This is a genomic window from Streptomyces sp. NPDC008137, assembly GCF_042957035.1.
Lineage (GTDB): Bacteria > Actinomycetota > Actinomycetes > Streptomycetales > Streptomycetaceae > Streptomyces.
This window is the reverse complement of the sequence record NZ_JBIBHN010000025.1, coordinates 56,008-113,095: the sequence shown is the minus strand read 5'-3', so window position 1 is coordinate 113,095 and position 57,088 is coordinate 56,008. Positions and strand designations below refer to the sequence as shown.

Below are 57,088 nucleotides of genomic sequence, written 5' to 3'. Positions count from 1 at the left end.
CGCCTTCGGCACGATGGACTCCTGGCTGATCTGGAACCTCACCGGCGGCACGGACGGCGGGCAGCACGTCACCGACGTGACCAACGCGGGCCGCACCATGCTGATGAACCTGGAGACCCTCCAGTGGGACTCCTCGATCTGCTCCGCGATGAACGTCCCCGAAGCGATGCTGCCCGAGATCCGGTCCTCCGCCGAGACGTACGGCACCGCCGTCGGCCAGCTCGCCGGCGTGCCCGTGGCCTCCGCGCTGGGCGACCAGCAGGCTGCCGTGTTCGGCCAGGCCTGCTACGACGTCGGCACGGCGAAGAACACCTACGGCACGGGAAGCTTCCTGCTGCTCAACACGGGCAACCGTCCGGTGCCGTCGAAGAGCGGTCTGCTGACGACGATGGGCTACAAGATCGGCAGTGAGGCGCCGGTCTACTGTCTGGAGGGGTCGATAGCGATAACGGGCGCGCTGGTCCAGTGGTTCCGCGACCAGCTCGGCATCATCCGGACCGCCGACGAGATCGAGCCTCTGGCGGCCAGCGTGGAGGACAACGGCGGCGCGTACATCGTTCCGGCGTTCTCGGGCCTGTTCGCGCCGTACTGGCGCTCCGACGCGCGGGGCGTGGTCACCGGGCTGACCCGGTACGTCACGAAGGCGCACCTCGCACGCGCGGTGCTGGAGGCGACTAGCTGGCAGACACGCGAGGTCGTCGACGCCATGTACCAGGATTCGGGAGTGCACATCACCACCCTGAAGGTCGACGGCGGCATGACGAAGAACAACCTGCTCATGCAGCACCAGGCGGATGTGCTCGATGTCCCGGTGGTGCGGCCCAAGGTCTCCGAGACGACCTGTCTGGGCGCCGCGTACGCGGCCGGTCTGGCCACCGGAGTGTGGAACGACCTGGACGAGCTCAAGGCGCACTGGCAGAAGGACGTCGAGTGGACGCCGTCGATGGAGGCGTCGGTGCGGGACCGCGAGTACCACAACTGGCGCAAGGCCGTCGAGAAGAGCTTCGGCTGGGAGGAGGACGGCGAGAGCTGACCACGCGCGCGTGGCGTCTCGTTTCCGGGCCGCGGCCCGTACCCCGGTCGGCGGGGGTGCGGGCCGCGGCGGTGGGCCCGGCCGGCGTCAGGTGGCCACCGTGTGGCGTTGGTCGGCCGCCTGGGCCATGGCGTGCTGGACGACACCGATGAGTGCCTCCTTGACCGACTCCCGGTCGCGGGCGTCGCACATCAGGAGGGGTACGCCGTCGTCGAGGTCGAGGGCCTGGCGGACGTCCTCGATCGGGTAACGCGGTGCGCCCTCGAAGCAGTTGACGCCGACGAGGAAGGGGATCGAGCGCCGTTCGAAGTAGTCGACGGCGGCGAAGCAGTCCTCCAGGCGGCGGGTGTCAGCGAGCACGACGGCACCGAGCGCGCCCTCGGAGAGTTCGTCCCACATGAACCAGAACCGCTCCTGGCCGGGCGTTCCGAAGAGGTACAGCACCAGGTCTTCGCGGAGTGTGATGCGGCCGAAGTCCATGGCGACGGTCGTGGTGTGCTTGCCTTCCACGCCGCTGGTGTCGTCGACCGGGCGACCGGCCTCGGTGAGGAGTTCCTCGGTGCGCAGCGGCCTGATCTCGCTGACCGCGCCGACCAGCGTGGTCTTGCCCACGCCGAAGCCGCCGGCCACCAGGATCTTGAGCGTGACGGGCTCGACCGGAGGCTTGCCGCGCTCAGAACGCCCGAAGATCATCGGTCTCTTCTCCTGCTTGATGGGGGTCGGGCGACGGCGGGCCATAGCCTCCGCCGCCAGGGGTTTCGATGACGAGTACATCCCCGTTGACGACGTCCGCGGAGCCGCTGCCGCCGAGTTCGGTCACGGTGCCGTCGGCGTGTTCCACCCGATTGGCACCGAGAGTACCGGGCTCACCACCCGCCATGCCGTACGGGGCGACACGGCGGTGCTGGGACAGCGTGGAGACGGTCATGGGCTCCAGGAAGCGGATGCGGCGCACAGCGCCGTCCCCGCCGCTCCACCGGCCGGCGCCCCCGCTGCCCCGCCGGACCGCGAACTCCTCGAGGCGCACGGGCAGCCGCCACTCCAGGACCTCGGGGTCGGTGAGGCGTGAGTTGGTCATGTGGGTCTGGACTACGGGTGCGCCGGGGAAGCCGTCGCCCGCGCCGGAGCCCGAGGCGACGGTCTCGTAGTACTGGTGGCGTTCGTTCCCGAAGGTCACGTTGTTCATGGTCCCGGAGCCCTCGGCCTGGACACCGAGCGCGGCGTAGAGGGCACCGGTGACGGCCTGGGAGGTCTCCACGTTGCCGGCGACGACGGCGGCCGGCGGCTCGGGGGCGAGCAGGGAGCCGGGCGGTACGACGATGCTCAGGGGGCGCAGGCATCCGTCGTTGAGGGGGATCTCGTCGGCTACGAGAGTGCGGAAGACATACAGGACAGCCGCGTTGACGACCGAGAAGGGCGCGTTGAAGTTGGTGGGCAGTTGCGCCGATGTGCCGGTGAAGTCGATGGTGGCCGCGCGGTTCTCGCGGTCCACGCGCACGCGTACCCGGATGACGGCGCCCGAGTCGGTCTCGTAGGCGTAGTCGCCGTCGTCGAGGGCGTCGATAACGCGGCGTACGGCCTCTTCGGCGTTGTCCTGGACGTGCCGCATGTAGGCCTGCACGACGTCGAGGCCGAAGTCGTCGATCATGCGGCCGACCTCGTCGACGCCCTTCCGGTTGGCGGCGATCTGGGCTCGCAGGTCGGCGAGGTTGGTCTTCGGGTTGCGGGAGGGGTACGGCGCTTCTGTAAGGAGGCGGAGGGTCTCGTCCTCGCGGAAACGCCCGTCCTCGGCGAGCAGCCAGTTGTCGAAGAGGACACCCTCCTCCTCGATGGTGCGGCTGCCGGCGGGCATGGAGCCGGGGGCGATGCCGCCGATCTCGGCGTGGTGGCCGCGTGAGGCGACGTAGAAGAGGATCTCCGGGTCACTCTCCGTGACGTCCGACGGTGCGGCGCCGAAGACCGGGGTGATCACGGTGACGTCGGGCAGATGGGTGCCGCCGTGGTACGGGTCGTTGACGGCGTAGGTGTCGCCGGGGCGCATGCGGGCGCCGCGCCGGCGGATGACCTCTTTGACGCTCGTGCCCATCGAGCCCAGGTGGACGGGGATGTGCGGGGCGTTGGCCACCAGGTTTCCGTCCGGGTCGAAGAGGGCGCAGGAGAAGTCCAGGCGCTCTTTGATGTTGACGGACTGGGCGGTGGACTCGAGACGGGCGCCCATCTGCTCGGCGATGGACATGAAGAGATTGTTGAAGACTTCAAGCAGAACCGGGTCGACTTTCGTGTCGAGGTCGGAACTCTGTGTAATCGCGGCGCGTTCCATGACCAGATGCCCGTCGTCGGTCGCCGCGGCCCGCCAGCCGTCGTCGACGACGGTCGTCGCGCCGGCTTCGGTGATGATCGCGGGGCCGGTGACGGTGTCGCCGGGGGGAAGGTCCTCACGGCGGTGGAGGGGTACGTCGTGCCAGGCGCCGCCCGTGTGGAGGCGGACGGTGCGGGGCGCTGCGGGGCTGCCGTTGTCGGTGGCCTCGTAGGGGGCGAGGGCGGAGAGATCGGGGGGTTCTGTGATGCCAGTGGCTTCGACGGAGAGGGCTTCGACCACGATCGGTCGGTCGAGCGTGAAGGAGTACGTGGCGCGATGACGTTCTTCGAAGGCTTGTCGCATCGTGTCGGGCTCGGTCAGCTCGACGGTGAGGGTGGTGTCGGTGCCGTCGTAGCGGAGCTGCGCGCGGCGGGTGATCTCGATGTGCTCCTCGGGGACGTCCTCGGCGCGGAGTTCGGCGCGCGCCGCCGCTTCCAGGTCGTCGGCGGTCTTGCGGACGCCTGGCATGGAGGCGGGTTCCAGGGGTGTTTCGACGGACTGTTCGCGCATGGCCGTGGTGTCGGCGAGACCGATGCCGAGTGCGGAGAGGACACCGGCCATGGGTGGCACGAGAACGGTGCGGATGCCGAGGGAGTCGGCGACCATGCAGGCGTGCTGGCCGCCGGCGCCGCCGAACGTGGTGAGGGCGTAGCGGGTGACGTCGTGGCCCTTCTGGACGGAGATCCGCTTCACGGCCGACGCGATGTTCGCGACGGCGATCTGCAGGTACCCCTCGGCGACCTGTTCGGGGGTGCGGTCGTCGCCGGTCTGATCGCGGATCTCGCGCGCGAGGGCGGTGAAGCGGTCCCGGACGAGGGCTTCGTCGAGGGGCTCGTCACCGTTCGCGCCGAACACCTTCGGGAAGTGGGCGGGCTGGATGCGGCCGAGAAAGACATTGGCGTCGGTGACGGCGAGGGGGCCACCGCCCCGGTAGCAGGCCGGCCCGGGGTCCGCGCCCGCCGAGTCCGGCCCTACGCGGTAGCGGGAGCCGTCGAAGTGCAGGACGGAGCCCCCGCCGGCCGCCACGGTGTGGATGTCCAGCATGGGGGCGCGCAGCCGGACACCAGCGATCTGGCTGGTGAAGACGCGTTCGTACTCGCCCGCGAAGTGGGAGACGTCGGTGGAGGTGCCGCCCATGTCGAAACCGATGACGCGGTCGAAGCCGGCCAGCTGCGACATGCGGGCCATGCCGACGATGCCACCGGCAGGCCCGGACAGGATGGCGTCCTTGCCGCGGAACTGACCGGCCTCGGTGAGACCGCCGTTGGACTGCATGAACATCAGCCGTACGCCCTCGAGTTCGTCGGCGACGTGGCGGACGTAGCGGCGCAGCACGGGCGAGAGGTAGGCGTCGACGACGGCGGTGTCCCCGCGGGGGACGAGCTTCATCAGAGGGCTGGCCTCGCTGGAGAGCGAGATCTGCGGGAAGCCGACGCGGGTGGCGAGTTCGCCGACGGCCTGCTCGTGGGCGGGGTGGAGGTGGCTGTGCATGCAGACCACGGCCACGGCCCGGATCCCGTCGTCGTACGCCTCCTGGAGGGGCCCGGCGAGGGCGTCGAGGCCGGGCGCGCGCAGGACGGTGCCGTCGGGGGCGATGCGCTCGTCGACCTCGACGACTCGTTCGTACAGCAGCTCGGGCAGTTCGATGCGGCGGGCGAAGATGCTCGGGCGGTTCTGGTAGGCGATGCGCAGGGCGTCGCGGAAGCCGCGGGTGGTGACCAGCAGGGTGCGCTCGCCCTTGCGCTCCAGGAGGGCGTTGGTGGCGACTGTGGTCCCCATGCGCACGGTCTCGACGGGGTCGCCCGAGTCGGCCAGCAGGGTGCGGACGCCCTCGACCGCCGCGTCGGCGTAGCGGGCCGGGTTCTCCGACAAGAGCTTGTGCGTGACCAGCCGGCCGTCCGGGCGTCGCGCGACGACGTCGGTGAAGGTGCCGCCTCGGTCGACCCAGAACTGCCAGCCTGTCACGTCAGTACCCCGCTTCCGCGCTGCTCACAGCGCCCGGAGGCCGTTGATCACGTCGCGCAGAATACTCTCGTCCGGCAGTTCGGCAGGGGGTACGGGCCGGTTCACATGGACGAATTCCGAGTCCACGAGATCTCCGACAAGGACCCGTACCACCCCGATCGGCAGGTCGAGTTCCGCTGCGAGTTCGGCGACCGACTGCGGGACGTCACGGCACAGCTCGACGATGTCCACATGCTCCGGCGAGAGCATGTGGTCGGCTTCCGGGTCGTCCGCGTGCGGTTCCGTGACCACGACCGCGATCAGGTCCAGGCGGTGCTGGCCCTGGCTGCTGGTGCGGCCGCGTGTCATGGCGTACGGACGGACGACCGGTCCGGCTTCGTCGTCGAACCAGTGGCTTCTTCCCTGACCGTCAGCGCTCATGTCATCCCACTACCCGCCTGCGGGCAGATCGGTGCGCGGAGCGGCACCCAGATGCACACCGACCCGCTTCACGAGGAGCGTCATCTCGTACGCGACCTGGCCGACGTCCGAGTCGGCGTCCGAGAGGACGGCGAGGCAGCTGCCGTCACCGGCGGCGGTCACGAAGAGGAAGGCGTCGTCGAGCTCGACGACGGTCTGACGGACGTTGCCGGCCTCGAAGTGGCGTCCCACACCCTTGGCGAGGCTGTGGAACCCGGAGGCGACGGCAGCCAGGTGCTCGCTGTCCTCCCTGGTCAGGTCCCTGGACACGCCCGTCGGCAATCCGTCGCCGGAGAGCACGAGGGCCTTGCGGATGCTCGCGACGCGGTCCACCAGGTCGTCGAGGAGCCAGTTCAGCTCCCCCTTGATGGTCGCGGTGTGGCCGGTCGCCTTCGGTGCGGTCATCGACCGTCCCCCTCTGTCGTTCCTTGTCGTGCTGCGCCGCTGTGGGCGGCGTCGCCCGCGGCGTTCTCGTCACGGCCGCGCTGCCAGCCGCGCTGGAGCGAGGCCATGCGGCTGCGTACTTCCTCGGCGTCGCGTTCGACGGTCTCGGTCTTCTCCTCCGTACGCGGCTCGGTCCCCCGCTTCAGCTGCGGAGCCAGGTTGGCCTGCCGAACGCGCCGGGGCAGCGGCGTGGTGCCGGAGCCGGTGTCGTTGCGCGCGGGCCCGCCGGTGTTCTCCGGCGCGGGCCCGGAGCGGCGGTCCGGTGTCTCCGGGCCGCTGGATGCGATCTCCGAGCGACGGGTGCGCTTGGGCAGGGCGGGCGGTTCCGACCCGTCGCCGACGGCGCTGCCGGGCGTGGCCGGGGATTCGGTGCGGTCAGCACTGCGGCCGACCGTGCCGATGGCCGGGCGAGCCGATTCCGTCCCCCGGCGACGGGCGGGCAGTGGCGGCGGAGCGTCGGCCTGCGTCTCGCCTCTCCCGGTGCCGGTCGAGGAGTCCTCGGTGCGGCGCCGGACCGGAAGGGCATGCTCCGGCCCGGACCCGCCCGTGGCCCGGCCGCTCGCGGGCTCCTCGCCCCTCCGACGCGAGGGGAGCGAGGATGCGGCCCCCGATTCCGCTCGGCCGGTGGCCGAGGTGGGGTCTTCGTCGGACTTCCCCCGACGGGAGCGCTGCTCGGTGACCGGGCGTCCGTGCGAGCTGACCAGCTTGGGGGTGTGGCGGCGGGGCGGGACGGCCGGAGAGTCGAGCTCGTCGTCGGCGCCGGTCCGGTCCCGTCCGCCGCGGGCCTCGCTCTGCCGCTGCGGACCGGGGTGGCCGATTGTCTCGTCCTGGGCGCGGGTGAGGGAGGGGCGGGAGCGGAACAGGGCGCCGTGCTCGCCCTTCTCGTCCTCGAGAGAGCCGGGGAACCCGCTGATGGCGTCCAGATCCACTGGGGCCTCGAGCTCGACCGGGCCGTCCAGGAGGGAGGCGGGCAGGCCGGGACGCTGTGCGGGCGCCTGGGACAGGGCGGAGCGGCGGCTGTCCTGGGGCTCGCTCTCGTTGGCCAGCTGGGGGCGGTCGAGGCGGAACCCGATGCCGTTCGTGTCCGGGATGTCATCCGTCAGCAGCGCGTCGGGGATGAAGACCACGGCGGTCGTTCCTCCGTACGGCGAGGGCTGCAGGGAGACCCGGACGTTCTGTCGCTGGGCGAGCCGGCTGACCACGAACAGACCGAGCCGGTCGGTGTCGGACAGTTCGAACTCCGGTGTCTCGGCGAGCCGGAGGTTGGCGTCCAGGAGCGCTTCGGCGGCCATTCCGAGGCCGCGGTCGTGGATCTCCAGGGTGAAGCCGTTCGCGACCCGCTCGCCCAGGACTTGGACGGCGGTGTGCGGCGGCGAGAAGACCGTGGCGTTCTCCAGGAGCTCGGCCACGAGATGGGTGAGGTCGGCGACGGCCGGGCCGGTGACGGCGATACGCGGAAGGCGGCGGACCTCGATGCGTTCGTAGTCCTCGACCTCGGCGACGGCGGCGCGTACGACGTCCATGAGCTGGACGGGCTTGCGCCACTGGCGGGAGGGGGCGGCGCCGGAGAGGATCACGAGGCCCTCGGCGTGCCGGCGCATGCGGGTGGTCAGGTGATCGAGGCGGAACAGGTCGGCGAGTTCCTCGGTGTCCTCGGTCCTGCGCTCCATGGCGTCGAGCAGGGTGAGCTGCCGGTGGAGCAGGACCTGACTGCGGCGCGCGAGGTTGACGAAGACCTCGGAGACGCCGGCGCGCAGCTCGGCCTGTTTGACGGCGGCTTCCACGGCGGCGCGCTGCAGCGTGTTGAGCGCCTGGCCGACCTCGCCCATCTCGTTCTTGTCGTACTCCAGGTGCGGGACCTCGGTCTCGACGTCGACCTGTTCGCCCGCGGAGAGCCGGCGCATCACACTGGGCAGTCGCACTCCGGACGCCTCGTGGGCCTCCAGACGCAGCTGCCGCAGATCGCGGACGAGGGTGCGGCCGACGCGTACGGACAGGAAGAGGGAGACCAGGAGCGCGAGCAGGCCGAGCACGCCGGCGATGACCGCCTTGGCGATGACGCCCATGGCCACCGGGTCGACGCGGTCCTGGTAGCGGTCGTTGGCCTGGTCGTTGAGGGTGCCGAGCTCGTCGAGCACATTGCCGGCGGCGCTGTCCCAGCTCTTCGCGGAGACACCGCGGGGAGCTCCGGTCCCGGAGGAGACGGCAGCTTCCTCGGCCACGCGCAGCGGAGCGGAGGAGGCGTTCTTCCAGAAGCTCTCGTAGCGGTCGCGTTCCGCGACGGGCAGCAGCGGAAGGTTGGCGTCGTACATCAGGGTGCGCTGGGCCACGAGGTCGGAGATGTCGCGCTCTTCGGAGTGGGAGATCTCGCCGACGATCAGGGCGGAACCGAGGAGGGCGTCCTCACGGGAGAGGAGTTCGCGGGCGCGGGCGAGATTGACCAGTGCGCGGTACTGCTTGTCCAGTTCGACGTTGTCGACCACGTGCAGGTTGGCCAGGAGGACGTAGCACGGGTCGACGAGGCGGTTGTAGAGGTCGAGGGCCTGAGTACGGTTGACCGTGCCGTCCTCGACACTGCTGCGCAGCGACTCGATGCCTTCGAAGGCGTCCAGCACCGCGGTCAGCCGCTCGTCGGTGTCCTCGCCCATCGCGTCGCGCACATCCGGATTCCGGGCGTTCTCGCGGATGCCGCCGACCGCCTTGTCGGTGGCGGTCCGGCTGCGCCGGAGCGCCGCGAGCCCGTCGGAGGCGCGGGGGTCGGCGAGGTAGACGAGGGTCTGGCGGCGTTCCTCCTGGAGGACGCGGACGGTGTCCTCCATGGGGTAGCCGATCTTCTCCACCACGGACGACACGTTGAACAGGTCGGCCGCCTCACGCCCCGTGAGCACCGTGGCGAAGGCCCAGATCGCACTCAGGGACACCAGCGGCACGAGGAGCAGCGCCACGATCTTCCGGCGGATGGACTTCCCGCGAAAGCGCATGGCCTCCCCCAGCTCGGGCCCCCGGCCAACCGGGGGTACACATGTGCGTCAACAAACGGCGCGAGCCTACTACCGACCCACAGGGAACTCGAAGACCGGTCCGGAAGGTGAACTTCCGCGCCAGCCACGAGGCATGGTGAGTTGTCCGGGCATTACGGGAGTTGTCTCCCCCGAACCGGGTGCGGCCGTGCGGGCCGATCGCCGTGACCCGCCAGGGCGGTTGGCTGAATTTTTTCGGTTCCTGGGAATCTTCTTGGTGGGTCGTTCGTCCTTCTCTACGGGAGTTGGGGGCGGAATCGGCCACAGGAGCCGCATCCCGCACCTGGGCGGCGTAAGACAGCGCAAGCCGGGCAGCCACTGGGGAGCACGGGTCTTCGGATGCGAGCGAGCGGTCTGCTGGCGGTGGGGAGTGACACGTTGATGGGCACGGCGGAGCGGCGCGAGACGCCCAGGGCTGGTGGGGCGCATGTGCCGGGGCAGCGGAATCGCGAGGCGGCTGATCGCGGTATTGCGGCCGAGGAGGTGGGGACCAGGGCTCGCGAAAGAGAGACCCTGGCTCAGGAGGGGGGCCACGGCGTACGCGAACAGCAGTACAACCGGCCCCTGTGGGTCGAGGAGCCGGCGCGGCGGCGGCGGTTGCCGGACCCGGTACGGACGGCGGCCGTGCGAGCGGTGCTCCTCATAGCCCTGACACTGATCCAGGCGATGGTGGCCTTCCTGTGCACGATGGCCGGGTCCTGGCTGGCGTTCCCCATGGTGATCAGCAGCGTGGTCAGCACGATCGCGGCGACCTGGGGAGCCCTGGATGTGTGGGTGACGCGTCAGGTCTGGAACCAGCGCAACGGCGTGGTCTCCATGCCGAGCAGCACGGCACGGGCCCTGCGCCGTGAGCGGCGCCGGGCTCGACGGCAGGCACGCGCAGCCGTACGGGCCCAGGAGCGGATACGCCGGCGGGGCGGGGCCGGGCAGTTGTCCCACTCGTGAGGATGGCGGCCGGGGCTTCCTGCGCTGTGTCCGAACCGTGGAACGGACGCTTCGGCCGAGGCCCCATGCCGGTCCTCCTCACCTGGCGGCGGACCGCGCCCGCTCCTCTCCCGCGTCCCGCGCGAGTTCGCGTCGCGCCCGCATGAACGGGCGGGGGCGGTCCACGGCGAGCACCGCGGTCGTCCGGCCGTCCCGCTCGTACCGGGCGAGGAAGCCGCCCTCGGCCGGTGCGCCGTCGGAGAGCTCGCCCTCGGTGACGCGGACGGTGTCGCCGTCCGTCCGCCGGCCGGCGAACTGGATGCGGGCGCCGTACTGGTCGGACCAGAAGTAGGGCAGGGCGGTCGCGGTCTCGACGGTTCGTCCGGCGAGCAGGTTGGTCACGGCGGATCTGGGTTGCTGGGTGGCCGATGTCCAGTGCTCGGCGCGGGTGCCTCCGACGCAGGCGACATCGCCGACGGCGACCACTTGGGGCAGGGCCGTCGCACAGCCGTCGTCGCACAGGACGCCGTCGTGCAGGGGCAGGGCCGAACCGACCAGCCAGGCGGTGTTGGGGGTGGCGCCGATTCCGACGATCACGATGTCGGCGGGGAGCGTGCGACCGTCGGTGAGGTCCACGCCGGTGACGGTGGTGGCGCCCCGCAGTCCGGTCACTCCGGTGCCGGTGACCAGGTCCACCCCGCCGCGTTGGTGCAGCGCGGCGCACACGGCGGCCATCTCGGCGCCGAGTTGGGGCACCAGAGGGAGTGGGGCGGCCTCGACGACGGTGACGGAGTGGCCGAGGGAGGAGCAGGAGGACGCGGTCTCGGCGCCGATGAAGCCGCCGCCGATGACGACGACGCGGCACGGGCCACGGGTGAGTTCCTCGCGCAGGGCACGGGCGTCGTCGAGGGTGCGCAGCGTGTGTACGCCGGGAAGGGTGTCGCCGGGAAGGCGGCGGGCCGAGGCGCCCGTGGCGATGACGACACCGTCGGTGGACACGGTGCGCCCACCGTCGAGCAGTACGGTGCGGCCGCGGGCGTCGAGGGCCCGGGCGCGGACTCCGAGGATCCACTCGGCGCCGAGTTCGGTGGTCTCCTCGGTGTCGGTGAGGGCGAGTTGGGTCTCGTCGGCTCGGCCGGTGAGGAAATCCTTGGAGAGGGGAGGCCGGTCGTAGGGGTGGTGAGGTTCGTCGCCGACGATCACCAGACGCCCGTCGTAGCCCTGGGCACGCAGTTCCCGGGCCGCGTAGAGGCCGGAGAGGGAGGCGCCGACGATGGTCACGGTTCGCATGCGGCATGCCTCCTCGCGGCGACCCACGCGCTCGCCGCACCGGTCGCGCTACGACTGGTCACGACATCCGCCCTGCCGGCTCCGCCGGTGGTGACGGGCGCACTCCGGTCTGTCTGCGGGCGGACCGCACCGCTCACGCCGCCCTCGGGTTTCGTGTTCACGCTGCCGTCCCCTCCTCCGCTGCGAGGTGGACGTGGATGAGGCCGTCCTCGACGGTGACGCTGTGGGTGCGGACGGCCCGGCGGGCCGGGAGGCAGGTCGGGCGGCCCGTGCGCAGGTCGAACGAGGCGGCGTGCAGCGGGCATTCGACCAGACAGCCCTCGAGCCAGCCCTCCGAGAGGGAGGCGTCCTGGTGGGTGCAGGTGTCGTCGATGGCGTAGAGGTCACCGTCGTCGGTGTGGAACACGGCGACGGGCGGTGTCGTCTCGATGCGGACGGATTCGCCCTTGGGGAGGTCTTCGAGGCGGCAGACGGGAATCACGGGCCCCCCTTTCGGTCCGGGACGTGGCCGGACCGTTCGGCCAGACTGTAGGCAATTCATGGAGTGCCACGGGCCAGGGCGGGTCCGGGCACGGAGAGGTGTTGGTGCTCGTCGTCCGGTCGCGTCGTCAGGACCGAAGTCCCTCTGCTGGGAACTCGTCCCCTTCCGAGATCCGGACGCTTCGGTAACATGATGTTTCACATGGCGCATCGGAAAGCGCTATACGCAACAGAATCCGGGCGGGGCGACCGTCGCGTCAAGGGTTTCCCGAAGATGCGGCCCAAACAGGGCCGACAGGTGGTGAGAGTTCAGCCATGACCCGCACGCAGAAGCGGTCCGACCGCGATGAGAACCCGCCGGAGAACCCCTCGGAGAGCACGGCGAAGCCGGGGGGCAGAGGCGCCGCGAGTGCCGTGCAGTCGGTGGATCGCGCCGTGAGCGTCCTGGAGATCCTCGCCCGGCACGGCGAGGCGGGCGTCACCGAGATCGCCGACGAGCTGGACGTGCACAAGTCCACGGCGTTCCGGCTCCTCGGCGTCCTGGAGAACCGCGGCCTGGTGGCCCAGGCGAAGGACCGCGGCAAGTACTACCTGGGCGCCGGCGTACTGCGCCTCGCGGGGGCGGCGGCAGTGCGGCTGGACGTCTCGCAGGAGGGCGTCCCGGTGTGCCGGGAACTCGCCGACGAGCTGGGCGAGACGGTCAACATCGCGGTCCTGGACGACGACGCGGCGGTCAACATCATGCAGGCCCGCGGCACCGCCTCCGTCACCGCGCAGAACTGGCTCGGCCGCCGCACCCCGCTGCACGCCACGTCCAGCGGCAAGGTGCTGTTCGCCCACATGCCGCCGACCCTGCGCGAAGGCCTGCTGGCGCGCCCGCTGCACCGCTTCACGGAGCGCACGGTCACGGTCGCGTCCATGCTGCGCGGCGAGCTGGACACCGTCGTGCAGCAGGGCTACGCGATCACGGTCGAGGAGCTGGAGATCGGTCTCGCGGCCGCGGCGTCGCCCATCCGCTCGCACGACGGCAAGGTCATCGCGTCGCTCAGCGTCTCGGGGCCGGTGTACCGGCTGAGCCAGGAGCGGCTGCCGGAGCTGGCGAAGCGCACGGAGGCGGCGGCGGCCGAACTGTCCCGCCGTATGGGATACGGCTTCTGACGTAGCCCGGGCCGGTCGGCCGGCGGTAGGACGGACAGCGCGGGACCAGGTGAGATCGCTGGTCCCGCGCTGTTGTGTGTCCGGTGTGTTTCGCCCGTCCCGTTCCGTTTTCCAAGGCTTGACTCGTACCTCTTGACGGCTCGTTGATGCGATTCCCACTATGTTCCCCATCGCGCAACCCATCGTGCATTGCGCAACAGCAGAGGAGCGTGGTCGTGCCACACGAGGTCCGTGCCGCAGTCGCTGTCAAGAAGGGCGCACCCGTCGAGGTGCAGACGATCGTGGTTCCCGATCCCGGCCCCGGAGAGGTTCTGGTCACCGTCCAGGCCTGCGGGGTGTGCCACACGGATCTGCACTACCGGGAGGGTGCGATCGCGGACGACTTCCCGTTCTTGCTGGGCCATGAGGCGGCCGGCACGATCGAGGCGGTCGGCGAGGGCGTCACCGACCTCAAACCCGGTGACTACGTGGTGCTGGCCTGGCGCGCTCCCTGCGGCCGTTGCCGTTCCTGTCGCCGTGGCCGCCCCTGGTACTGCTTCGACTCCCGCAACGCCGCCCAGCCGATGACCCTGCTGGACGGCACACCCCTCACCAACGCCCTCGGGATCGGTGCCTTCGCCGAGAAGACGCTGGTCGCGGCGGGCCAGGCGGTGAAGATCGACCCGGCCGCGCGCCCGGAGGCGGCGGGGCTCATCGGCTGCGGGGTGATGGCGGGCTACGGCGCCGCGGTCAACACCGGCCAGGTCGGCCGGGGCGACTCGGTCGCCGTGATCGGCTGCGGCGGCGTCGGCAACGCCGCGATCGCGGGCGCCTGCCTCAACGGCGCCATGAAGGTCATCGCGGTGGACATCGACGACAGGAAGCTCGACCGTGCGGAGAAGTTCGGCGCCACGCACACCGTCAACTCCCGGGGCACCGACCCGGTCGAGGCGGTGCGCGAACTCACCGACGGCTTCGGTGTCGACATAGCGATCGACGCGGTGGGCCGCCCCGAGACGTTCACGCAGGCCTTCTACATGCGGGACCACGCGGGCCTGCTGGTCCAGGTCGGCGTGCCCTCCCCCGAGATGAAGGTCGAACTGCCGCTGATCGACGTGTTCTCGCGGGGCGGTGCGATCAAGTCGTCCTGGTACGGCGACTGTCTGCCGAGCCGCGACTTCCCGTTTCTCGTCGACCAGTACCTGTACGGGCTGCTGGACCTGAACGCCTTCGTCAGCGAGACCATCGCGCTGGATCAGGTGGAGGAGGCGTTCGCGAGGATGCACCGGGGCGAGGTGCTGCGCTCAGTGGTGGTCCTGTGAGCGCCGCGTAGCCCCGGCACCCCACTCTCCCAGCGCGTTCATCCACCCCGGCAAGGCCAAGGACAAGGAGGGGCATGCCCAGCACACCCGAAACACCCCGAGTGGTCGTCATCGGCGCCGGCATCGTCGGCTGTTCCCTCGCCGACGAGCTGACCTCCCGCGGCTGGACCGACGTCACCGTCCTCGAACAGGGACCCCTGCCCGCCCCGGGCGGCTCCACCTCGCACGCACCCGGCCTCGTCTTCCAGACCAGCCCCTCGAAGACCCTCACCGCCCTCGCCCGGTACACGGTCGAGAAGTTCACCTCGCTCGACGTCGACGGCGCCTCCTGCTTCAACCAGGTCGGCGGCCTGGAGCTGGCCACCACCCCCGAGCGCCTCGCCGAGCTGCACCGCCGGGCCGGCTACGCGGCCTCCTGGGGCGTGCGCGGCGAGATCGTCGGTGCCGCGCGCTGCAAGGAACTCTGGCCGCTGATCGACGAGTCGATGGTCCTCGGCGGCTTCCACACGCCGGACGACGGCCTGGCCCGCGCCCTGCTCGCCGGCCGCGCGCAGATGGCGCGGGCCACCGAGCGGGGCGCCCGCTTCCTGGACCGGCACACGGTCACCGGCATCGAGCGGCAGAACGGCAGGGTCACCGGAGTCGTCACCGACCGGGGCACCTTCCCGGCCGACCACGTCGTCTCGGCGGCCGGCTTCTGGGGCCCGGTCGTCGGCCGCATGGCCGGGGTCGACGTCCCCCTGCAGCCACTCGCCCACCAGTACGCCAGGACCAAACCGCTCCCCGAGCTGGACGGTGCCACCGTGGAGGCATCGAAGCCGATCCTCCGCTTCCAGGACCGCGACCTCTACTTCCGTGAACACACCGACCGGATCGGCATCGGCTCCTATGCCCACCGGCCCCTGCCCGTCGACCCCTTCGCGGTCCTGCCGTACGACGAGGCCCGTGCCCGGCACATGGACATGCCGTCCTCCTATCCCTTCACGGAGGAGGACTGGGCCCCCAGCTGGGCCGACTGCCGCCGCCTCATTCCCGCCCTGCGCGACACCGAGATCGAGGCCGGCTTCAACGGCGTGTTCTCCTTCACCCCGGACGGCATGCCGGTCCTCGGCGAGTCCCGGACGCTGCGCGGCTTCTGGCTGGCCGAGGCCGTCTGGGTCACGCACTCGGCCGGTGTCGCCAAGGCCGTCGCCGAGTGGATGGTGGACGGGCGGCCGTCGATCGACCTGCACGAGTGCGACCTCACGCGCTTCGAGGAGGCGCAGCGTTCCCCGTCCTACGTCCGTGACAGAGGTTCACAGCAGTTCGTCGAGGTGTACGACGTCATCCATCCGCTCCAGCCGATGGAACGGCCCCGCCCCCTGCGGGTCAGCCCCTTCCACGCCCGGCAGCAGCAGCTCGGCGCGTACTTCCTGGAGGGCGGCGGCTGGGAGCGTCCGCACTGGTACGACGCGAACGCACCGCTGGTGGACACCCTCGGGTCCCTCCCCGAGCGCGATGCCTGGTCGGCCCGCCACTGGTCGCCCATCGCGGCGGCCGAGGCCAGGGCGACGCGTGAGGGGGTCGCCCTCTACGACATGACTCCCCTGCGCCGCCTCGAGGTCACCGGCCCCGGAGCGCTCGACTTCCTGAACCGTATGACCAGCAACAACCTCCGCAAGAAGCCCGGCGCGGTCACGTACACCCTCCTCCTCGACGAGACGGGCGGCATCCGCTCCGACCTGACCGTGGCGCGTCTCGCACCCGACCGCTTCCAGGTCGGCGCCAACTCCCCCGCCGACCTGGACCTGCTGCTGCGCCAGGCACCCGCGGACGTCCACATCCGGGACAGCACCTCCGGTACGTGCTGCGTCGGTGTCTGGGGCCCGCTCGCCCGTGATCTCGTCCAGCCGCTCACCCCCGACGACTTCTCGCACGAGGCCTTCGGCTATTTCCGCGCGAAGGAGACCTACATCGGCCATGTCCCGGTGACCGCCATGCGGCTGAGTTACGTGGGCGAGCTCGGCTGGGAGCTGTACACCACCGCCGACCTGGGGCTCCGGCTCTGGGACACGCTGTGGGAGGCCGGCCGGGACCTCGGCGTGGTCGCGGCGGGCCGCTCGGCCTTCAACTCCCTGCGGCTGGAGAAGGGCTACCGGGCCTGGGGCGTCGACATGACCGATGAGCACGATCCGTTCGAGGCGGGCGTCGGGTTCGCGGTCCGTATGGACAAGGAGGACTTCGTCGGCAAAGCCGCGCTCACGAGGAAGGCCCAGGCCACCCGCCGCCTCACCCCCCTCCTCCTCGACGACCCCGCCGCCGTCGTCCTCGGCAAGGAGCCCGTGTACGTCGACGGTGCCCCCGCCGGCTACGTCACCAGCGCGTCGTACGGCTACACCCTCGGCCGCTGCGTCGCGTACGCCTGGCTGCCGGCCCCGCTCGCCACGGGCACGGGCGTGCACATCGAGTACCTCGGCGAGAAGGTCCCGGCCACGGTCGCCGACGAGCCGCTGTTCGACCCGAAGATGACCCGTATTCGCCGGTAGGAGGCGTTTCCCTCGTGACGACGACCCCGATCACCCCGAGCCTGATCGCCACCCTCCCCGGGCGCTACTACACCGACCCGGACGTCTTCCGGCAGGAGCAGGAACACGTCTTCGAGTCGATGTGGTTCTGCGCCGTCCGCAGCTCCGACCTGGACCGGCCCGGCGCCTTCCGCACCGTCCAGGTCGGTCGCGAGAACGTCATCATCACCCGTACCCGGAAAGGCGAGCTGCGCGCCTTCCTCAACGTCTGCCGCCACCGCGGGGCGCGCCTGTGCCTGGAGGAGTCGGGCGAGAACCGCCGCACTCTCCAGTGCCCGTACCACGCCTGGACGTACGACCTCGACGGCAAATTGATCGCCGCACCCAACTTGATCAAGATGCCGGACGTCGATCGTGTCGCGTACGGGTTGATCAATGTCGCTCTGCGTGAGTGGCTCGGCTATGCCTGGGTGTGCCTGGCGGACGAACCTCCCTCCTTCGAGGAGACGGTCGTGCGGGCGGCCGTCGAGCGGCTCGGTGACGTCGCGGCGATCGAGCACTACGGCACGGAGAACCTCGCGCTCGGAAAACGCATCACCTATGACGTGAAGGCGAACTGGAAGCTGATCGTCGAGAACTTCATGGAGTGCTACCACTGCGCGACGATCCACCCCGAACTGACGGAGGTGCTCCCGGAGTTCGCCGACGGGTACGCCGCCCAGTACTACGTGGGCCACGGCGCCGAGTTCGGTGACGAGGTCAAGGGCTTCACCGTCGACGGCAGCGAGGGCTTCGGCCGGCTTCCGGCCGTGGGCGCCGGCCAGGACCGCCGCTACTACGCCATCACGATCAAGCCGGCGGTCTTCGTGAACCTGGTCCCGGACCACGTCATCCTGCACCGTATGTTCCCGCTCGCCGAGGACCGCACGGTCGTCGAGTGCGACTGGCTGTACGCGCCCGACGTGGTGGAGTCAGGGGCGGACGTGTCGAGGTCGGTGGAGCTCTTCCATCGGGTGAACCTCCAAGATTTCGAGGCCTGCGAACGAACGCAGCCGGCGATGGCTTCCCGGGCGTACCGAAAAGGGGGTGTACTCGTGCCCAACGAGCACCACATCGGGATCTTCCACGAGTGGCTCGTCGAACGGCTGGGAGGCGCGCATGCCGGACCTGTTCATTGACGGTGAGTGGCGGGGCGCCCTCGACGAGCGCACCCGTGAGATCCGCTGCCCGGCCGACGGTTCCCTTGTCGGGGTCGTGGACGAGGCGGGTGGCAAGGACACGGTGGAGGCGATCGCCGCGGCCCGCCGGGCCTTCGACGAGGGGCCCTGGCCGCGGACCCCGGCGCACGAACGCGGTGACCTGCTGCTGCGCGTCGCGGCCCTGATCGTCCGGGACAAGGCGGACCTCGCCCGCGCGGAGTCGCTGGACACGGGCAAGCGGCTCATGGAGAGCGAGTACGACATCGACGACGTCGCGAATTGCTTCCGCTACTTCGGGCGGCTGGTGGCGAGCGAGTCCGGCCGGGTCGTCGACACGGGCCGGGCGGACGTCGACAGCCGGGTGGTGCACGAGCCGGTCGGCGTGTGCGGGCTGATCACGCCCTGGAACTATCCGCTGCTGCAGACGGCCTGGAAAGTCGCCCCGGCTCTCGCGGCCGGAAACACCTTCGTGCTCAAGCCGAGCGAGCTGACTCCGCACACCGCGATCCACCTGGTGCGGCTGCTGGCGGAGGCCGGGCTTCCGCCGGGCGCAGGCAATCTGGTCCTCGGCGCGGGCCCGGAGGCGGGCGCCCCGCTGGGCGACCATCCGGACGTGGACCTCGTCTCCTTCACCGGCGGCCTGGAGACCGGACGCCGGCTGATGGCCGCCGCCGCTCCGACGGTGAAGAAGGTGGCCCTCGAACTCGGCGGCAAGAACCCCAACATCGTCTTCGCCGACGCCGGCTTCGAGGCCGCCGTCGACATGGCGCTGACGGCCGTGTTCCTGCACTCGGGGCAGGTGTGCTCGGCCGGGACGCGGCTGCTGGTCGAGGACCGTCTGCACGACCGCTTCGTCGACGAGATCGTACGGCGGGCGCGGGACATCAGGCTGGGCGGGCCGTTCGACGAGCGGGCCCGGACCGGTCCGCTGATCTCGGCCGCGCATCGCGCCAAGGTCGAGGCCTATGTGGCCAAGGGCCTGGCGGAGGGCGCGGTGCTGCGCTGCGGCGGCTCGCGCCCGGACCGGCAGGACCTCGTCGGCGGCTTCTACTACCCGCCCACCGTGCTGGACGAGTGCGCCGCGGGCATGTCCGTGGTCCAGGAGGAGTCCTTCGGCCCCGTCCTCACCGTCGAACGGTTCACGAGCGAGGAGGAGGCCGTACGCCTCGCCAACGACACGATCTACGGTCTCGCGGGCGCCGTGTGGACGAGCGACGAGGCCCGGGCCGCGCGGGTCGCGGACCGGCTGCGCCTGGGAACGGTCTGGATCAACGACTTCCACCCCTACGTTCCGCAGGCGGAATGGGGCGGTTTCAAGCAGTCCGGCTTCGGACGCGAACTCGGGCCCGCGGGGCTCGCGGAGTATCGCGAGACGAAGCACATCTGGCGCAACACCCGTCCCACCCCCCAGGGTTGGTTCGACTGATCGAATCCGCCCCGAGGAACACCATTGAGGAACCGCCCATGAGACCGACCGCGCAGTCCACCGACGCTCCCGGCCAGGACGATGCCGAACTCACCGAGTTCGGCTACAGACCCGAGCTCAAACGCACCCTCGGCAACTTCCACACCTTCGCCGCCGGGATCAGCTACATATCGATCCTGACCGGCACCTTCCAGCTCTTCTACTTCGGCTACGGCAGCGGCGGCCCCGCCTACTGGTGGTCGTGGCCGATGGTCTTCGCCGGCCAGTTCATGGTCGCGCTGTGCTTCGCGGAGCTCGCCGCCCGCTATCCCGTCGCGGGTTCCGTCTACAACTGGTCGAAGAAGATAGGCAATCCGCATCTGGGCTGGCTGGCCGGCTGGATGATGCTGATCGCCTCGATCGTGTCCATCGCGGCCGTGGCGCTGGCCTACCAGTTGACGCTGCCGCAGATCTCGTCGTTCTTCCAGTTCGTGGGGGACGGCACCGGTACGTACGACGTGGCGACCAACGCGGTCATCCTGGCCGCGGTGTTGATCCTGTTCACCACCCTGGTGAACGCCTTCGGCGTCAAGTTGATGGCGAGGATCAACACGGCGGGCGTGTTCATCGAGTTGATCGCCACTGTCGTATTGATCGTCCTGTTCGCCGTCCACATCACGCGCGGCCCGCAGGTCGTCATGGAGACGCACGGCACCGGCGCGGGGTACGGGAACGGCTACCTGGGTGCCTTCCTGGTGGCCTCGCTGGCCTCCGCGTACGTCATGTACGGCTTCGACACCGCGGCCTCGCTCGGCGAGGAGTCCCTGGACCCGACCAGGAACGCCCCGCGCGCGATCATCCGGGCGATCGTGGCGTCCTTCGTGCTCGGCGGCCTGATCCTGCTGCTCGCGCTGATGAGCGTGTCCAGCCTGAAGGGCGAGAAGCTGTCCACGGACGGTCTGCAGTACATCGTCCTGGACGTGCTCGGCCCGACGGCCGGCAAGGCGATGCTGTGGTGCGTGCTGATCGCGGTGACGGTGTGCGCCCTGGCGGTCCACACGGCGGCCGTCCGGCTGGCCTTCGCGATGGCCCGCGACAACAACCTGCCCGCGTCGGCGAAGCTGGCCAAGTGCCACCCGCGGTTCCAGACGCCGGTCCTGCCGACCGTGATCATCGGGATCCTGGCGCTGGCGATCCTGGTGGTCAACATCCGCCAGCCGCAGATCTTCACCGTCGTCACCAGCATCGGCATCATCATGATCTACCTCGCCTACCTGGGTGTCACGGTGCCGCTGCTGGTCGCCCGGCTGCGCGGAAAGTGGCAGCCCGCGAGCGAGGGCCGTTTCTCCCTGGGCCGCTGGGGTCTGCCGGTCAACATCCTGGCCGTGCTGTGGGGCGGAGCCATGACGCTCAACCTCATCTGGCCGCGGGCGGCGGTCTACAACGCCGCGGCTCCCTATCACTGGTACCTGCGCTGGGGCGCGGTGCTGTTCGTCGCCGTCATCGCGGGCGGCGGCTTCGCGTACTACTGGTTCGTCCAGCGGCACCGGACCGGTGTGCTCGCCGAGCACCGCTCGGACACCACGGCCTCGGCTCCCCTCACCGCCCCGGCGGCCGACTGAAGGAGGACCCATGAGGACGCATGAGTTCGACTACGTCGTGGTCGGTGGCGGCACCGCGGGCAACGTGGTGGCTGCCCGGCTGTCCGGGGACCCCTCCGTCACGGTGTGCGTGCTGGAGGCCGGCCCGAGCGACGTCGGCGACGACGACGTCCTGCGGCTGGAGCGCTGGATGGGGCTGCTGGAGTCCGGCTACGACTGGGACTATCCGGTCGAACCGCAGGCCAGCGGCAACAGCTTCATGCGGCACGCCCGGGCGAAGGTGCTCGGCGGCTGCTCCTCCCACAACTCCTGCATCGCCTTCTGGGCACCCGCCGAGGACCTCGACGACTGGGCGGCCGCGGGCTGTACCGGCTGGAGCGCGGCCGACCTGTTCCCGCTGTACCGGCGCCTGGAGAACAACGACGCGCCCGGCGACCACCACGGCCGCACCGGCCCGGTGAAGCTGCGCACGCTGAAGAGCGACGACCCGTGCGGCACCGCCCTGCTGGAGGCATGCGCGCAGGAGGGCATCCCCACGGTCGCCTTCAACACGGGCCGGACGGTCGTCCGGGGCGCCAGTTGGTTCCAGATCAACTCCGACGAGAACAACATCCGCCAGTCGTCCTCGGTCGCCTATCTGCACCCGGTTCTCGGCAAGCGGCCCAATCTGGAGGTACGCACGGGAGTACGCGCCAAGAAGCTGGTGCTCGACGGGAGGCGCTGCGTGGGCGCCGAGTACCTCGACCCGGACCTGATCCACACCAGGACCGTACGGGCCCGGCGCGAGGTGATCGTGTCGTGCGGGGCGATCGACTCGCCGAAGCTGCTGATGCTGTCGGGCATCGGACCGGCCGGGCACCTGCGCGACACCGGAATCGAGGTCGTCGTGGACGCCCCCGGCGTCGGCGAGAACCTCCAGGACCACCCCGAGGGCGTGATCATGTGGGAGGCCCGGCAGCCGATGACCACCACGTCCAGCCAGTGGTGGGAGGCGGGCATCTTCTACGACACCGAGCCGGGGCTCGACCGGCCGGACCTGATGTTCCACTACGGGTCCGTGCCGTTCGACATGAACACCGCCCGGCACGGCTACCCCACCTCCGAGAACGCCTTCTGCCTCACGCCCAATGTGACGCGGGCGAAGTCGCGCGGGACGGTTCGGCTGCGGACCCGGGACCACCGGGACAAGCCGAGGGTGGATCCTCGGTACTTCACCCACGAGCACGACGCGCGGGTGATGACCTACGGGCTGAGGCTGGCCCGGCGGATCGCCGGGCAGCCCGCGCTGAGCGGCTGGGCGGGGGCCGAGCTTGCGCCCGGGCCTGATGTGCGGACGGATGACGAACTGCTCGACTACATCCATAAGACGCACAACACGGTCTATCACCCGTCCTGCACGGTGAAGATGGGTGCGGACGACGACCCTTCGGCTCCCTTGGACGCGCGGTTGCGGGTCAAGGGTGTCGAGGGGTTGCGGGTGGCTGACGGGTCGGTGATGCCGGATCTCGTCACCGTCAACCCCTGCATCACGACCATGATGATCGGCGAGAAGTGTGCGGATCTGCTGCGGGAGGACGCCTGAGTCTCAAGACACCGGGCGTTTGTACATCCTGGTGGCGGTGATCTCGCTGTGCGCCGCCTCCCCCGCCCCGGCCTGCTGCGGCAGGCCCGGGCGGAGGTGTTCCTCGACGCTGATGTACTTCAGGCCGGCCCTGAGGTCGGCGTCGTTGCGCATGCGGATGACGAGGGGGAACTCGGCCAGGGCGGTGGTGTCGAACAGGCCCGTGGTGTACAGGAGCTGGACACCGAGGGCGTCCGACACCGCCCGCTGGAGTTCCAGCAGGTAGGTGGCGTTGGCGCGGCCGATGGGGTTGTCCAGGAACAGGGTGCCGGCGTGCCGGTGCTTGTCGCGGCCCCGGTCGTTCGAACGCAGCGATGCCATCGTGCAGTACAGGGCGATGGCGGCGGTGAGGAGCTGACCGCCGGAGAACACGTCGCCCATCTGCCCGACGGGGACGCGCTCGGCGCGCAGCACCGCGTCGGGCTTGAGGATCTCGACGGCGACGCCCTTCGGCTGCAGGGCCGCGGCGACGCCCCGCAGCAGCAAGGACATGCCGTCACGCCGAAGGTCGGAGTTCTTCTTGACGGCCGCGCGGGTCGCCTCGTCGATGACCTCGCCCAGCCTCTCGGTGAGCGTGGCCTGGTCGGGCTCCTCGAAGCGGATGCGGAGGAACTCCTGTCCCGACCACTCGCCGAGGCCCTCCGGGAGGCGGGAGAGCCGCTGGGCAGAGCGCAGGGTGGCCAGGGCCGACTCGACCAGGCCGCGGAGCCGGTCCACGATCGAGTCGCGGTTGCGTTCCAGCTGTTCGAGTTCGTCCGTCAGGACGCGGAGCCGGGGCGCGAAGGCGTCCGCCCACTTCTGGGCGTGCTCGGGCAGCGCGGAGGCGGGCAGTTCGCGGATCTGCTGCCGTGCCGGGGTGCGGACCTGCTCGTAGCGCGTGGAGTTGGCGTGCCGGACGAGGATGTCGCTGGCCTCGCGGACGGCGGCCTCGGCGGCGGACAGGTCGGCGGCACAGCCGCGCAGGGAGCGGCGGGCCTCGGCGGCCGAGTGCCGGGCCTCCTCCGGGGTGCCGGGGTAGGGCTCGGGCTCTTCGTGCTCCTCGTCGGTGGTGTGCTCGCGCAGCAGGTCGCGGAGCATGGCGGCGATCTCGTCGAAGCCGCCCGCGGCGTCCTCGGCGGCGCGGTGGGCGTCGAGGAGTTCGGCGTGCGCCTCCCGTGCCTGGGTGAGCGCCTCGGTGTGGGAGGCGAGTTCGGCCGTGGCGGTGCGCAGCAGGGTCTGCGCGTGCTCGGCGTCGCGGGGCTGTGAGTCCTCGGGGAGCTCGGTGTGGGCCTCGCCGTCCTCCGGCGCGTGCCGTTCGGCCTCGCCGCGCAGCCGCCCGAGCTGCTCGCTCGCGTTCGACATACGGGTCTCCAGGAGCTGCACCAGCTCCTCGGCCCGGGCCGCGGCGGCCTGGCGACTGGGGCCGTCGGAGCCGTCGGGGGATTCGAGGAGCTGCTCCGCGCGCGTGCGGACCTTGTTGCTCAGCCGGTCCAGCTCCGCGCGGGCCGCGCTCTCGTCGCTCTCCGCGCGGGCCTGCTCGGCCCGCAGGTCGGCGCCCACGCCGACCTTCTCGTACACCTGGGACGCGGCCCGGTAAGCCTCGCGCAGGGCGGGCAGGGATGCCTTCGGGGTCTGGGTCTCGTCCTCGGGTACGTCGTCGGGGGCGCCCGCGATCTCGGAGCGCTCGGCGCGCAGCGCGCGGGCGGTACGGCGCGCGTCGTCGGCGGCGCGCTGGGCACCACGGCGGTCCTCGTCGGCGGCGCGGGCGCGCTCCAGGCAGGTCTGGGCGCCCGCCTCGGCCTCGGTCGCCTCGTCGGCCAGTTCGCGGAGCCTGACCTGCCAGCCGGCCCGCTCGCGCAGCCGGAAGGCGAGCCCGGCGAGGGCGTCGGCGGAGCGGCGGGCCTTCTGGGCGGCCTCCTGCCGCTCGTCCCGGACCCGGGCGGCCTCGGCCGCGGTCTCGTCCGCCTCGGCCCGGACCGTGCGCGCTTCGGCCAGTTCCGCTTCCGACTCCTCGGCGAACTCGCGGGTGTCGTGGGCGGCCCGGGCCAGTTCGGCGAGCCGGCCGTCGGGGCAGCCGGTGCGCCAGGAGGCGAGCCGGGCAGCCAGCTCACGGTCCTTGCCGAGGCGGGCGGCGAGCGCGCGGATCTCCTCGTCACGCTCGGTCGCCCGGGCGCGCAGCGTCTGCCGTTCCTCGTCGGCGGCGTGCTCGTCGTGCATGGCGGGGTTCGGCGGGACGAGGAACACGTCGCCGCTGTCGGTGTCCGGGGCGGGGGTCGGGGCGAGCAGAGCGGCCGCCGTGCCCACGGCCACGGCGGAGCGAGGCAGCAGTGCCGCGTCGCCCAGCGCCTCCCGGGCGCGTGCGTGGGAGTCGGGGTCGGTGATGATCACGCCGTCGACGAGTTCGGGCCGGGCGGCCAGCACACGCGCGTGGTCGGCCGGGTCGACGGCCTGGGCGAGATAGCGCCAGCCGGGCAGCGCGGGGATGCCGTGCTCGCCGAGGTACTCGACCGTGGCGAGCACGTCCGGGCCGGGCGGCAGCAACCCGCCGTCTCCGAGCGCCCCGAGGATGCGGGAGTCGTCGGCGGCGGCCGTACGCAGGTCGAACAGCTGGCGTTCGGCGGAGCCGACGGCGTCGTCGAGCAGGTCGCGCAGGTCGTCGGCGAAGCGGTCGAGCTGCTCGGGGCTGAGCCCCTGTTCGCCGGACGCGGTCGGGAGGGCCGGCTCGCTGTCCGAGCCGTGGCGGGGCTGCGGGATGCCCGGCCGGGTCTCGGAAGTGAGGCTCAGCAGCTCCGCCAGCCGCTCCTCCCCCGCCAGCGCCTCGGCGGTGCGGCGCTCGGCCTCGTACGACCGCTCCGCCGCCGTGGCCGCGTCCGCCGCACGGGCCGCGGTGAGTTCCGCGCGGGACTCGGTGGCGGCCGCCTCGCGCGCGTGCTCCGTGGCCCGGCGGGACGCCTCGCGGGCCGCGTCCCAGGCCGCCACGGCGGTCTTCTCGGCGTCGCTGGCGGCGAGGGCCGCGCGGGCCGGGTCGGCGTCGGGCGCGCTGTCGTCGAGCCAGCCGGCCCGGACGGCCTCGGCGGTCTCCTGCTCGACCTCGGCGAGGCGCTGCTTGAGGTGCCCGACCTCGCTGCGGGCGCGCTGCGCCTCGGTGGCGGCGGCGGTGGAGTCGCGGTACGCCGAGTCGCTGACCTCCTGGAGGGCGGCGGAGCGCTCCTCCTCCTCGTTGGCGAGGTTCTCGGCGTTCCCCGCGGCCGCGTGCAGGGCCCGTACCAGGTCGACGGCGGCCTTGGAACGGGCGGCCAGCGCGGGGGCGGCGTCGCGTTCCGCCTCCTGGATCGCGGCGGACACCCGGGCGACGCGGTCGGCGGCGGCGCGGTGGCGCAACGCGGCCTCGGCGGCCTGCCACGCGGAGTGCAGCGTGCGGGCGTCGGCGAGCTCGCGCTTCTGCGCGGCGGCGGACTTCTCGGCCGCGGCAAGGGCCAGCGAGGCGTGCCGGTAGGCGAGTTCGGCGGAGATCAGGGCGCTGCGCTCGCGGGCCGCCTCGGCGTGCGTGACCGCGTACGCGGCGGCCGTGACCCGCTGCGCCAGGTCGGCGGCCCGGGTCCGCTCCTGAACCCCTCGGGCAGACAGCTTGCGGGCCAGGTTCCGTGTGCGCCGCTCAGCTCCGGCGTGGATGTCCCGCGCGCGGGTGCGGGCCTCGGCGGCCTCGACGATCCGCCCGAGCAGGTCGACCGACCCTGCGGTGAAGTCCCGTTCGGCGATCAGTTCGGCGCGCCGGCCGAGCTTGTTGCCGAAGCCGCCGACCAGGTCGGCGAGGCCGTCGGTGTCACGGGTGTCGGTGACGGCGCGCAGCAGCAGATCGGTGAAGTCGGCGTCCTTCTTGACCGCGAAGAGGCCGGCGGCCTCGCCCTCGTCGGCGTTCATCTCCCGCTGGTAGCGGAAGAGTTCCGGGTCGAGGCCGAGATCGCCCAGGTGCTCGATCCAGCGGTCGTGGATGTCCTCCCAGTGCACCTCCAGGTGCGGGTAGGTCTTGCCCGCCTCCGTGAGGGCGTCGCGGAAGCCCTTCATCGTGCGACGCCGGCCGCGTGCGCCGGACTGGCCCTCGGCCGGGGCCCGTACGGCGGTGGACTCGGCGACGGGCAGGTTGTCGAGGCTCAGTCCGGGTCCGGGGCGGAAGGAGTACCAGGCCTCGGCGAACTTCCGCGGGTCGTTGGAGACCTGCCGTCCGCGCCACTCGCTGACCTTGCCGACGACGACGCACTCGCCGGTCAGCACGTGCTGCCATTCCAGCGCGACGTGTCCGCAGTCGTCGGCGAGCAGGAACTTGCGCAATACACCGGAGCTGGCGCCGCCCAGCGTGTTCCGGTGGCCCGGCAGCATCACGGAGAAGATCAGCTTGAGCAGCACCGACTTGCCGCCGCCGTTCTCCAGGAAGAGCACCCCCGCGGGCGCGGGCCGGCGTGGCGGGCCGACGGGCTCCTCCTCGAAGAACTCCGCCTGCGTGGGCGCGGGGTCGGGCACGGCCTCGCCCACACCGCGCAGGTCAAGCACGGTGTCGGCGTAGCGCGCACCGGCGGGCCCGATGGAGTAGAGGCGGACCCGGGACAGCTCGTACATGGCGGACTCTCGTAAGCCTTCGTGAAGTGGGGGTCAGGAGGAGTGGAACGGCAGCCCGGCGTCGGCCACCAGCTCCAGGTCGTCGCTCTCCTCGGCGGGCAGCAGCGTCGGTGTGCCGTCGGTGACGGGGACGACGCCCAGCTCCAGCAGCTCGGCCATCGCCGCGCTGCCGGCCATGTCGCGTACCTGGAGCTGGTAGCGGGCGGTTGTGCGGAACGTGCCGCCGTTGTCGTCGCCGGTGCGCTGGAGGAAGCCGGATTCGGTGAGGAAGGCGACGGCCTTGGCGATGATGCCGGTGGTCGAACCGGCGAGCCGGCGCGCGTCCTTGGTGGCACCGGTCGCACTGCGCCGCACCCAGATCCGCCAGGCGGCCTCCAGGCCCGGCATGTCGGTGGCCGGGTCGGTGTTCTCGCCCTGCTCGGCGGCGCGTTCCTCCAGTCGGCGGCAGGCCTGGCGCACGAAGGCGTCGACGCCGTTGACCGTGACCCGGCCGATGTAGCCGTCGTCGGCGAGGTCCTCGGGACGAGGGAAAGCCATGGCGGCGACGGCGAGATGGGCGAGTCCGTGCAGGAACCGGTCGCCGCCGTCGGCCGACGTACGACGCGCGTAGTCACCCATGCGCACGGCGAACACCGAGTCCTCGGCGGCGGTCACGGCCATGCCGGCGCGCGGGGACACCTCCAGCACGATGAGGCCCAGACCGGTGGCCACGGCGTCGGCGAGCCGCGCGAACGGCGGGTCCTCGCGGTAGCGCCGCAGCAGGTCCGCGTACTCCTGGTCGCGGGCGGGCTGCAGCTTGGGCTGCAGTCCGAAGGACACGAGCCGAGCCGCGTCGGCGGCGTCGGCGGGGGTGACGGCGGTGGCCGTCGGGGCCGGTCCCTCCGGCTCACTCCACTCGACGTGCTCGCTCACGGTCGGGGCTCCTTGTTGCTCTTGTTCCTGCGGTACTCACTGTTGTTCTTGATCCTGCGGTACTCACTGTTGTTCTTGATCCTGCGGTACTCACTGTTGTTCTTGATCCTGCGGTACTCACTCATGCCGCTTCGGTCCGATCCGCCGCCATCCCCGCCGCGTCCAGCAGCGCCGTCCCGACGATCAGATCCGCCCCGCCGAACTCCGGATCGTCGAGTTCGGTCCCGTCGTCCACGGCGAACAGCAACTTCTGCTCCCCCTGCCGATAAGCCGTCCCGACCGGCGGACTGGCCGCGTGCACGGCCAGCAGGGCGACCAGATACGGCAGTTCGGGATCCTGCCGACGGGCCTCGGCGAGCAGCCCGGACAGCCGGCGCGGGGCGTCGGCCGGCAGGTCGAGCAGCTCCTGCGCGGCCGCCATCTGCTCCTCGCTGAACCGGCTGTCGTCGGGCGTGGCGATGACATCCGGCTCGGGCATCTCCGCGCCCAGATGCTCCCGCTCCACCGGCGGCGTCAGCAGTATGTCGACGAGGTCCCCGACCCGGACGGACACGGGCGTGCGCAGCCCGGTGCCGCGGGCGAAGAAGGCGTCAGTGACGCGGACGGCCTTCTCGAGCGACAGCGGCAGGACGGGGGCGACGAGATGGCCGTAGAGGTCGATGCCCGACGTGGTCATCGGGGTGGCGAAGGCCTGCCGGTCCTGCTCGGCGCGGAACAGCGGTCCGGCCTCGAGCAGCCGGGACTGGAGCTGCGTGTGCCGGCGGATGCAGTCCTTGACGATGTCGACGAGCTCGGCGGCCCGGCGCTTGTGCTCGGGGTCCTCGGACTCGTCCCGGGCCTTGCGGATGTTGGTCAGGATCGCGTTCTCGTGGCGGTAGCGGTCGGCGACGTGCTCCAGGGCCTCGGCGATCATGTCGGGCACGGTGGTCAGCCAGTCCACCGCGCGCACATTGCGCCGGGTCGCGTCGAGGGCCCTGCGCAGGGTCTCCGAGTACTGCACGGTGCGGTAGCGGGCCTGTTCGGCCGCGAGCTGGGCGTCGGCGAGCCGGCCGCGGCTGATCAGCACCTCCAGCTTGACCTCGGCGGCGATCTGCGCGCTGGTGACATCGGTGTCGAGGGCGCCGACGAGAACGTTGACCGCCTCGTCCGTCGTACGGAGATAGACCGTGCCGCCAGGGCCCGGGACCTCCTCGATCAGCTTGAAGTCGTAGTCACGGCGCACATAGGTGCCGTCCGCTCCGAAGGTGCCGTAGACCGCGCGGAAGCCGCGGTCGACGCTGCCGACGTTGATCAGGTTCTCCAGGACCCAGCGGGCCACCCGCTCGTGCTCGGCGGCGGGCCGCCGTGACGCCTGCGCGGCGATGCGCGGGATGAGGCGGGCGACGATCTGGTCGTGGTCCGCGCCCGTGTCGAAGTCCATGTTCAGGGTGACGAGGTCGATGGCCGAGAGGGCGACCTCCGCCATGCCGTACACCGAGTACTCACCCGCGAGGTTGGCCTTGCGCGCGTCCAGGTCGTGCAGCGGCGCGGTGCAGGCGAGCGCGCGCAGGCGCCGCGCCAGGCCCTCGTCGGCGGCCGGCCCCGGCGCGGGGCGCGGCCCCGCGCTGAGCTGGGGCGGAACGCTGTCCGTCGATGCAGGCGAAGTCACGGTGCACAGACTAGGTCCTGGGTCTGACAACCACCCAAACGACGCGGGTACGCCCCTCGGCAGGCCTTCGGCGGCCCCCTCAGCCGTCTTCGCCGACCCTCCGCCGGTACACCTCGACGACCCGCTCCAGCGAGTCGTCGAGATAGCCGGCGAGCAGACGCTCGGCCTTGCCGCGCTCCCCGCCCTGAAGAGCCTCAAGAATCGCGACATTTCGTGCGATGTACGGCTCATGGAGCCGCTGCGGCTCGTCCACCACGTGGAACGCCAGGCGCAGTTCGGCGAAGACGCTGCGCATCAACTCGTCGGTGCGCTCGCTCGCGGCGAGGGCGACCAACTCCCGGTGGAAGTGGATGTTGGCCGTACCCACCCCCTTCCAGTCACCCTCCCTGGCCGCCCCCCGCCCCTCGGCGACGGCACCGGCGAGCCCGTCGAGGCCGTAGGGCGGCTCGCCGAGGCCGCGGACGACGGCGCACTCGACGAGCCGGCGGGTGCGGTAGATGTCCTCGACGTCCTCTACGGTCAGGACCCGGACGAAGACGCCCCGGTTCAGCTCGTGGACGAGCAGGCGTTCGTGGGTGAGCAGGCGGAATGCCTCGCGCAGCGTGTTGCGGGAGACGCCGAGCGCGCCGCCGATGCTGTCCTCCGACAGGCGCGTGCCGGGCGGGAAGTAGCCCTCGGCGATCCGGCTCCTGAGGATGTCCGAGACCCGTTCGGCGGTGCTGGTGCGCCCCAGGAGAACCCGGTCGTCGGCGAGGTCCTTCAGCTGCTCTGCCATGCCGGAATTCAATCGCAGATCGCAAGAAGAACCAACAGGGGTATTGAGGGATCGTTGAACAATCCCCTACGGTGCTACGCACGGCTCGGCCCGAAGCACTCTCCTTCCCCTCTCTGCGAGGTGCCCATGAGCACGCCCCCTCCACCGCAGGCCCTGACCGACGAGACACGCCCCGACGCGGCCGAACGCACCGCCGACGACGGGGCGTTCGGCTGGCTGCACGCCCTCGGACCGCGCGGCCGCCGCGCGTTCGGCGGTGCGTTCGGCGGCTACGCCCTCGACTCGTACGACTACTTCACGCTGCCGCTGAGCATGGTCGCGCTGTCGGCCTACTTCGGCCTGAACAGCGGCCAGACCGGTCTCTTCACCACGGTCACGCTGGTGGTCTCCGCGATCGGCGGCGCCCTCGCGGGCGTCCTCGCGGACCGGATCGGCCGGGTGAAGGCGCTGATGATCACGGTGATCACGTACGCGGTCTTCACCGTCGCCTGCGGCTTCGCGCCCAACTACGAGACGCTGCTGGTCTTCCGTGCCTTCCAGGGCCTCGGCTTCGGCGGCGAGTGGGCGGTCGGCGCGATCCTCGTCGCCGAGTACGCGAGCGCCAAGCACCGGGGCCGCACGCTCGGCGCGATCCAGAGCTCCTGGGCCGTGGGCTGGGGCCTCGCCGTGATCGCCTACACGCTGGTCTTCTCGGTGGCCGGCGACGACCTGGCCTGGCGCATCATGTTCTGGACCGGGGCGCTGCCCGCGCTGCTCGTCATCTGGCTGCGGCGCAGTGTGCAGGACGCGCCCGAGGCCGCCGCCGCCCGTGAACAGAGCGCGGAGAAGGGCTCCTTCAAAGCGATCTTCAAGCCGGGTCTGCTGCGTGTCACGCTCTTCTCCGTGCTGCTCTCGACCGGTGTCCAGGGCGGCTACTACACGCTGGCCACCTGGGTGCCGACGTATCTGAAGTCCGAGCGCCAGCTGTCCGTCGTCGGCACCGGCGGCTATCTGACGTTCCTGATATCGGGCGCCTTCATCGGTTACCTCACCGGCGGCTACCTCACCGACAAGCTGGGCCGCAGGCGCAACATCTGGCTCTTCGCCCTGCTGTCGGCGATCTGCATCCTGGCGTACGCGAACATCCCGAGCGGCGCCAACACCCTGCTCCTGGTGCTCGGTTTCCCGCTCGGGTTCTGCATGTCGGCGATCTTCAGCGGATTCGGCTCCTACCTGAGCGAGCTGTACCCGACGGCGGTACGCGGCACGGGGCAGGGCTTCACGTACAACACCGGGCGCGCGGTGGGCGCCGTCTTCCCGACGATGGTCGGCTTCCTGGCCGACAGCTGGGGCGTGGGCGGCGCGCTGGTCTTCGGGGCGATCGGCTACGGCCTCGCGGCGCTCGCCCTGCTCGGGCTGCCGGAGACGCGCGGGAAGGAGCTCACGTGAACCGCACGCCGACCACCGGGACCGAGGACCGCCCCGTGGTGCTCGTCGACGAGCACGCGCACGCGTGGAGCCCGAAAGCGGCCCGCGCCCGCTTCCGGGAGGGCCTGACGGGACCCACGGCCGGGGTCGCGGCCGGACACACCCAGGTCAACCTCGTCTCGGTGCCCGCCGACTGGGCCTACGACATGCTGCTGTTCTGCCAGCGCAACCCCAAGCCCTGCCCGGTCCTCGACGTGACGGACGCCGGATCCTGGACGACCGTGCTCGCCCACGGCGCGGATCTGCGCACCGACCTGCCGCGCTACCGGGTGTGGCGGGACGGCGAGCTGGTGGACGAGCCGACGGATGTGCGCGCCCACTGGCGGGACGACCTGGTGTCGTTCCTGATCGGCTGCAGCTTCACCTTCGAGTGGGCGCTGAGCGAGGCGGGCGTCCCGATCCGCCATGTCGAGCAGGGCCGCAACGTCCCGATGTACGTGACGAGTCGGCAGTGCCGTCCGGCCGGGCGGCTGCACGGACCTCTCGTGGTGTCCATGCGGCCGGTGCCGCCGCCGCACCTGGCCGCGGCGATCCGGGAGAGCAGTCTGCTGCCCGCGGTGCACGGCAGCCCCGTGCACTGCGGCGACCCGTCGGGGCTCGGCATCGGCGACCTCGGCCGCCCCGACTTCGGCGACCCGGTGGACACCGAACCGGACGACATCCCGGTGTTCTGGGCCTGCGGGGTGACCCCGCAGGCGGCAGTGATGGCCTCACGCCCGCCGTTCGCCCTCACGCACGCCCCGGGGCAGATGTTCCTCACCGACGCCCGCGACGAGCAGTACCGCGTGGCCTGACAGGAGATGCGACACGTGACCTCGATCGACCTGAACGCCGACCTCGGCGAGGGCTTCGGCCGCTGGCGGCTCACCGACGACGAACAGCTGCTGTCCGTCGTCACCAGCGCCAACGTGGCGTGCGGCTTCCACGCCGGGGACGCCGCCACCATGCGCCGGGTGTGCGAGCTGGCGGCCGAGCGCGGGGTGCGGATCGGCGCCCAGGTCTCCTACCGGGACCTGGCCGGGTTCGGGCGGCGCGCGATGGACGTGCCGCCCGCCGAGCTGGCGGCCGAAGTGGCCTACCAGATCGGCGCCCTGGAAGTCTTCGCCCGCGCCGCGGGCTCCCGCGTGGCCTACGTCAAACCGCACGGCGCGCTCTACAACCGGGTCGTGCACGACGAGGAACAGGCCGCCGCGGTCGTCGACGGAGTGCTGCTCGCGGATGCGGCGCTGCCCGTGCTGGGCCTGCCCGGCTCGCGACTGCTCGACCTCGCCGACAAGGCCGGACTGCCGGTCGTCACTGAGGCGTTCGCGGACCGGGCGTACACCGACGCGGGCACTCTGGTGCCGCGTACGCGGAACGGCGCCGTGGTCACCGACCCGGAGGCCGTCGTGGAGCGGTCCCTGGACCTGGCCCGCTCCGGCGAGGTCTCCTCCCACTCGGGGACCCGCATCGAGGTACGCGCGCGTTCCCTGTGCCTGCACGGCGACACGCCCGGCGCGGTGGAGCTGGCGCGCCGGGTGCGGGAACGGCTGGAGTCGTCGGGGATCCGGGTGGAGGCCTTCGCATGAAGGTCCGGCCCGTCGGCGAGGACGCGCTGCTCGTCGAGGTCGCCTCGGGCGACGAGGCTCAGGCCCTGCACGCGGAGCTGCTGCGACGCCGCGCGGAGGGCTCGCTGTCGGCCCGTGAGATCGTCCCGGCGGCCCGCACGGTCCTCCTCGACGGCCTGGACTTCCCCGCCCGGCTGGCCGCCGAACTGACCGCCGCCGAACTGCCGCCCGCTCCCCCACGCGCGCGTGAGGTGGTCGAGATCCCCCTGAGGTACGACGGCCCGGACCTGGCGGATGTCGCCGCGCACTGGGGCGTGCCGGAGCGGGAGGTCGCCCGCGTCCACGCGGAGACGGAGTTCCGGGTCGCCTTCTGCGGCTTCGCGCCCGGCTTCGGCTATCTCACCGGGCTGCCGTCGCGCTACGACGTCCCGCGCCGGGCCACCCCGCGCACGGCCGTCCCCGCCGGGTCGGTGGCGCTGGCGGGCCCGTACACGGGCGTGTACCCACGCTCGTCGCCGGGCGGCTGGCAGCTGATCGGCACGACGGACACCGTCCTGTGGGACCACGCGCGGGTGCCGGCCGCGCTGCTGTCGCCGGGCACGCGCGTGCGGTTCGTCCCGGAGGCGGCGCCATGACGGATCGCGCCCTGGCCGTCGTACGGGCCGGTGCCCTGACCACCGTGCAGGATCTCGGCCGCCCCGGGCACGCCCATCTCGGCGTCCCCCGCTCCGGTGCCCTGGACGGGCCGGCCGCGGACCTCGTCAACCGGCTGGTCGGCAATCCGCCCGGGGCGGCCGTGCTGGAGACGACGCTCAACGGCTGTGCCGTGCGCCCCCGTTCGACGGTCACGGTCGCGGTGGCGGGCGCGCACTGCCGGGTCATGGTGGACGGCCGGCCGGTCCCCTGGGGTGCGCCGGTGCGGGTGCCCGCCGGGGCGCTGCTGGACGTCGGTCCGGCCGTGTCGGGCGTACGCGCGTACGTGGGTCTCTCGGGGGGCATCGCCGTCGAGCCCGTGCTCGGCAGCCGTTCGACGGACCTGCTGTCGGGGCTCGGCCCGGCCCCGCTCACGGACGGCACGGTGCTGCCGCTGGGCCGGCCGACCGGTGTGCACGCGCGCGTGGACGTCGCCCCGCAGCCGGCGCCGCCGGCCGAACTGGTCCTGCGGGTGACGCTCGGCCCGCGCGACGACTGGTTCACACCGGAGGCCGTACGCGCTTTCCTCGCACGCGCCTACCGGGTGTCCGCCGCCGGCAACCGCATCGGGCTGCGCACGGAGGGCCCCGCCCTGGAGCGGGCCCGGCACGGTGAACTCCCCAGCGAGGGCATGGTGCTGGGCGCGGTCCAGGTGCCGCCCGACGGCAGGCCGGTGGTGTTCCTGGCCGACCATCCGACCACCGGGGGCTACCCGGTGATCGCGGTGGTCCGGGCCGCCGACCTGCCGGCCGCCGCGCAGGCGGTCCCGGGTACTCCGGTGCGCTTCGTGGCCGTACGGCGGCGCTGACCCCTTCGGAGCAGGCCGCCGACCGGGTCAGGCCGCATCCGCCTGCTCCGCCACCGACAGTGCGGCCAGCGCCGCCGACACGGCCGCGGAGGCCCTCAGGTCGAGCCGGGCACTGGTCCCCCGGGCGCGGTGCCGCAACTCGTCGGCGGCCAGGGTCAGGAGCTGGGGCAGCAGGTCGGTGCAGCGGCGGGCCACCCAGCCGGTGCCGGCCGTGGCCAGCCACCGCAGGCTCGCCGACCTCGTCGGGACGGGGAAGTCGGGCTCGGGCGAGGGCGCGGGCCCCGTCGCGAGGCCGTGCTCCGCGAGCAGCGTGTGGAAGCGCAGGGCCAGTTGCCGGTGTCCCCGTTCGCCGGGGTGCAGCCGGTCCGCGCTCCACATGGCGCGGTCGGTGGTCCAGTCGCCCTCGCACGCGTGCAGATGCAGGGCGTCGTACCGGTCGGACAGGGCGTGGACGACCGCGTTCACGGCCCGTTGCCGCCGGGCCAGTGGGTGGGCCAGCGCTCCCGGCAGCCCGAGCATCGTGCCCGGGTCGGGCAGACACGCGGTGAGCAGGACCGCGCCCCGCTCGGTGCAGGCCTGGTACACCCGGTCGAGCCGGGCCGCCACGGCCTGGATGTCGAAGGTGCAGCGCAGGGTGTCGTTGACGCCGACGACGACGGACACCAGCTCGGGCCGCAGCTCCAGCGCGGCGGGCAGCTGCCGCTCCAGCACGTCCCGGGTCTGCGCCCCGCTCACCGCGAGGTTGGTGAACCGGGCGGGCCCTTCGGCGAGCCCGTCGGCGAGCAGCGCGGCCCAGCCGCGCCACCCTCCGGCGACGGGATCGCCCACGCCCTCGGTCAGTGAGTCGCCGAGGGCCACGAAACGCGGGACTTCCACGAACCTCGGGGAGCCCGCGGCACCCGGGGGTCTCATGCCACGCCTCCGGGCACGTACGGGCGCACGGGGACGGCCGCGTCGTGCGCGGCGAGGAAGGCGTCGACCGCCGCGTTCCAGCCGAAGCACTCCGCACGCGCGCGTGCGGCCTCGCGCCGGTCCGCCTCCAGGCCTTCCAGCAGCAGGTCCACGGCGTCCGCGAAGGCCTCCCCGTGGTCCGCGGCGACGGCCCCGGCGGAGCCGATCACCTCGGACAGCGCGGACGACGCGCTCGCCACCACGGGCGTGCCGCACGCCATGGCCTCCAGCGCCGCTAGCCCGAAGGTCTCGGCGGGCCCCGGCGCCAGGGCGACATCGGCGGACGCCTGGAGCGCGCCGAGCAGCCCGCGGTCGGTGACGTGCCCGAGGAAGGTGACCGGCAAGGCGCTCTCGCGTGCCCGCTGTTCGAGCCGCGCCCGCAGCGGACCGTCGCCGGCCACGACCAGCACCGCCCGTCGCCCGCGCCGCCGCAGCGTCTCCAGGGCGTCCAGCGCCGTGCCGGGCCGCTTCTCCACGGACAGCCGGGAGCACATCACGAGCAGCGTCTCGTCCTCGCGCGTGTGCCGCGCCCGCAGCTCCGGATCGCGCAGCGCCGGGTGCCGCTGCACCAGGTCGACGCCGAGCGGGGCCCGGACGACGTTGCGTGCCCCGATCCGCACGAACTCCCGCTCGGCGAACTCGGTGGTGCACACCACGCGCGCGTACGTGTGGGCCGTACGGACGTTGAGGGCGTCGGCGGCACGCCGGGCGGCGCCCTCGGACAGGCCCCAGGTGCGCAGCACGCCGTCGGCGGTCTCGTGGGAGACCATCACGGCCGGGACCCGGGCGCGCCGCGCCCACTTGCCGGTCCACCTGAGGGTCGTACGGTCGGACACCTCGAGACGGTCCGGCGCGAGTTCCTCCAGCAGCCGGGCCACCCGCCGCTTGTCGGCGAGGACGCGGTAGCCGCCGGTGCCGGGCAGCAGCGGCCCGGGGAGGGTGATCACCCTCCCCTGCTCGGTCTCGCGATCGCTCGTGCGCTCGCCGGGGACGACGAGGACGGGCTCGTGCCCCGCCGCCTTGAAGCCCTTGCCGAGTTCGCGCAGGGCGGTGCGCAGGCCGCCGGACGCGGGCGCGACGAAGTTGGCGAGCCGGACGATCCGCAGCGACTGGCCGGTCCCGTTCCCCGCGCTCATGCCGCCACCACCGTCCTGCGCCCGGCGAGCACGTTCGCGTAGTGCCCGATCAGCTGGTCGCCGACGGCCGCCCAGGTGCGGCCATCGACCGTGGCGCGCCCGGCGGCGCCGTAGGCGGCCCGCAGCCCGGGGGCGTCGGCCAGGGCCCGCACCGCGTCCCGTACGGCGGTCGCGTCGCGCGGCGGCACGAGCAGCCCGGTGTGCCCGTGCGCGACCAGGTCCAGCGGCCCGCCCGCGGCGGGCGCCACGACCGGCAGACCACTGGCCATGGCCTCCTGCACGGTCTGGCAGAAGGTCTCGAAGGGGCCGGTGTGCGCGAAGACGTCGAACGAGGCGAAGACCCGGGCGAGATCGTCACCGGTGCGGCGGCCGAGGAAGACCGCGCCGGGGAGCGCCTGCTCCAGGTTGGGCCTGCTGGGGCCGTCGCCGACGATCACGACCCGGACGCCTTCCAGGCCGCAGACGTCGGCGAGGAGTTCGACCTGCTTCTCGGGGGCGAGCCGGCCGACGTAGCCGACGATCAGCTCCCCGTTGGGGGCCAGCTCGCGTCGTAGGGCCTCGTCGCGGCGGTCCGGCCGGAAGCGTTCGGTGTCGACGCCACGCGGCCACAGCTTGACCCTGGGCACACCGTGTGTTTCCAGGTCCTTCAGGGCAGCGCTGGACGGGGCGAGGGTGAGGTCGGCGGCGCCGTGGACGGAGCGGATGCGCCGCCAGGCGGCCGCCTCTCCGGCGCCCATGTACGTACGGGCGTATCCGGCCAGGTCGGTCTGGTAGACGGCGACGGCGGGGACGCCGAGGCGGGCGGCGGCGGCCATGCCGCGCACGCCGAGGACGAAGGGGCTGGCGAGGTGGACGACATCGGCCCGGTGCTCGATGAGGGTGGCGGCCAGGCGGCGGCTGGGGAGGGCGACGCGGACCTGGGGGTAGCCGGGCAGCGGGAGGGAGGGGACGTGGACGACGCGGCACGACGCGGAGGCGTCGGGCTTGTTCCCGGGCGCCGGGGCCGGGGCCACGACGACGGGGGTGTGACCGCGATCGACGAGGTGCCGGGCGGTCTGGAGCGCGCAGTGGGCCACGCCGTTCACGTCGGGGGGAAAGGATTCGGTCACGATGACGACACGCATACCGGTGTTGTCGCCGGGCCGGACGTGGCCGCGTCAACGTGGATCTTTCCGGACGAGGAACGTCCTATGAGCGTTCTGAGGTGCACCCGCGCAGGTCAGGCCGCGGCCATGCGCTCCTGACCCGCGAGTCACCCCGCGTTCACCCGGGCGGCCTGAATCCGCCCTGGCGTCCTGGAACGGAGGGGGGTCACACGGCGGTCTCCTCGGGACCGATCCGGCTGCGTACGGCCGTCTGGACCTCGGCTTCCTCGGCGGGGTCGGCGGCGAGCCGGCGCAGGCGCTCCACGACCCGGGTGTCGCCGGTCTCGGCGTGCCGGGCGGCGATCTCGCGGGTGGTCTCCTCGCAGTCCCACAGGCATTCGACGGCGAAGCCGGTGGCGAAGGAGGGGTCGGTGGCAGCGAGGGCCCGGGCGGCCCGGCCGCGCAGATGGGAGGAGGCGGTCTCGCGGTAGACGTGGCGGAGCACGGGTGCGGCGCAGGCGATGCCGAGCCGTCCGGTGCCGTCGACCAGGGTCCACAGGGTCGGCGCGTCGGGGCCTTCGCCGCGCACCGCCTCCCGTAGCGCCGCGAGAACCAGGTCCCGGTCGTGCACCCCGCCCAGGCAGGCGAGGACGCGTCCGGCGGCGGCACCCAGCTCGTCGGGCCGGTGCGCCCAGCCGCGGGCACGGTCCACGGCCGTGAGACTGCGCATCCGTTCGAAGGCGTCGACGGCGGCCTCCACGACGACCGTCGAGCCGGTGGCCACGGCGCCCTCGATCAGGTCGAGGGCGTCGGAATCGTTGCCCTCGGCGAGATAGCGCAGGGCGGTGCACCGGGCTCCGTCGCCGCCGTCCTTCGCGGCCTGGACGATCTCGGCACGATCCTCGGGCCCCGCCACGGCGGTGAGGCAGCGGGCGGCCGGGACATGGAGTGCGGCTCCCCGGTCGAGGCCCTGCTGGGCCCATTCGAAGACGGCCTGCACACTCCAGCCCGGGCGCGGACCCGTCGGCCGCATCTGCCGCTGCCAGCGGTCGAAACTGCCGGTCTCATGGGCGGCACGCACGCGTGTGGCGATGGATTCGCGCGGATCCTCGGCCCACAGCCGCCATGGCCGGGGCTCGAAGGCGTCGCGGACGGTGGCGGCCAGCTCGGCCTCGCCCTCCGGATCGGCCGGGAACCGGGCGAGGACGGGCGCGGCGAGGGCCCGCAGGCCCGCGTCGTCGTCCCTGAGGGCGAGTTCGTCGAGGGCCCAGGCCCAGTTGGAGCCGTGGGCGGCGTACCTGCGCAGCAGTTCGAGCGCGTCCCGCCTGCCGTAGGAGGCGAGGTGCCCGAGGACGGCGAGAGCGAGTCCGGTGCGGGACTCCTCGGTGTCGAGGACGTCCTCGGCGTCGAAGAGATGGGCCTCGATCGCGTCCAGCTCGCCGTTCAGGTCGAGGTAGAGGCGGGCGTAGTAGAGGGAGCGGTTCTCCACCTGCCAGTCGTGGCGGGGATCGCGCAGCACACAGTGGTTCAACGCCGCGAGCGCCTCGGGGCGCGGGGCGGTGAGCGCGTGCAGCGTGCCGTCGCCGCGGCCCCGCTGGAGCAGGCCGAGCAGCGTACCGCTGGGCGCTATGACCGGATCGAACATGGGAAACAGCCTCACATCAAGCGTCGACGCAACCGGGGACGTGTACTACCTGGCCGCGCGACAACACGTCGGAGTGCCCGCCGTTTCCTGCTTGCTGTAGACCATCTTCCACTGCCTCTCGTCGGTGGCCCCTGCGGACCGCGTCACGGCCCGCGCGGTGCGGCAACACCTGCCCAACCATCACGTCCGTGAACCACGTCGTCATGATGACTCGGCTCTTCCGTCTGCCGCGACCGAAATTTCGGCGGCCCTGTACCGCCTCCCCCCGTTTTCGGTGTCGTTCCAGGTCAGACTGGTCGGCTCAGCGCTCGCCGAACAGTTCGAGCAATTCCGTCCGGCCGAACATCCGGGCCGTGTCGACGGCCGAGGGCGTGCCGGCGGACGGGTCGGCGCCGCCCTCCAGGAGGGCCTTGATGACGTCCGTCTCGCCCTTGAAGGCCGCTCCCGCGAGCGGGGTCTGGCCTCGGTCGTTCACCCGGTCGGCCTCGGCGCCGCGGGCCAGCAGCGCCCGCACCGCGTCGGAGTGGCCGTGATAGGCGGCGAGCATCACGAGCGAGTCGCCGCGGTCATTGGTGAGGTTGGCCGGAACACCCGCGTCGACATACGCCACGAGCGCCTCGGTCCGTCCCCGCCGGGCCAGATCGAAGATCTTGGTCGCCAGCTCCACGACCTCGGGGTCGGGGACTTCGGTCATCGGCCGGACCGCCTCTCCACTGCTCATCACACCGGGTGCGCACGCCTGCGAGTGGTGCAGCCGTACGAGTGAATCGCCAGGGTACTGGCTCGCGCGGCACATGACCCGATGTGCCCGAGGTAAAGATCACCACGGACCCGGGCGGGCACAACACCCCAGCTCGACCGGTTCCGGGACCACGCCGCAGCCTGGGAGAAACCACCCGATTTCCACCCAGTTGCACCTTTTATCGTATGGATACATCCTGTGAGCCTGGAAGTACTCATGGTGACTGTCCCCGCGAACCAGGAGAACCCAAATGATCCTCTCCATCTCAGGCGTGGTCCTGCTCGGCATCGTCGTCTTCATCTTCTTCCGCAAGGACGGCCTCAAGGCGTCGCACGCCGTGGTCGCGATGCTCTTCGGCTTCTACCTGGCCAGCACGGCCATCGCCCCGAGCATCAAGGCAGGCGGCGAGAGCCTGGCGAGCCTCCTGGGCGGAATCAAGTTCTGACGGCCCCGCACCCCGTACGCATCCCGCCCGTACGCACTCTCTGGAGGCAGCAGTGGCCCGGCGCCCCCTCCCCCGCATCCTGAGCAACGGCAGCGCGCAGCTCGTCCGGAGCCGGGAGCTGGCCCGAACGGCCGCCGACAGCGCCACCGACGTCCTCCATCCCTTGATCACGATCACGCGCGGTCTGCGCCGGCTGGCAGCGGCCGGACGGCGCAGATGGAGCGAGACCCCCAAGGAGAAACGGGGCGCGCTGCTGTTCCTGGTGGCCTCCGTCATCCTGGTCGTGGCGCTGATGCCGTACGGTCCGCTGCTCGCCGCCATCACCCTGATGGCGGCGGCCGCATGGCAGGGCCGGGAACGGGCCGCGTCGGCCTCCGACGGGCCCGACGAGTCGCAGGCCCAGCGCCTGCAGTCCCTGTACGAGGCGCTCGTGCCGTACTTCTCGACCGCCGAGGACCCCGAGCCGCTGTACTCCCACGGCGGCACCTGGGAGAAGGCCTTCCCCACCTACGCCTTCGACGGCACCGGCCGGATCTCGCACCTGGTGATCCACTACCCGGCGCACTTCGCGGACGGCGAGGCCGAGGCCCGCGCCCGGATCGAGGGCCTGCTCGCGGCCAAGTCGGGCCGGGGACGCGAGTACCACTTCTCGTGGGAAGAGGAGGGCAACCAGTTGACGGTCAGCGTGCTCATGCCGCTCGCCGTCGACATCGCCGCCCAGCGCTTCGTCACCGCCCCGGGCGAGACGGTCCTCGGCTTCACCGACCCCACCCGGGTCCAGCGCACCCTCCCCCTCACCCAGGGCGAACAGCAGCGGGACGTCCCCCCGGTCCTGTGGCGCACGGGCCTGCGCTCCACCGAGCCCCATCTGCTCGCCCTCGGCCAACCGGGCACCGGCACCTCGACCCTGCTGCGGTCCATCGCCCTGCAGGCCCTCCAGCACGGGGACGTGGTGATCGTCGACGGCGGCGGCACGGGCGAGTACGCCTGTCTGACCGGCCGGGACGGCGTGCTGGCCGTCGAATGCGGCCTCCCCGGGGTGCTGGCGAGCCTGGAATGGGCCGCGACCGAGACAGAACGCCGGCTGATCGCCGCCAACCGCGCCCACCAGGAGGGCCACCCGCCGCCGGACGACACCAAGCGCCCCCTGTGGATCCTCCTGGACCGCCCGACGGCGTTCACCCACCTGGCCGCCGCCCAGGACCGCAAGGACCCGCAGTCCCTCCTCCAGGTGCCGCTCCGGCACGGGCGCCCGGCGAACGTGACGGTGGTCGTGGCCGAGCAGCTGGACACCATGGAGGCCCTGGGCGAACCGGTACGGCAGCACACCCGCGCGCGCGTGGTCCTCGGCCCGGCGACGGCCGAGCAGCTCGAGTCCGTCCTGGGCGCGCCCCCGCACACCACCCCCGTCGAGGAGGTCCCGCCCGGCCGCGGCTACGCCCGACTCGGTCTGGGCCCGGTCCACCGCCTCCAGGTCCCGGCCACGCCGAACCCCTACGACGACGCCACGTCCGACGCCCACCGCCAGGCGGTCCTGGCCCTTCTCCCGCCCCGCACGACACCGGCGGACGGGGAGACGGTCCCCGAGCCGGAGGGGACGGAGGCGGAGCCGCCCAAGACGGGCCCGAAGCCGGAACCCGCGCCGGACCCGGTACCGGTCCTGACGAAGCCGAAGGACTCGATCCCGAATCCGGTACCGGTTCTGACGAAGCCGGCGAAGACGAAGGCGAAGGCGACCTAGCCACGCCAGACATCCTGACCACGCCGGCGCGGAGCGCTACGCCACGAACGTCCGCGGCGCCTCTCCGGCCCCCGCGCCGCCCTCCTCCACGATCCGCGCCGCCGCGGCCAGCCGTACGGCCGCCTCCTCGGCCACCGCGCCCCCGACGGTGAACGGCAGCCGCACATACCCCTCGAACGCACCGTCCACGCCGAACCGGGGCCCGGACGGCACCCGCACGCCGACCCGCTCCCCCGCCTCGGCGAGCCGCGACCCGGAGAGGCCCCCGGTCCGCACCCACAGCGTCAAGCCGCCCCGGGGCACCTCGAACTCCCACCCGGGCAGCTCCCGCCGCACCGCCGCCACGAGTTCGTCCCGGTTCTCCCGGGCCTGCTCCCGCCGCACCTCCACGGCCTGTTCCCAGCCCCCCGTCCCGAACAGCCAGTTGACGGCCAGCTGCTCCAGCACGGGCGTGCCGAGGTCGGCGTAGGCCCGGGCGGCGACCAGACTGCGGATCACGTCCGGCGCCGCCCGCACCCAGCCGATGCGCATCCCGGCCCAGAACGCCTTGCTCGCCGACCCCACCGTGATCACCGTGGACCCGGCCCGGTCGAAGGAACACACCGGCTTCGGCATGCTCACCTCCGGGTCGAGCCACAGCTCGCTCATCGTCTCGTCGGCGATCAGCACGGTCCCAGCGGAGCGCGCCGCGTCCACCAGTTGCCGCCGCTGGTCCTCGTCGGCGAGCGCACCGGTCGGGTTGTGAAAGTCGGCGACGACGTACGCGATCCGGGGAGCGGCGTCCCGCAGGACCTGCCGCCAGCGGTCCATGTCCCAGCCGGTGAGCCCCTCGGCCATCGCCACGGGCACCAGCCGGGCCCCGGCCTCCCGCATGAGCTGGAGGATGTTGGCGTACGAGGGCGACTCGACGGCGATGCGCTCGCCGCGCCCGGCGAACAGATGGCAGATCGCGTCGATCGCGCCCATCGCCCCGGTCGTCACCATGATCTGCTCGGGCATGGTCGGGATCCCCCGCGCGGTGTACCGCTCGGCGATCATCGACCGCAGTGCGGGCAGTCCGGCGGGGTAGTCGCCGTGCGTGTGCGCGTACGGCGGCAGTTCCTCCAGGGCGCCCTGCACGGCCCGGGTCAGCCACGGCTCGGGGGCCGGCAGCGCCGCACAGCCCAGGTCGATCATCGAGCCGAGGTTCTCGGGCGGCAGCGGTTCCAGTCCGCGCGCGGGCAGCGGGTTCCCGGCGGGTACGGCGGTCCAGCTGCCCGCGCCGCGCCGGGACTCCAGGAAGCCCTCGCCGCGCAGCGCCTCGTAGGCGGCGGCGACCGTCGTGCGGCTGACCGTCAGGGAGAGGGCGAGTTCCCGCTCGGCGGGCAGCCGGGCGGCCACCGGGACCCGTCCTTCGAGCACCAGCAGGCGGATGCCGTCGGCGAGCGCGCGATAGGCGGGCGGCCGGCGCGTGCCGGGCCCTGCCGGGCGCTCCTGCTGGGAGTTGAGCAGCCGGGCGAGCTGCGCCGCACCCACGGCCGAAGTCCACTGAGCCATCGGAATCAGTCCACCTTCCCCGAATTGGCCATGGATGACTTCTCCATCCAAGCCACAGGGTGTCATGCATCAGTCCACTCGCACCACTGGAGGACCCATCATGGCCACGCGGCGCCATCTCACCCGGCGGCTGACCCAGCTCTACGCCGGTCTCGCGCTGTACGGCGCGAGTTCGGCGCTGCTCGTCCGGTCGGGGCTCGGGCTGGAGCCGTGGAACGTGCTGCACCAGGGCCTCGCCGAGCGGACGGGACTGTCGATCGGCGTGGTGCTGACGATCGTGGGCGCGGCTGTGCTGCTCACCTGGATCCCGCTGCGCCAGCGCCCGGGCCTGGGCACGGTCTCCAACGTGCTGGTCATCGGCATGGCGATGGACGCGACCCTGGCCCTGGTGCCCGACGCGCACGGCCCGCTGCCGCGCGTGACGCTGATGGTGACGGGGATCGTCCTGAACGGCGCGGCGACCGGCCTGTACATCGCGGCGCGCTTCGGCCCGGGTCCGCGTGACGGCCTCATGACGGGCCTGCACCAGCGCACGGGGGTCTCGATCCGCCTGGTACGCACGGCCATCGAGTTCACGGTCGTGGCGACGGGCTTCGCCCTGGGCGGCACCGTCGGCGTCGGCACCCTGCTGTACGCGGTCTCGATCGGCCCGCTCGCCCAGCTGTTCCTCCGCGTGTTCGCCGTCCCCGCGGCATCCGGCGGCAGCACGGTCGTTGCCGGCGGTCAACCCCGAGGAGCGATACTGCGTCCGTGACCCCGCGGATACGCCATCCCTATCTCGACCATCCCGGCCCGATCGCCTTCGCCCACCGGGGCGGGGCGGCGGACGGCCTGGAGAACACCGTGCGGCAGTTCCGGTGCGCCGTCGAGGCGGGCTACCGGTACCTCGAGACCGACGTCCACAGCACCCGGGACGGCAAGCTCGTCGCCTTCCATGACGCGACCCTGGACCGGGTGACGGACGGCGCGGGCCGGATCGCCGATCTGCCGTGGGCCGAGGTACGGCACGCGCGCGTGGCGGGCCGGGAACCGCTGCCCCTCTTCGAGGAGCTCCTTAAGACCTTCCCCGAGGTGCGCTGGAACGTCGACGTCAAGGCGGAGGCCGCACTGCTGCCCTTCCTGGACCTGGTCGGGCGCACGGACTCCTGGGACCGGATCTGCCTCGGCTCGTTCTCCGAGGCACGCGTGGTGCGCGCTCAGCGGCTGGCCGGCCCTCGCCTGGCCACGTCGTACGGCACCCGGGGCGTGCTCGGTCTGCGGCTGCGTTCCTGGGGACTGCCCGCCGCGGTGCGCCGCTCGGCGGTCGCCGCACAGGTCCCCGAGATCCAGTCCGGCATCCAGGTCGTGGACCGCCGCTTCCTGCACGCAGCCCACGCGCGCGGGCTCCAGGTGCATGTGTGGACCGTCAACGACCCCGAGGGCATGCACCGGCTTCTGGACCTGGGGGTGGATGGCATCATGACCGATCACATCGACACGTTGCGCAAGGTCATGGAGGACCGCGGCGTCTGGGTCTGACAGCCCGCACCGCCGCCTCCGCGCGTTCACGGGGAAGCGAGGGCGCGGGTGGGCACCGACACCGTGCGGACACCGCAGGACGACGGGGCGGCTGATCGCAGACGCGAGCAGCGCGGCTGGTACTTCTACGACTGGGCGTGCTCCGTCTACTCGACGAGCGTGCTCACCGTCTTCCTGGGCCCCTATCTCACCTCGGTCGCCGAGTCGGCGGCCGATGCCGACGGGTACGTCCACCCCCTCGGGATCCCGGTGCGCGCCGGGTCCTTCTTCGCGTACTCGGTGTCCCTGTCGGTGATCGTGGCCGTGCTGGTGATGCCCCTGGTGGGCGCCGCCGCCGACCGCACCGGCCGCAAGAAGCCGCTCCTCGCGATCGCCGCCTACACGGGCGCCACGGCCACGGCGGCCATGTTCTTCCTGGACGGCGACCGCTATCTGCTCGGCGGGGCCCTCCTGGTCGTCGCGAACGCGGCGCAGTCCGTGGCGATGATGCTCTACAACTCGTACCTGCCGCAGATCGCCCCGCCCGAGCAACGGGACGCGGTCTCCTCCCGGGGCTGGGCCTTCGGCTACGCGGCGGGATCGCTGGTCCTCGTCGTCAATCTCGTCCTCTACACGGGGCACGAGAGCTTCGGCATCTCCGAGAGCACGGCGGTCCGCGTCTGCCTGGCGTCGGCCGGTCTGTGGTGGGGCGCGTTCGCCCTCATTCCGCTCCGGCGGCTGCGCGACCGCGGGTCCGCCGCGCGCGAGGCCGCCCTCCCCGGCTTCCGGCAGCTCGCGGCGACCGTCCGCGACATGCGCCGCCACCCGCTGACCCTGGCCTTCCTGCTCGCTTACCTCGTCTACAACGACGGCATCCAGACGGTGATCTCCCAGGCCTCGCTCTACGGCTCCGAGGAACTGGGCCTCGGGCAGTCCACGCTGATCGGCGCCATCCTGCTGGTGCAGGTACTGGCGGTGGCGGGCGCGCTGACGATGGGCCGGCTGGCCCGGACCTACGGGGCGAAGCGCACGATCCTGGGCTCGCTCGTCGCGTGGACACTGACGCTGGCGGCCGGATTCTTCCTGCCGGCCGGGGCGCCGGTGTGGTTCTTCGTCCTGGCCGCCGGGATCGGCCTGGTCCTCGGCGGCAGCCAGGCGCTGTCCCGCTCCCTGTTCTCCCATCTCGTCCCGCCCGGGAAGGAGGCCGAATACTTCGCCGCGTACGAGATGAGCGACCGCGGCATGAGCTGGCTCGGGCCGCTGCTGTTCGGGCTCACCTACCAGCTGACCGGGAGCTACCGGGACGCGATCATCTCACTGGTGGGCTTCTTCGTCATCGGATTCGTCCTGCTCGCCCGGGTACCCGTGGGGCGTGCGATCCGCGAAGCGGGGAATCCGGTTCCTGACAAGATTTAGCACTCAGCGCGAAAGGGCTGTAGTGTACGCGTTTGGCCTGCCAGGCGTACCGTTACTGCGCGTCAAAGATGCCGAAACGCTGGGTTACATCTGCTAGCAGATGTGACAAACCGGGCGCTGGTGGGTACTGCAAGGGTTGACAAGGCTGCGGCTACGACGGCGACGCATGACCCGGAACGGGACTCGGAACGGGAATCTTTACCGCCGACCGGACGTTGACCGGATGACGACGACAGCGACACCTGTCCTGTGGGCGACAAGCCCGGGAGGCACGATTCATGAGTGAGCGAGCTCTTCGCGGCACGCGCCTCGTGGTGACCAGCTACGAGACGGACCGCGGCATCGACTTGGCTCCGCGCCAGGCCGTGGAGTACGCATGCGAGAAGGGGCACCGGTTCGAGATGCCCTTCTCGGTCGAGGCGGAGATCCCGCCGGAGTGGGAGTGCAAGGTCTGCGGGGCCCAGGCACTCCTCGTGGACGGCGATGTCCCGGAAGAGAAGAAGGGCAAGCCCGCGCGTACGCATTGGGACATGCTGATGGAGCGGCGCACCCGTGAGGAGCTCGAAGAGGTCCTCGAGGAGCGCCTGGCGGTGCTGCGCTCCGGTGCGATGAACATCGCGATTCATCCCCGGGACAGCAGCCGCAAGTCGGCCTGACCCCTTCGGCCCCGGCCGAACAGCGCATCAGAACCGCGGGCGCCGTACTTCGTGTACGGCGCCCGCGGTTTTCCCATGCTCGTGTGCCCGTGTGTGCCTGGCCACCGGGGCTGTGTGCCCGGGCCGCCCGGACGCTCAGTGCGTCAACGGCGGTCGCGGCTCCCTGGGCGCGTCGCCCGGCTCGTCCCTGATGACCTCGCCCTGGACGACCTTGCCGTCGGGGCGGTGCATCCGGGCCTGCTGGAACGCGCCGCCCAGGGTGCCGGGGTCGGCCTCGCGGAGCTTGCGCTCGAAGGTGCGCTCGGCGGAGCGGCTCACGGCCTTCTGGACCGGCGGCAGCAGCAGGAGCAGACCCACCGCGTCCGATACCAGACCGGGGATGATCAGCAGCAGCCCGCCCAGCATCATCAGGCCGTTGCCCTCGCTGTTCGGCCGGGCCGCCGCCGGCATCGCACCGTTCTGCTGCTGTTGCAGCGCCTCGGAGAGCTTCCGGAAGGCCCGTCGGCCGGCCCGCTTGATCACGACCGAGCCGAGGACGAGACCAGCGAGCAGGACGAGGAAGACCACCAGCCCGCTGGACGCCCCCGCGACCACCGTGAGCAGCCAGATCTCCAGCACGAGCCATGCCGCGAGCCCCAACGGCAGGAACGTGCGCAGCCGGGAGCGCCGCGGCCGGGCAGGGGTGCTGGGGGTCTGAGCGCCAGTCGTCATGCCTCCAGTGTGCCTGGACCCGGCTCAGTCCGGGATAAGGGCAGATCAGCCGCTCCTGAGTGACCTCAGGGGTCCGCTAGGACCGGGCCGGCTTGCCGCCGCGCCCCGTGACCTTGCCGACCCGCTCCCCCACGCCCCACGCCGTGACCCGCCACAGCGCCTCGACGAGGATGTCGCGGCTCATCTTGGAGTCGCCGAGTTCGCGCTCGACGAAGGTGATCGGCACCTCGACGACGTGGTAGCCGGCCTTGACCGAGCGCCGCGCGAGGTCGACCTGGAAGCAGTAGCCCTGCGAGGCGACCTCCTCGAGGCCGAGGCCCTCCAGGGTCTCGCGGCGGAACGCCCGGTAGCCGCCGGTGATGTCGCGCAGCGGCAGGTCGAGCGCGAGGCGGGAGTAGAGGCTGCCGCCCCGGGAGATCACCTCACGGGACTTCGGCCAGTTCACCACCCGGCCGCCGGGCACCCAGCGCGAGCCGAGCACCAGGTCGGCCCTCTTGAGGGCGGTGAGCAGACGGGGCAGTTCCTCGGGCTGGTGGGAGCCGTCGGCGTCCATCTCGATCAGCACGCCGTAGTCGCGCTCCAGGCCCCAGCGGAAGCCCGCCAGGTAGGCGGCGCCCAGGCCCTCCTTGCCCTTGCGGTGCAGCACATGGACGTGGTCGTCGTCCACCGTCAGCTCGTCGGCCAACTTGCCCGTGCCGTCCGGGCTGTTGTCGTCGGCCACGAGTACGTGCGCCTCGGGGACGGCCTCGCGCACCCGGCCGACGATGCTCTTGATGTTCTCCGCCTCGTTGTAGGTCGGGATGATCACCAAGGCGGTGCCGAGCGGGCCGAACTTCCTCCCCTGGGCTCCTGCCGCGAGGGTTCCGTCGCCGTCGTTCACTGATGCCCCTTCATGTCCGTACGCAGGGATCCACCATAGTGGGCCCGGCCTGCGATGACGCGACAGGACGTTCGAACAGGGGTGTCGAATCCGCGAGGCGCGGGTAAGAATGCGCTTTCGCGCACGAGCGTACGGCGGATGGGGGCCCGGCGCCCTTCGGGCCGACCTGGGACCCGCTGGCTGCGGATCGACCGAAAGCCGTTGTCTACTGAGCGGCCGGGCCCCTCCCGGGTCACACCTCCCCGACCGGCCGGAACGTTGCCTCGGCGCCGTGCCGGCCTGAGCCTGGCTCCCAGTGGCGGTGCCCGGTGCGGCACACCGTCCCTGACCCGGCGGCGCTGCGGCGAGTGCGCGGACGTTCCCGGTCGGGCGTCCGGTGGTGGACTCCGCCGAACCTACCGGCCACCTGCGGCCGCCTGTCAACAGCCGTTTGACCTGCGCATTGTCCGGCAAAGGCCTGGTCAGTGCGGAGGATACGCAGGTCGCGCGCCGGGGGCGCGGCACACGATCGCATGCGCGCCACCCCCGTAGATCACTCGCCCGGCCCTACGAAGACCGTGCGTCCGCCCACCACGGTGCGCAGACAGACGGGCAGGTCGCGGCCCGGGGTCAGGTCGGGCAGCCCCGGGGTGCCGGAGCGGGGATCCGTCGACCAGCGGGCGACCCGGTCGTCCGGGGCCTGCACCACGAGCTCGCCGGTGTGCCACACCGCGTAGTCGGCGGGTGCGCCCGGGACCAGGACGCCCGCGTCGTCCCGCCCAACGGCCCGCCAGCCGCCGCGCGTGTGCGCCGTGAACGCGGCGCGCACGGAGACCCGGTGCTCCGGCGTGCGGTGGAAGGCGGCGGCCCGGACCGTGCCCCAAGGGTCGAGTGGGGTGACCGGGCTGTCGGAGCCGAAGGCGAGCGGGACACCGGAGCGCAGCAGGGCGGCGAACGGGTTCAGCGCACGCGCCCGCTCGGCGCCCAGCCGCTGCGCGTACATGCCGTCCTCACCGCCCCACAGGGCGTCGAAGGCGGGCTGCACTGAGGCGGTGAGGCCGAGTTCGGCGAAGGCCTCGATCGCGTCCGGGGTGAGCATTTCGGCGTGCTCCACACGGTGGCGGGCGGCGCGGACGCGGGCGAGGCCCAGCTTCTCGGCGGCGGTGCGCACGCCCTCGACCACGGCGTCCACCGCCGCGTCGCCGATGGCGTGGAAACCGGCCTGGAGACCCGCCTCGGTGCAGGCGACGACATGGGCGGCCACGGCGGCGGCGTCCAAGTAGGCGTTGCCCGTGTGGCCGGCGTCGGCGTACGGCTGGTGCAGACAGGCCGTGTGCGAGCCGAGGGCGCCGTCGACGAACAGGTCGCCCGCGGCGCCGGCCGCGCCCAGCCCCCGCGCCTTGGCGACGTCCTGCTCGGCCCAGTAGCCGACGACGCGCGGTCCGGGCTCCCGGGTGGCGAGGCGCAGCAGGCCGGTGAAGTCGTCTTCGGAGGAGATCTCCGGGCCGGCGCACTCGTGGACCGTGCCGATGCCGAGGGAGACGGCGTGCGCGAGCGCGGCCCGCTGCGCCTCGACGCGCTGCTGAGGCGTCACGCCCGCGAACGCGGCGGCCCGTACGGCGTGGTGCGCGTCGGCGGTGAGCGGCCCGTCCGCTCGGGCGGCGCCGGGAACCAGGTCGAGCAGGGCCGTGCTGACGACCGCCGAGTGGACGTCGATCCGGCTGAGGTAGACGGGCCGGTGTCCGGTGGCCTCGTCGAGCTCCGCACGGGTCGGGGGACGGCCGCCGGGCCAGCGGGCGGCATCCCAGCCGTGTCCGAGCAGGACGCGGTCGTCCGGCCGGGAGTCGGCGAAGTCCCGTACGAGGGCCAGGGCGGCCTCGAGAGAGGGAGCCGCGGACAGATCGAGGCCGGTGAGCGCGAGACCGGTGGCGGTGGTGTGCACATGCGCATCCGTGAACGCAGGGGTGACCAGCGCGCCGTCGAGGTCGATCACCTCGTCGACCCCGTCCGCGAATGCGTCGGCGGCCCCCTCCGACCCCACCCAGGCGATCTGCCCGCGTTCCACGACCATCGCCGTGGCGAACGGATCGGCAGGGCTGTGCACCTCTCCGCGACGGAGCAGGACGGTCTTCGACGGGGCGCTGGACTCACTCATGGACAACAGTCTCGCGCCTGACCCCGATCACTTGGAGCAGGGGGCGCCTTCCACGCCCGCCGGTGCTCAGATCCGCGGCGGGCGCGCCTCGTACGGCGTGGACAGCACCACCGTCGTCCGTGTGGAGACCCCCGCCAACGACCGCACCCGGGCGAGCAGTTCCTCCAGCTCGTGCGGTGTGGAGACCCGCACCTTGAGGATGTAGTTCTCGTCCCCGGCGACACTGTGGCAGGCCTCGATCTCCGGCACGCCCGCGAGCCGCTCCGCGATGTCGTCGGGCGCGCTGGGGTCGAACGGTTTGACCGAGATGAACGCGGTCATGGGCAGCCCGACGGCCTCCGGGTCCACGACCGCGGCATAGCCGCGGATGACGCCGCGCTGCTCCAGCCGGCGCACCCGCTGGTGCACGGCCGACGTGGACAGGCCCGTGGCCTTGCCCAGGTCGGTGTAGCTCATCCGCCCGTCCTTGACGAGCAGCTGCACGATCTGTCGGTCCAGCTCCTCCATGGCGCAAGAACCTACAGTGCCGTTGATCTCCTCCGATACCTGAGCAGCGCAGGTCATGCCCGGTTCGTGATGTGGCCGGAAGCCGACGGTCAGCCGTCCGGGGGACAAACCCGCCGCAGTGGGCACCTGCGCGCGGCATGTGACGAACGCCACAGGGCTCGAACGGTCTCCGTGATGTTCTCGTGATTACCGCCGAGAGCGGACGGGAAGTGCTTGCTGTGGTCGAGGCCGCAGTGCCTGAACGGCCCAGTCCGAGGGGGAGAACCCAATGCAGAGTCTTAAGCGCCCTGGTCGCACCGCGCCCAAGCGGCCGCAGCTCGTCGTCGAGCCCGAGCCGGAGGGCGTCGAACCCGACACCTTCGACGACGAACTCGACTCCTACGACACCTTCGAGATGTTCCGGGTCGTCTGCCCGGACTGCGCTCAGCCGATCGCGCTGCTGGCGGACGAAGAGGTTCTGCCGGAGCACGCGCTGTGCGCCTCGCCGTGGAACCCGTTCGGACTCACGGTCTGCGCCGGCACCGGCCGCAAGGCCACGGACGCCCGCCCCGCGGACGAGTCCGTGGATCCTCAGGAGCAGGACACCGCCCTGCTGTTGACGCTCCCTCAGGGGCTCGACTGGCGGACCCAGCCCTTCTCGCACGTCGGCGGCCCGGGCTCGCGCCCGATCAGGATCCCCGTCATGCGCCGCCAGGCGGCCTGAGCGCGGGTCTTCCCGGCCCGCTCGCTCCACACCGTGACTGAACCGCACCACGGCTCACAGCGCGCCGTGGTGCGGTTCGGTGTGTCCTGACGCGCCCAGGGCGAAAGGGTCAGTCCTGAACGCACGCCCGATTCCACCATCCGGTGACCTGTCCGGCGTCCGCCGCGTTGCCCTGGTATGACCCCCATCTCCTCAGCGACCGGGCGTCAGCGCCTCCTCTTCGTCCCGGCACCCGCAGAATCGGTTCGGCCGACCGCGCCGCGCTACCAGGACCCGCCCATCTACCGCGACTTGATGCGGACCTGGGCCGAGGGCGGCCGCACCCTGCCGGGCCGGCACGACCCGGAGTGGATGCGGCTCGCGGCACCCTGGCGGGGACTCGACCAGTTCAGCGTTCCTCTGGACCCACGAGATGCCGGGCGATGACCATCCGCTGGATCTGGTTGGTGCCCTCGACGATCTGCAGCACCTTGGCCTCGCGCATGTAGCGCTCGACCGCGAAGTCGGCGGTGTAGCCGTAGCCGCCGAGGATCTGCACGGCGTCGGTGGTGACCCGCATCGCGGTGTCGGTGCAGTGCAGCTTGGCCATGGCCGCCTGCCGGGCGAACGGCCGGCCCGCGTCCCGCAGCCGCGCCGCCGCGAGGTAGAGCGCACGGCCCGCCTCGATCTGCGTCGCCATGTCGGCGAGCATGAAACGCAGCCCCTGGAAGTCGGCGATCGCCTTCCCGAACTGGCGCCTTTCGGCCGCGTACCCCAGCGCCTCGTCGAGCGCGGCCTGCGCCACGCCGATCGCGCACGCCGCGATGCCGAGCCGCCCCGAGTCGAGCGCGGACAGGGCGATCGCGAAGCCCTGCCCCTCCTCGCCGATACGCCGGTCGTCGGAGATCCGCACGCCGTCGAAGTGGACCTGGGCGGTGGGCGAGCCCTTCATGCCCATCTTCTTCTCGGGCGCCGCCGCGCTCACCCCCGGCGCGTCACCGGGCACCAGGAACGCGGTGATCCCGCGCGGACCCTCCTCGCCGGTGCGCGCCATGACCGTGTAGAAGTCGGCGATCCCGCCGTGGGTGATCCAGGCCTTGGTGCCGGTGATCATCCAGCCGTCGCCGTCCCGCACCGCCTTGGTGCGCAGGGCCGCCGCGTCCGATCCCGACTGCGGCTCGGAGAGGCAGTAGGCGCCGAGCAGTCCGCCGGCGAGCATCCCGGGCAGGTGCTCGACCTGCTGCTCCTTGCTGCCGTAAGCGGCGAGCGCGTAGGAGGACAGGGAGTGCACGCTGACGCCGAGGCCGACCGTGAGCCGGGCCGCGGCCAGCTCTTCGAGGGCCTGGAGATAGACCTCGTACGGCTGGTCGCCGCCGCCGTACTCGGACGCGTACGGCAGGCCGAGCAGGCCGGAGTGCGAGAGCAGGGTGAACAGCTCACGCGGGAAGCGGCCGGCGTCCTCCTCCTCGGCCGCCTTCGGGGTGATCTCCTGCCGCGCGATGTCACGGACGAGCGAGATCAGTTCCCGGGCCTCCTCCGTGGGCAGTTGTCGGTCCACCGGCTGCGGGGCGCGGTCGGGCATGGCGACGCTCTCCTCCCTGTCGGGCACTGGCGGTCGGGCCCATGGGTGGGGGCGGCGCCGCCGGGTCGATCTGGTGCCTGGCCGATGCTTGCAGTCCCGGGTCTCGGAAGCTGCTGACCAGCGGCTGTGCGCTGTGAGTATGCCCGATCGGAGTCATGCAGTCACCAGTTAACGACCGCTTACTTCAGGTAATACCCGAGTGGTCCACCGTATCGAAATTGGTCCGCACCATTGACCTGACTGGTCTAGTCCTCCTACCGTTTCGCTCCACCGATTCATCGCGTTCATGCCAATCGGCGCGCGTTCCCTCTCCCCACGAGGAGACACCGGATGCACACCCCCCACCGCTCCCGCTTCCGGGCCATCGTGTCCGCGGCCTGTTGCGCCGTCCTCGGCGCCGGCCTCCTGGCCGGCACGGCACCTCGACCGCCACCGCGGCGACCTCGGCTCAGGAGGCCGCCGCGGCGTCGAAGGCCGCACCCGGCTCCAGGGCCGCCGGATCCAAGGTCATCGGATACTTCACCGAATGGGGCACCTACGACCGCAAGTACTACGTCAAGAACATCGAGACGTCCGGCTCTGCGGCGAAGCTCACCCACATCAACTACGCCTTCGGCAACGTCACCGGCGGAAAGTGCGCGATGGGCGACGGCTACGCGGCCACCGACCGGGCCTACACCGCGGCCGAGTCCGTCGGCGGCAAGGCCGACACCTGGGACCAGCCGCTGCGCGGCACCTTCAACCAGCTGCGCGAGCTGAAGCAGAAGCACCCGGACCTCAAGGTCCTGTGGTCCTTCGGCGGCTGGACCTGGTCGGGCGGCTTCGGCGAGGCCGCCAGGAACCCGGCCGCCTTCGCCCAGTCCTGCTACGACCTGGTCGAGAACTCCAAGTGGGCCGATGTCTTCGACGGCATCGACATCGACTGGGAGTACCCGAACGCCTGTGGCGCCACCTGCGACACCAGCGGCAGGGCGGCCTTCCGGAACCTGATGCAGGCGCTGCGCGCCAAGTTCGGCTCCGGCAACCTCGTCACCGCGGCGATCACCGCCGACGCCACGCCCGGCGGCAAGATCGACGCGGCGGACTACGCGGGCGCCGCCCGGTACGTGGACTGGTACAACCCGATGACGTACGACTTCTTCGGCGCCTGGGACGCCGCCGGCCCGACAGCCCCGCACTCTCCGCTGACCTCGTACTCCGGCATTCCCAAGGCGGGCTTCCACACCTCGGCGACCATCGCGAAACTCAAGGGCCTCGGCATCCCCGCATCGAAGCTGCTGCTCGGCATCGGCTTCTACGGCCGCGGCTGGACGGGCGTCACCCAGTCGGCCCCCGGCGGAACGGCCACCGGGCCGGCCAAGGGCACGTGGGAGAACGGCATCGAGGACTACAAGGTGCTCAAGAGCACCTGCCCGGCGACGGGGACGGTGGCCGGCACGGCGTACGCCAAGTGCGGGAACAACTGGTGGAGTTACGACACCCCCGCGACCATCGGGACCAAGATGACGTACAAGAACCAGCAGGGTCTGGGCGGCACGTTCTTCTGGGAGCTGAGCGGTGACACGGCGAACGGTGAGCTGATCAAGGCCATCAAGTAACGCGGGGCGGGCCGGGGGCGGAGGGACCGTGACGGGCCCTCCGCCCCCGTCTCACGCGCCCTGGCGGGCGGCCGCCTGCGGCGCCGGATAGGCGGGGTCCAGGTCCTCGATCGCGCGCAGGGCACCGCCGAGCCCCTTCACCAGCAGCTCGCACATGGTCTCGCGGGGCAGTTCGGGGCGGTCGATCCATTCGAGGGTGGCGCCCTCGACGCTGCACACCCAGGCCAGTAGGCCCATCCGCGCCAGCGGGGTGATGTCGACGCGGCCGTACGCCCCCTCGGCGATGGTGGCGACGACGGCCTCGCGCACACCGTCCCGGATGGCGTGCACCTCGGTGTCGAAGCCGACCCCGCCGCTGACGATCGTGCGGTACGCGGCCTGGTGGCTCTCGGCGTAGCGCAGATAGCTGTCGATCGTGCGCTGGACACGGTCGACCGGGGGCAGTTCGAGTCCGCTCGCCGCCAGGGTGACCAGGTCGGTGACCGAGTCCTGGATGATCGCCAGGTAGTAGCCCCGCTTGGACTGGAAGTAGTAGTAGATGAGCCCCTTGGCGACGTGCGCCTGCCGGGCGATGTCGTCCATCGAGAGGGCGTCGTAGGACGTGTCGGCGAACAACCTCCGGCCGATGGCGATGAGTTCGGCACGGCGCGCCAGCGAGCGCTCGGTGCCGCGGGCTCTGGGGCGCGCGGCAGGCTGTTGACTGATATTCAATTTCGACCCTGGTTCCAGGCGAGCGAGGCGGGACATGCGCAGTATGGCAGGTCGGAGGGCCGGGTCGTGGGTCAGGTCACAGCGGTCCGGGCCGGGGTCAGAGCAGCCCGAGCCGGGTCACGAGCATGGCGACGACCACGACGAGCGTCCAGCCCATGACATGCTCGGCGATCCTCGGACCGTCGTCCTCGGGGCCGCCGGTGCGGACGCCTGTGGCGGCGGTGGCG

46 protein-coding genes and 1 pseudogene (2 of these 47 running past the window's edge) are annotated in these 57,088 nt (G+C 71.9%); 22 read left to right on the top strand and 25 right to left on the bottom strand.

The genetic code is table 11. From position 1 onward, the window contains the following. A protein-coding gene (gene glpK / locus ACFZBT_RS30605) for a glycerol kinase GlpK (protein WP_391110249.1) crosses the window boundary here: on the top strand, positions 1-1,033 show its 3' portion. It extends 488 nt beyond the left edge of the window; only the last 1,033 of its 1,521 coding nucleotides appear in the window; its start codon lies off the left edge, out of view; it ends in the stop codon at positions 1,031-1,033. Between the two features lie 87 nt (positions 1,034-1,120). On the opposite strand, the gene ACFZBT_RS30600 is transcribed toward glpK, so the two are convergent. Genes ACFZBT_RS30600 through ACFZBT_RS30580 form a run of 5 tightly spaced genes read right to left on the bottom strand, consistent with a single transcriptional unit; the run spans position 1,121 to position 9,241 of the window. Continuing rightward, positions 1,121-1,726, bottom strand: a complete 606-nt coding sequence (locus ACFZBT_RS30600) for an ATP/GTP-binding protein (RefSeq protein ID WP_391110247.1) — start codon at positions 1,724-1,726, stop codon at positions 1,121-1,123. Then, positions 1,707-5,357 (bottom strand): hydantoinase B/oxoprolinase family protein, encoded by a 3,651-nt coding sequence (locus ACFZBT_RS30595; protein ID WP_391110244.1) that lies wholly within the window; start codon positions 5,355-5,357, stop codon positions 1,707-1,709. Before ACFZBT_RS30595 ends, ACFZBT_RS30600 begins: the two co-directional genes overlap by 20 nt. A 24-nt stretch (positions 5,358-5,381) precedes the next feature. Next, positions 5,382-5,777, bottom strand: a complete 396-nt coding sequence (locus ACFZBT_RS30590) for a DUF742 domain-containing protein (RefSeq protein ID WP_189726348.1) — start codon at positions 5,775-5,777, stop codon at positions 5,382-5,384. A 9-nt stretch (positions 5,778-5,786) separates the two neighbouring features. Beyond that, positions 5,787-6,221, bottom strand: a complete 435-nt coding sequence (locus ACFZBT_RS30585; protein WP_030247150.1) for a roadblock/LC7 domain-containing protein — start codon at positions 6,219-6,221, stop codon at positions 5,787-5,789. Further along, positions 6,218-9,241 carry a nitrate- and nitrite sensing domain-containing protein gene (locus tag ACFZBT_RS30580; protein WP_391110240.1) on the bottom strand — a complete coding sequence of 1,008 codons (3,024 nt, stop codon included), beginning with the start codon at positions 9,239-9,241 and terminating at the stop codon, positions 6,218-6,220. Before ACFZBT_RS30580 ends, ACFZBT_RS30585 begins: the two co-directional genes overlap by 4 nt. Before the next feature lie 378 nt (positions 9,242-9,619). Here ACFZBT_RS30580 and ACFZBT_RS30575 point away from each other — a divergent pair, with 378 nt between their 5' ends. Then, positions 9,620-10,225, top strand: coding sequence for a hypothetical protein (locus ACFZBT_RS30575; protein WP_391110237.1), 606 nt, complete (start codon positions 9,620-9,622; stop codon positions 10,223-10,225). Positions 10,226-10,303: 78 nt separating this feature from the next. Here ACFZBT_RS30575 and ACFZBT_RS30570 read toward each other — a convergent pair whose 3' ends face one another. Then, positions 10,304-11,494 (bottom strand): FAD-dependent oxidoreductase, encoded by a 1,191-nt coding sequence (locus ACFZBT_RS30570; RefSeq protein ID WP_391110235.1) that lies wholly within the window; start codon positions 11,492-11,494, stop codon positions 10,304-10,306. Between the two features lie 157 nt (positions 11,495-11,651). Further along, a complete protein-coding gene (locus tag ACFZBT_RS30565; RefSeq protein WP_184597050.1) occupies positions 11,652-11,975 on the bottom strand; it encodes a bifunctional 3-phenylpropionate/cinnamic acid dioxygenase ferredoxin subunit in 324 nt (107 codons plus the stop codon). 314 nt (positions 11,976-12,289) lie between these two features. Between ACFZBT_RS30565 and ACFZBT_RS30560 the strand changes: the two genes are divergently transcribed. The 7 genes from ACFZBT_RS30560 (at position 12,290) to ACFZBT_RS30530 (ending at position 22,724) form a co-directional block, all read left to right on the top strand. Beyond that, positions 12,290-13,132, top strand: a complete 843-nt coding sequence (locus tag ACFZBT_RS30560; RefSeq protein ID WP_382838864.1) for an IclR family transcriptional regulator — start codon at positions 12,290-12,292, stop codon at positions 13,130-13,132. Between the two features lie 215 nt (positions 13,133-13,347). Further along, positions 13,348-14,433 (top strand): S-(hydroxymethyl)mycothiol dehydrogenase, encoded by a 1,086-nt coding sequence (locus ACFZBT_RS30555; protein ID WP_391110231.1) that lies wholly within the window; start codon positions 13,348-13,350, stop codon positions 14,431-14,433. 74 nt (positions 14,434-14,507) lie between these two features. After that, on the top strand, positions 14,508-16,958 hold the full coding sequence (locus ACFZBT_RS30550) for an FAD-dependent oxidoreductase (protein ID WP_391110228.1): 2,451 nt from the start codon (positions 14,508-14,510) through the stop codon (positions 16,956-16,958). Positions 16,959-16,972: 14 nt separating this feature from the next. Continuing rightward, complete coding sequence (locus ACFZBT_RS30545; protein WP_391110226.1) at positions 16,973-18,115, top strand: SRPBCC family protein; 1,143 nt, start codon at positions 16,973-16,975, stop codon at positions 18,113-18,115. Further along, a complete protein-coding gene (locus ACFZBT_RS30540) occupies positions 18,096-19,562 on the top strand; it encodes an aldehyde dehydrogenase family protein (RefSeq protein WP_391110224.1) in 1,467 nt (488 codons plus the stop codon). Before ACFZBT_RS30545 ends, ACFZBT_RS30540 begins: the two co-directional genes overlap by 20 nt. A 38-nt stretch (positions 19,563-19,600) precedes the next feature. Continuing rightward, positions 19,601-21,163 (top strand): amino acid permease, encoded by a 1,563-nt coding sequence (locus ACFZBT_RS30535; protein WP_391110221.1) that lies wholly within the window; start codon positions 19,601-19,603, stop codon positions 21,161-21,163. A gap of 10 nt (positions 21,164-21,173) precedes the next feature. Beyond that, complete coding sequence (locus ACFZBT_RS30530) at positions 21,174-22,724, top strand: GMC family oxidoreductase N-terminal domain-containing protein (RefSeq protein WP_391110218.1); 1,551 nt, start codon at positions 21,174-21,176, stop codon at positions 22,722-22,724. Between the two features lie 3 nt (positions 22,725-22,727). On the opposite strand, the gene ACFZBT_RS30525 is transcribed toward ACFZBT_RS30530, so the two are convergent. The 5 genes from ACFZBT_RS30525 to ACFZBT_RS30505 all read right to left on the bottom strand — a co-directional run bounded on the left by ACFZBT_RS30525 (position 22,728) and on the right by ACFZBT_RS30505 (position 30,691). Then, positions 22,728-27,356 (bottom strand): hypothetical protein, encoded by a 4,629-nt coding sequence (locus ACFZBT_RS30525; protein ID WP_391110215.1) that lies wholly within the window; start codon positions 27,354-27,356, stop codon positions 22,728-22,730. A 33-nt stretch (positions 27,357-27,389) separates the two neighbouring features. Then, a complete protein-coding gene (locus ACFZBT_RS30520; protein ID WP_391110212.1) occupies positions 27,390-28,268 on the bottom strand; it encodes a hypothetical protein in 879 nt (292 codons plus the stop codon). Continuing rightward, on the bottom strand, positions 28,265-28,393 hold the full coding sequence (locus ACFZBT_RS30515) for a hypothetical protein (RefSeq protein ID WP_391110209.1): 129 nt from the start codon (positions 28,391-28,393) through the stop codon (positions 28,265-28,267). Before ACFZBT_RS30515 ends, ACFZBT_RS30520 begins: the two co-directional genes overlap by 4 nt. Beyond that, positions 28,390-29,916 carry a hypothetical protein gene (locus ACFZBT_RS30510; RefSeq protein WP_391110207.1) on the bottom strand — a complete coding sequence of 509 codons (1,527 nt, stop codon included), beginning with the start codon at positions 29,914-29,916 and terminating at the stop codon, positions 28,390-28,392. The genes ACFZBT_RS30515 and ACFZBT_RS30510 overlap by 4 nt, the downstream gene beginning before the upstream one ends. A gap of 79 nt (positions 29,917-29,995) precedes the next feature. Then, on the bottom strand, positions 29,996-30,691 hold the full coding sequence (locus ACFZBT_RS30505) for a GntR family transcriptional regulator (protein WP_391110204.1): 696 nt from the start codon (positions 30,689-30,691) through the stop codon (positions 29,996-29,998). A 126-nt stretch (positions 30,692-30,817) separates the two neighbouring features. Between ACFZBT_RS30505 and ACFZBT_RS30500 the strand changes: the two genes are divergently transcribed. From ACFZBT_RS30500 to ACFZBT_RS30480, 5 genes are read left to right on the top strand one after another with little or no spacing between them, the layout of a single operon-like run. After that, entirely contained in the window at positions 30,818-32,119 is a 1,302-nt protein-coding gene (locus ACFZBT_RS30500) for an MFS transporter (protein ID WP_391110201.1), read from the top strand. Beyond that, positions 32,116-32,952 carry a putative hydro-lyase gene (locus ACFZBT_RS30495; protein ID WP_391110198.1) on the top strand — a complete coding sequence of 279 codons (837 nt, stop codon included), beginning with the start codon at positions 32,116-32,118 and terminating at the stop codon, positions 32,950-32,952. Before ACFZBT_RS30500 ends, ACFZBT_RS30495 begins: the two co-directional genes overlap by 4 nt. A 15-nt stretch (positions 32,953-32,967) precedes the next feature. Further along, positions 32,968-33,726: a 5-oxoprolinase subunit PxpA gene (locus ACFZBT_RS30490; RefSeq protein ID WP_391110195.1), complete on the top strand. Its 759-nt coding sequence runs from the start codon at positions 32,968-32,970 to the stop codon at positions 33,724-33,726. Then, positions 33,723-34,340, top strand: a complete 618-nt coding sequence (locus ACFZBT_RS30485) for a carboxyltransferase domain-containing protein (protein WP_391110192.1) — start codon at positions 33,723-33,725, stop codon at positions 34,338-34,340. The genes ACFZBT_RS30490 and ACFZBT_RS30485 overlap by 4 nt, the downstream gene beginning before the upstream one ends. Continuing rightward, the gene (locus tag ACFZBT_RS30480; RefSeq protein WP_391110190.1) at positions 34,337-35,206 is read left to right on the top strand and encodes a 5-oxoprolinase/urea amidolyase family protein; all 870 of its coding nucleotides are present in this window, start codon (positions 34,337-34,339) and stop codon (positions 35,204-35,206) included. The genes ACFZBT_RS30485 and ACFZBT_RS30480 overlap by 4 nt, the downstream gene beginning before the upstream one ends. 27 nt (positions 35,207-35,233) lie before the next feature. Here ACFZBT_RS30480 and ACFZBT_RS30475 read toward each other — a convergent pair whose 3' ends face one another. The 5 genes from ACFZBT_RS30475 to ACFZBT_RS30455 all read right to left on the bottom strand — a co-directional run bounded on the left by ACFZBT_RS30475 (position 35,234) and on the right by ACFZBT_RS30455 (position 40,717). Then, on the bottom strand, positions 35,234-36,118 hold the full coding sequence (locus ACFZBT_RS30475) for a GDSL-type esterase/lipase family protein (protein WP_391110187.1): 885 nt from the start codon (positions 36,116-36,118) through the stop codon (positions 35,234-35,236). Beyond that, positions 36,115-37,293 carry a glycosyltransferase gene (locus ACFZBT_RS30470; protein WP_391110184.1) on the bottom strand — a complete coding sequence of 393 codons (1,179 nt, stop codon included), beginning with the start codon at positions 37,291-37,293 and terminating at the stop codon, positions 36,115-36,117. The genes ACFZBT_RS30475 and ACFZBT_RS30470 overlap by 4 nt, the downstream gene beginning before the upstream one ends. Then, complete coding sequence (locus ACFZBT_RS30465) at positions 37,290-38,417, bottom strand: glycosyltransferase (RefSeq protein ID WP_391110181.1); 1,128 nt, start codon at positions 38,415-38,417, stop codon at positions 37,290-37,292. The genes ACFZBT_RS30470 and ACFZBT_RS30465 overlap by 4 nt, the downstream gene beginning before the upstream one ends. Positions 38,418-38,604: 187 nt before the next feature. Further along, positions 38,605-40,023, bottom strand: coding sequence for a HEAT repeat domain-containing protein (locus ACFZBT_RS30460; RefSeq protein ID WP_391110178.1), 1,419 nt, complete (start codon positions 40,021-40,023; stop codon positions 38,605-38,607). Between the two features lie 301 nt (positions 40,024-40,324). Next, positions 40,325-40,717, bottom strand: a complete 393-nt coding sequence (locus tag ACFZBT_RS30455; protein ID WP_184597089.1) for an ankyrin repeat domain-containing protein — start codon at positions 40,715-40,717, stop codon at positions 40,325-40,327. Between the two features lie 298 nt (positions 40,718-41,015). Here ACFZBT_RS30455 and ACFZBT_RS30450 point away from each other — a divergent pair, with 298 nt between their 5' ends. Both ACFZBT_RS30450 and ACFZBT_RS30445 read left to right on the top strand, forming a co-directional pair. Further along, entirely contained in the window at positions 41,016-41,210 is a 195-nt protein-coding gene (locus ACFZBT_RS30450) for a hypothetical protein (protein WP_030843336.1), read from the top strand. A gap of 52 nt (positions 41,211-41,262) precedes the next feature. Continuing rightward, entirely contained in the window at positions 41,263-42,951 is a 1,689-nt protein-coding gene (locus ACFZBT_RS30445) for a hypothetical protein (RefSeq protein WP_391110175.1), read from the top strand. A 36-nt stretch (positions 42,952-42,987) separates the two neighbouring features. Here ACFZBT_RS30445 and ACFZBT_RS30440 read toward each other — a convergent pair whose 3' ends face one another. Continuing rightward, complete coding sequence (locus tag ACFZBT_RS30440) at positions 42,988-44,487, bottom strand: aminotransferase class I/II-fold pyridoxal phosphate-dependent enzyme (protein WP_391110171.1); 1,500 nt, start codon at positions 44,485-44,487, stop codon at positions 42,988-42,990. Positions 44,488-44,587: 100 nt separating this feature from the next. Between ACFZBT_RS30440 and ACFZBT_RS30435 the strand changes: the two genes are divergently transcribed. From ACFZBT_RS30435 to ACFZBT_RS30420, 4 genes are all read left to right on the top strand, one after another. Further along, on the top strand, positions 44,588-45,241 hold the full coding sequence (locus tag ACFZBT_RS30435; protein ID WP_391110169.1) for a YitT family protein: 654 nt from the start codon (positions 44,588-44,590) through the stop codon (positions 45,239-45,241). Further along, positions 45,238-46,005: a glycerophosphodiester phosphodiesterase family protein gene (locus ACFZBT_RS30430; RefSeq protein ID WP_391110167.1), complete on the top strand. Its 768-nt coding sequence runs from the start codon at positions 45,238-45,240 to the stop codon at positions 46,003-46,005. The genes ACFZBT_RS30435 and ACFZBT_RS30430 overlap by 4 nt, the downstream gene beginning before the upstream one ends. A 48-nt stretch (positions 46,006-46,053) precedes the next feature. Next, positions 46,054-47,400: an MFS transporter gene (locus ACFZBT_RS30425; protein WP_391110164.1), complete on the top strand. Its 1,347-nt coding sequence runs from the start codon at positions 46,054-46,056 to the stop codon at positions 47,398-47,400. A 278-nt stretch (positions 47,401-47,678) separates the two neighbouring features. Next, positions 47,679-48,056: an RNA polymerase-binding protein RbpA gene (locus tag ACFZBT_RS30420; protein WP_184597099.1), complete on the top strand. Its 378-nt coding sequence runs from the start codon at positions 47,679-47,681 to the stop codon at positions 48,054-48,056. Positions 48,057-48,191: 135 nt separating this feature from the next. On the opposite strand, the gene fxsA is transcribed toward ACFZBT_RS30420, so the two are convergent. From fxsA to ACFZBT_RS30400, 4 genes are all read right to left on the bottom strand, one after another. Next, the gene (fxsA, locus tag ACFZBT_RS30415; protein ID WP_391110160.1) at positions 48,192-48,767 is read right to left on the bottom strand and encodes an FxsA family membrane protein; all 576 of its coding nucleotides are present in this window, start codon (positions 48,765-48,767) and stop codon (positions 48,192-48,194) included. Positions 48,768-48,843: 76 nt separating this feature from the next. Next, the gene (locus ACFZBT_RS30410) at positions 48,844-49,647 is read right to left on the bottom strand and encodes a glycosyltransferase (RefSeq protein ID WP_391110157.1); all 804 of its coding nucleotides are present in this window, start codon (positions 49,645-49,647) and stop codon (positions 48,844-48,846) included. A gap of 532 nt (positions 49,648-50,179) precedes the next feature. After that, the gene (locus ACFZBT_RS30405; protein WP_391110154.1) at positions 50,180-51,781 is read right to left on the bottom strand and encodes an amidohydrolase family protein; all 1,602 of its coding nucleotides are present in this window, start codon (positions 51,779-51,781) and stop codon (positions 50,180-50,182) included. A 66-nt stretch (positions 51,782-51,847) separates the two neighbouring features. Further along, a complete protein-coding gene (locus tag ACFZBT_RS30400; RefSeq protein WP_125508282.1) occupies positions 51,848-52,288 on the bottom strand; it encodes an Lrp/AsnC family transcriptional regulator in 441 nt (146 codons plus the stop codon). A 268-nt stretch (positions 52,289-52,556) separates the two neighbouring features. On the opposite strand from ACFZBT_RS30400, the gene ACFZBT_RS30395 reads away from it, so the two are divergent. Then, positions 52,557-52,991, top strand: a complete 435-nt coding sequence (locus ACFZBT_RS30395) for a hypothetical protein (protein WP_391110150.1) — start codon at positions 52,557-52,559, stop codon at positions 52,989-52,991. Between the two features lie 388 nt (positions 52,992-53,379). On the opposite strand, the gene ACFZBT_RS30390 is transcribed toward ACFZBT_RS30395, so the two are convergent. Beyond that, positions 53,380-54,552: an acyl-CoA dehydrogenase family protein gene (locus tag ACFZBT_RS30390; protein WP_391110147.1), complete on the bottom strand. Its 1,173-nt coding sequence runs from the start codon at positions 54,550-54,552 to the stop codon at positions 53,380-53,382. Between the two features lie 330 nt (positions 54,553-54,882). Here ACFZBT_RS30390 and ACFZBT_RS30385 point away from each other — a divergent pair. Further along, a pseudogene (locus tag ACFZBT_RS30385) lies at positions 54,883-56,150 on the top strand (glycoside hydrolase family 18 protein). Positions 56,151-56,201: 51 nt separating this feature from the next. On the opposite strand, the gene ACFZBT_RS30380 reads toward ACFZBT_RS30385, so the two are convergent. Continuing rightward, positions 56,202-56,861, bottom strand: a complete 660-nt coding sequence (locus tag ACFZBT_RS30380) for a TetR family transcriptional regulator (RefSeq protein WP_391110142.1) — start codon at positions 56,859-56,861, stop codon at positions 56,202-56,204. A gap of 97 nt (positions 56,862-56,958) precedes the next feature. Then, positions 56,959-57,088 carry the 3' portion of an SCO1431 family membrane protein gene (locus tag ACFZBT_RS30375; RefSeq protein WP_391110140.1) on the bottom strand. It continues 23 nt past the right edge of the window, so the window shows 130 of its 153 coding nt (coding positions 24-153); the start codon falls outside the window, past its right edge; the stop codon is at positions 56,959-56,961.

Excerpts from the sequence above, each read along its gene's own strand:
- ACFZBT_RS30570 (WP_391110235.1), bottom strand. The coding sequence starts at position 11,494 with ATGCGAACCGTGACCATCGTCGGCGCCTCCCTCTCCGGCCTCTACGCG.
- ACFZBT_RS30590 (WP_189726348.1), bottom strand. The coding sequence starts at position 5,777 with ATGAGCGCTGACGGTCAGGGAAGAAGCCACTGGTTCGACGACGAAGCC.
- ACFZBT_RS30515 (WP_391110209.1), bottom strand. The coding sequence starts at position 28,393 with ATGAGTGAGTACCGCAGGATCAAGAACAACAGTGAGTACCGCAGGATC.
- ACFZBT_RS30525 (WP_391110215.1), bottom strand. The coding sequence starts at position 27,356 with ATGTACGAGCTGTCCCGGGTCCGCCTCTACTCCATCGGGCCCGCCGGT.
- ACFZBT_RS30465 (WP_391110181.1), bottom strand. The coding sequence starts at position 38,417 with ATGCGTGTCGTCATCGTGACCGAATCCTTTCCCCCCGACGTGAACGGC.
- ACFZBT_RS30435 (WP_391110169.1), top strand. The coding sequence starts at position 44,588 with ATGGCCACGCGGCGCCATCTCACCCGGCGGCTGACCCAGCTCTACGCC.
- ACFZBT_RS30600 (WP_391110247.1), bottom strand. The coding sequence starts at position 1,726 with ATGATCTTCGGGCGTTCTGAGCGCGGCAAGCCTCCGGTCGAGCCCGTC.
- ACFZBT_RS30460 (WP_391110178.1), bottom strand. The coding sequence starts at position 40,023 with ATGTTCGATCCGGTCATAGCGCCCAGCGGTACGCTGCTCGGCCTGCTC.
- ACFZBT_RS30440 (WP_391110171.1), bottom strand. The coding sequence starts at position 44,487 with ATGGCTCAGTGGACTTCGGCCGTGGGTGCGGCGCAGCTCGCCCGGCTG.
- ACFZBT_RS30560 (WP_382838864.1), top strand. The coding sequence starts at position 12,290 with ATGACCCGCACGCAGAAGCGGTCCGACCGCGATGAGAACCCGCCGGAG.
- ACFZBT_RS30535 (WP_391110221.1), top strand. The coding sequence starts at position 19,601 with ATGAGACCGACCGCGCAGTCCACCGACGCTCCCGGCCAGGACGATGCC.
- ACFZBT_RS30395 (WP_391110150.1), top strand. The coding sequence starts at position 52,557 with ATGCAGAGTCTTAAGCGCCCTGGTCGCACCGCGCCCAAGCGGCCGCAG.
- ACFZBT_RS30390 (WP_391110147.1), bottom strand. The coding sequence starts at position 54,552 with ATGCCCGACCGCGCCCCGCAGCCGGTGGACCGACAACTGCCCACGGAG.
- ACFZBT_RS30455 (WP_184597089.1), bottom strand. The coding sequence starts at position 40,717 with ATGACCGAAGTCCCCGACCCCGAGGTCGTGGAGCTGGCGACCAAGATC.
- ACFZBT_RS30485 (WP_391110192.1), top strand. The coding sequence starts at position 33,723 with ATGAAGGTCCGGCCCGTCGGCGAGGACGCGCTGCTCGTCGAGGTCGCC.
- ACFZBT_RS30470 (WP_391110184.1), bottom strand. The coding sequence starts at position 37,293 with ATGAGCGCGGGGAACGGGACCGGCCAGTCGCTGCGGATCGTCCGGCTC.
- ACFZBT_RS30475 (WP_391110187.1), bottom strand. The coding sequence starts at position 36,118 with ATGAGACCCCCGGGTGCCGCGGGCTCCCCGAGGTTCGTGGAAGTCCCG.
- ACFZBT_RS30540 (WP_391110224.1), top strand. The coding sequence starts at position 18,096 with ATGCCGGACCTGTTCATTGACGGTGAGTGGCGGGGCGCCCTCGACGAG.
- ACFZBT_RS30400 (WP_125508282.1), bottom strand. The coding sequence starts at position 52,288 with ATGGAGGAGCTGGACCGACAGATCGTGCAGCTGCTCGTCAAGGACGGG.
- ACFZBT_RS30480 (WP_391110190.1), top strand. The coding sequence starts at position 34,337 with ATGACGGATCGCGCCCTGGCCGTCGTACGGGCCGGTGCCCTGACCACC.
- ACFZBT_RS30585 (WP_030247150.1), bottom strand. The coding sequence starts at position 6,221 with ATGACCGCACCGAAGGCGACCGGCCACACCGCGACCATCAAGGGGGAG.
- ACFZBT_RS30450 (WP_030843336.1), top strand. The coding sequence starts at position 41,016 with ATGATCCTCTCCATCTCAGGCGTGGTCCTGCTCGGCATCGTCGTCTTC.
- fxsA (WP_391110160.1), bottom strand. The coding sequence starts at position 48,767 with ATGACGACTGGCGCTCAGACCCCCAGCACCCCTGCCCGGCCGCGGCGC.
- ACFZBT_RS30420 (WP_184597099.1), top strand. The coding sequence starts at position 47,679 with ATGAGTGAGCGAGCTCTTCGCGGCACGCGCCTCGTGGTGACCAGCTAC.
- ACFZBT_RS30500 (WP_391110201.1), top strand. The coding sequence starts at position 30,818 with ATGAGCACGCCCCCTCCACCGCAGGCCCTGACCGACGAGACACGCCCC.
- ACFZBT_RS30505 (WP_391110204.1), bottom strand. The coding sequence starts at position 30,691 with ATGGCAGAGCAGCTGAAGGACCTCGCCGACGACCGGGTTCTCCTGGGG.
- ACFZBT_RS30575 (WP_391110237.1), top strand. The coding sequence starts at position 9,620 with ATGCGAGCGAGCGGTCTGCTGGCGGTGGGGAGTGACACGTTGATGGGC.
- ACFZBT_RS30530 (WP_391110218.1), top strand. The coding sequence starts at position 21,174 with ATGAGGACGCATGAGTTCGACTACGTCGTGGTCGGTGGCGGCACCGCG.
- ACFZBT_RS30580 (WP_391110240.1), bottom strand. The coding sequence starts at position 9,241 with ATGCGCTTTCGCGGGAAGTCCATCCGCCGGAAGATCGTGGCGCTGCTC.
- ACFZBT_RS30550 (WP_391110228.1), top strand. The coding sequence starts at position 14,508 with ATGCCCAGCACACCCGAAACACCCCGAGTGGTCGTCATCGGCGCCGGC.
- ACFZBT_RS30405 (WP_391110154.1), bottom strand. The coding sequence starts at position 51,781 with ATGAGTGAGTCCAGCGCCCCGTCGAAGACCGTCCTGCTCCGTCGCGGA.